Source organism: Sphingopyxis sp. H073 (genome assembly GCF_001468395.1).
Classification (GTDB): Bacteria; Pseudomonadota; Alphaproteobacteria; order Sphingomonadales; family Sphingomonadaceae; genus Sphingopyxis.
This window is the reverse complement of the sequence record NZ_LNSG01000013.1, coordinates 1-55951: the sequence shown is the minus strand read 5'-3', so window position 1 is coordinate 55951 and position 55951 is coordinate 1. Positions and strand designations below refer to the sequence as shown.

At 65.9% G+C, this 55951-nt stretch carries 60 protein-coding genes (1 of these 60 cut by a window edge); 36 read left to right on the top strand and 24 right to left on the bottom strand.

Going from position 1 to position 55951, the window contains the following annotated elements; genetic code table 11:
• A protein-coding gene (locus tag ATE64_RS18890) for a threonine ammonia-lyase (RefSeq protein ID WP_058457480.1) crosses the window boundary here: on the top strand, positions 1-20 show its 3' end. Its footprint begins 1228 nt before the window's first position; 20 of the gene's 1248 nt are visible here — the last part of the coding sequence; its start codon lies off the left edge, out of view; it ends in the stop codon at positions 18-20.
• 172 nt (positions 21-192) lie between these two features.
• Positions 193-585 (top strand): acyl-CoA thioesterase, encoded by a 393-nt coding sequence (locus ATE64_RS18885; protein WP_058457481.1) that lies wholly within the window; start codon positions 193-195, stop codon positions 583-585.
• A gap of 286 nt (positions 586-871) precedes the next feature.
• Here the strand turns inward: ATE64_RS18885 and ATE64_RS18880 are convergent, their stop codons facing one another.
• From ATE64_RS18880 to ATE64_RS18860, 5 genes are all read right to left on the bottom strand, one after another.
• Positions 872-1192: a hypothetical protein gene (locus tag ATE64_RS18880; RefSeq protein WP_058457318.1), complete on the bottom strand. Its 321-nt coding sequence runs from the start codon at positions 1190-1192 to the stop codon at positions 872-874.
• 45 nt (positions 1193-1237) lie between these two features.
• Positions 1238-1978, bottom strand: a complete 741-nt coding sequence (locus ATE64_RS18875; RefSeq protein WP_058457317.1) for an alpha/beta fold hydrolase — start codon at positions 1976-1978, stop codon at positions 1238-1240.
• A 68-nt stretch (positions 1979-2046) separates the two neighbouring features.
• Positions 2047-3222: a PQQ-dependent sugar dehydrogenase gene (locus tag ATE64_RS18870; RefSeq protein WP_058457316.1), complete on the bottom strand. Its 1176-nt coding sequence runs from the start codon at positions 3220-3222 to the stop codon at positions 2047-2049.
• Between the two features lie 69 nt (positions 3223-3291).
• Positions 3292-3927, bottom strand: a complete 636-nt coding sequence (locus ATE64_RS18865; RefSeq protein ID WP_058457315.1) for a sigma-70 family RNA polymerase sigma factor — start codon at positions 3925-3927, stop codon at positions 3292-3294.
• Positions 3927-4181 carry a hypothetical protein gene (locus tag ATE64_RS18860; protein ID WP_058457314.1) on the bottom strand — a complete coding sequence of 85 codons (255 nt, stop codon included), beginning with the start codon at positions 4179-4181 and terminating at the stop codon, positions 3927-3929. Before ATE64_RS18860 ends, ATE64_RS18865 begins: the two co-directional genes overlap by 1 nt.
• 143 nt (positions 4182-4324) lie before the next feature.
• Here ATE64_RS18860 and ATE64_RS18855 point away from each other — a divergent pair, with 143 nt between their 5' ends.
• Positions 4325-4738, top strand: a complete 414-nt coding sequence (locus ATE64_RS18855) for a BLUF domain-containing protein (protein ID WP_231729179.1) — start codon at positions 4325-4327, stop codon at positions 4736-4738.
• Positions 4739-4807: 69 nt separating this feature from the next.
• Positions 4808-5437: a sigma-70 family RNA polymerase sigma factor gene (locus ATE64_RS18850; protein ID WP_058457313.1), complete on the top strand. Its 630-nt coding sequence runs from the start codon at positions 4808-4810 to the stop codon at positions 5435-5437.
• 113 nt (positions 5438-5550) lie between these two features.
• Here the strand turns inward: ATE64_RS18850 and ATE64_RS18845 are convergent, their stop codons facing one another.
• Positions 5551-6345, bottom strand: coding sequence for a response regulator (locus ATE64_RS18845; protein ID WP_058457312.1), 795 nt, complete (start codon positions 6343-6345; stop codon positions 5551-5553).
• Between the two features lie 270 nt (positions 6346-6615).
• On the opposite strand from ATE64_RS18845, the gene ATE64_RS18840 reads away from it, so the two are divergent.
• From ATE64_RS18840 to ATE64_RS18805, 8 genes are all read left to right on the top strand, one after another.
• A complete protein-coding gene (locus ATE64_RS18840) occupies positions 6616-8091 on the top strand; it encodes a GAF domain-containing protein (RefSeq protein WP_231729180.1) in 1476 nt (491 codons plus the stop codon).
• Between the two features lie 60 nt (positions 8092-8151).
• Entirely contained in the window at positions 8152-9402 is a 1251-nt protein-coding gene (locus ATE64_RS18835; protein ID WP_058457310.1) for a putative DNA modification/repair radical SAM protein, read from the top strand.
• Positions 9399-10826, top strand: a complete 1428-nt coding sequence (locus tag ATE64_RS18830; RefSeq protein WP_058457309.1) for a UdgX family uracil-DNA binding protein — start codon at positions 9399-9401, stop codon at positions 10824-10826. The genes ATE64_RS18835 and ATE64_RS18830 overlap by 4 nt, the downstream gene beginning before the upstream one ends.
• On the top strand, positions 10826-11839 hold the full coding sequence (locus tag ATE64_RS18825) for a ligase-associated DNA damage response exonuclease (RefSeq protein ID WP_058457308.1): 1014 nt from the start codon (positions 10826-10828) through the stop codon (positions 11837-11839). Before ATE64_RS18830 ends, ATE64_RS18825 begins: the two co-directional genes overlap by 1 nt.
• The gene (locus ATE64_RS18820) at positions 11836-13404 is read left to right on the top strand and encodes a cisplatin damage response ATP-dependent DNA ligase (protein ID WP_058457307.1); all 1569 of its coding nucleotides are present in this window, start codon (positions 11836-11838) and stop codon (positions 13402-13404) included. Before ATE64_RS18825 ends, ATE64_RS18820 begins: the two co-directional genes overlap by 4 nt.
• 227 nt (positions 13405-13631) lie before the next feature.
• Positions 13632-14246, top strand: coding sequence for a superoxide dismutase (locus ATE64_RS18815; RefSeq protein ID WP_058457306.1), 615 nt, complete (start codon positions 13632-13634; stop codon positions 14244-14246).
• A gap of 169 nt (positions 14247-14415) precedes the next feature.
• Positions 14416-15795, top strand: a complete 1380-nt coding sequence (locus ATE64_RS18810) for an L-serine ammonia-lyase (protein ID WP_058457305.1) — start codon at positions 14416-14418, stop codon at positions 15793-15795.
• A 142-nt stretch (positions 15796-15937) separates the two neighbouring features.
• A complete protein-coding gene (locus ATE64_RS18805; protein WP_058457304.1) occupies positions 15938-16225 on the top strand; it encodes a hypothetical protein in 288 nt (95 codons plus the stop codon).
• Positions 16226-16232: 7 nt separating this feature from the next.
• Here ATE64_RS18805 and ATE64_RS18800 read toward each other — a convergent pair whose 3' ends face one another.
• Positions 16233-16445 (bottom strand): hypothetical protein, encoded by a 213-nt coding sequence (locus ATE64_RS18800; RefSeq protein ID WP_058457303.1) that lies wholly within the window; start codon positions 16443-16445, stop codon positions 16233-16235.
• Positions 16446-16883: 438 nt separating this feature from the next.
• On the opposite strand from ATE64_RS18800, the gene ATE64_RS18795 reads away from it, so the two are divergent.
• From ATE64_RS18795 to ATE64_RS18780, 4 genes are all read left to right on the top strand, one after another.
• Positions 16884-17996 (top strand): S-(hydroxymethyl)glutathione dehydrogenase/class III alcohol dehydrogenase, encoded by a 1113-nt coding sequence (locus ATE64_RS18795; protein WP_058457302.1) that lies wholly within the window; start codon positions 16884-16886, stop codon positions 17994-17996.
• Positions 17997-18138: 142 nt separating this feature from the next.
• On the top strand, positions 18139-18999 hold the full coding sequence (gene purU / locus ATE64_RS18790; RefSeq protein WP_058457301.1) for a formyltetrahydrofolate deformylase: 861 nt from the start codon (positions 18139-18141) through the stop codon (positions 18997-18999).
• Positions 19000-19049: 50 nt separating this feature from the next.
• Positions 19050-19427: a VOC family protein gene (locus ATE64_RS18785; protein WP_058457300.1), complete on the top strand. Its 378-nt coding sequence runs from the start codon at positions 19050-19052 to the stop codon at positions 19425-19427.
• Positions 19428-19450: 23 nt separating this feature from the next.
• Positions 19451-19930, top strand: a complete 480-nt coding sequence (locus ATE64_RS18780) for a prolyl-tRNA synthetase associated domain-containing protein (RefSeq protein ID WP_331458624.1) — start codon at positions 19451-19453, stop codon at positions 19928-19930.
• Here the strand turns inward: ATE64_RS18780 and ATE64_RS18775 are convergent.
• Positions 19927-21060 (bottom strand): serine hydrolase domain-containing protein, encoded by a 1134-nt coding sequence (locus tag ATE64_RS18775; protein ID WP_058457299.1) that lies wholly within the window; start codon positions 21058-21060, stop codon positions 19927-19929. The genes ATE64_RS18780 and ATE64_RS18775 overlap by 4 nt on opposite strands.
• A 73-nt stretch (positions 21061-21133) precedes the next feature.
• Here ATE64_RS18775 and fghA point away from each other — a divergent pair, with 73 nt between their 5' ends.
• Complete coding sequence (gene fghA, locus ATE64_RS18770) at positions 21134-21982, top strand: S-formylglutathione hydrolase (RefSeq protein ID WP_058457298.1); 849 nt, start codon at positions 21134-21136, stop codon at positions 21980-21982.
• A 28-nt stretch (positions 21983-22010) separates the two neighbouring features.
• On the opposite strand, the gene ATE64_RS18765 is transcribed toward fghA, so the two are convergent.
• From ATE64_RS18765 to ATE64_RS18745, 5 genes are all read right to left on the bottom strand, one after another.
• Positions 22011-22997, bottom strand: coding sequence for a quinone oxidoreductase (locus tag ATE64_RS18765; protein WP_058457297.1), 987 nt, complete (start codon positions 22995-22997; stop codon positions 22011-22013).
• Positions 22998-23181: 184 nt separating this feature from the next.
• Positions 23182-25044 carry a DEAD/DEAH box helicase gene (locus ATE64_RS18760; protein ID WP_058457296.1) on the bottom strand — a complete coding sequence of 621 codons (1863 nt, stop codon included), beginning with the start codon at positions 25042-25044 and terminating at the stop codon, positions 23182-23184.
• A 67-nt stretch (positions 25045-25111) separates the two neighbouring features.
• A complete protein-coding gene (locus tag ATE64_RS18755) occupies positions 25112-26284 on the bottom strand; it encodes an NAD(P)/FAD-dependent oxidoreductase (protein ID WP_058457295.1) in 1173 nt (390 codons plus the stop codon).
• An 8-nt stretch (positions 26285-26292) separates the two neighbouring features.
• Complete coding sequence (locus tag ATE64_RS18750; RefSeq protein WP_058457294.1) at positions 26293-26472, bottom strand: hypothetical protein; 180 nt, start codon at positions 26470-26472, stop codon at positions 26293-26295.
• On the bottom strand, positions 26469-26945 hold the full coding sequence (locus tag ATE64_RS18745) for a GreA/GreB family elongation factor (protein ID WP_058457293.1): 477 nt from the start codon (positions 26943-26945) through the stop codon (positions 26469-26471). The genes ATE64_RS18750 and ATE64_RS18745 overlap by 4 nt, the downstream gene beginning before the upstream one ends.
• Positions 26946-27088: 143 nt before the next feature.
• Here ATE64_RS18745 and ATE64_RS18740 point away from each other — a divergent pair, with 143 nt between their 5' ends.
• The 11 genes from ATE64_RS18740 to ATE64_RS18690 all read left to right on the top strand — a co-directional run bounded on the left by ATE64_RS18740 (position 27089) and on the right by ATE64_RS18690 (position 35707).
• Entirely contained in the window at positions 27089-27382 is a 294-nt protein-coding gene (locus tag ATE64_RS18740; RefSeq protein WP_058457322.1) for a DUF2282 domain-containing protein, read from the top strand.
• 2 nt (positions 27383-27384) lie between these two features.
• Positions 27385-28245, top strand: a complete 861-nt coding sequence (locus ATE64_RS18735; protein ID WP_058457292.1) for a DUF692 domain-containing protein — start codon at positions 27385-27387, stop codon at positions 28243-28245.
• Positions 28238-28936 carry a putative DNA-binding domain-containing protein gene (locus ATE64_RS18730; RefSeq protein WP_058457291.1) on the top strand — a complete coding sequence of 233 codons (699 nt, stop codon included), beginning with the start codon at positions 28238-28240 and terminating at the stop codon, positions 28934-28936. Before ATE64_RS18735 ends, ATE64_RS18730 begins: the two co-directional genes overlap by 8 nt.
• 3 nt (positions 28937-28939) lie before the next feature.
• On the top strand, positions 28940-29398 hold the full coding sequence (locus tag ATE64_RS18725) for a DoxX family protein (protein WP_058457290.1): 459 nt from the start codon (positions 28940-28942) through the stop codon (positions 29396-29398).
• Positions 29395-29916: a sigma-70 family RNA polymerase sigma factor gene (locus tag ATE64_RS18720; RefSeq protein ID WP_058457289.1), complete on the top strand. Its 522-nt coding sequence runs from the start codon at positions 29395-29397 to the stop codon at positions 29914-29916. The genes ATE64_RS18725 and ATE64_RS18720 overlap by 4 nt, the downstream gene beginning before the upstream one ends.
• 1 nt (position 29917) lies before the next feature.
• Positions 29918-30568, top strand: coding sequence for a DUF1109 domain-containing protein (locus ATE64_RS18715; RefSeq protein WP_058457288.1), 651 nt, complete (start codon positions 29918-29920; stop codon positions 30566-30568).
• 61 nt (positions 30569-30629) lie between these two features.
• Positions 30630-31382 carry a head GIN domain-containing protein gene (locus ATE64_RS18710; protein WP_058457287.1) on the top strand — a complete coding sequence of 251 codons (753 nt, stop codon included), beginning with the start codon at positions 30630-30632 and terminating at the stop codon, positions 31380-31382.
• Positions 31383-31424: 42 nt separating this feature from the next.
• Positions 31425-32135, top strand: coding sequence for a head GIN domain-containing protein (locus ATE64_RS18705; RefSeq protein ID WP_058457286.1), 711 nt, complete (start codon positions 31425-31427; stop codon positions 32133-32135).
• An 11-nt stretch (positions 32136-32146) separates the two neighbouring features.
• Positions 32147-34192: a transglycosylase domain-containing protein gene (locus tag ATE64_RS18700; protein WP_082657838.1), complete on the top strand. Its 2046-nt coding sequence runs from the start codon at positions 32147-32149 to the stop codon at positions 34190-34192.
• A gap of 51 nt (positions 34193-34243) precedes the next feature.
• Positions 34244-34750: an rRNA maturation RNase YbeY gene (ybeY, locus tag ATE64_RS18695; protein WP_058457285.1), complete on the top strand. Its 507-nt coding sequence runs from the start codon at positions 34244-34246 to the stop codon at positions 34748-34750.
• An 18-nt stretch (positions 34751-34768) separates the two neighbouring features.
• Entirely contained in the window at positions 34769-35707 is a 939-nt protein-coding gene (locus ATE64_RS18690; RefSeq protein WP_058457284.1) for a hemolysin family protein, read from the top strand.
• On the opposite strand, the gene ATE64_RS18685 is transcribed toward ATE64_RS18690, so the two are convergent.
• Entirely contained in the window at positions 35704-36423 is a 720-nt protein-coding gene (locus ATE64_RS18685) for a hypothetical protein (protein WP_231729181.1), read from the bottom strand. The two genes, ATE64_RS18690 and ATE64_RS18685, sit on opposite strands and share 4 nt — an antisense overlap.
• 168 nt (positions 36424-36591) lie before the next feature.
• On the opposite strand from ATE64_RS18685, the gene ATE64_RS18680 reads away from it, so the two are divergent.
• Genes ATE64_RS18680 through ATE64_RS18660 form a run of 5 tightly spaced genes read left to right on the top strand, consistent with a single transcriptional unit; the run spans position 36592 to position 41922 of the window.
• Complete coding sequence (locus ATE64_RS18680) at positions 36592-37656, top strand: hypothetical protein (protein ID WP_058457283.1); 1065 nt, start codon at positions 36592-36594, stop codon at positions 37654-37656.
• 44 nt (positions 37657-37700) lie between these two features.
• On the top strand, positions 37701-38858 hold the full coding sequence (locus tag ATE64_RS18675; RefSeq protein ID WP_058457282.1) for a glycosyltransferase family 1 protein: 1158 nt from the start codon (positions 37701-37703) through the stop codon (positions 38856-38858).
• A gap of 4 nt (positions 38859-38862) precedes the next feature.
• Entirely contained in the window at positions 38863-40182 is a 1320-nt protein-coding gene (locus ATE64_RS18670) for a replication-associated recombination protein A (protein WP_058457281.1), read from the top strand.
• Positions 40183-40184: 2 nt separating this feature from the next.
• Positions 40185-40541 (top strand): MmcQ/YjbR family DNA-binding protein, encoded by a 357-nt coding sequence (locus ATE64_RS18665; RefSeq protein WP_058457280.1) that lies wholly within the window; start codon positions 40185-40187, stop codon positions 40539-40541.
• 1 nt (position 40542) lies between these two features.
• Positions 40543-41922: a serine hydrolase gene (locus ATE64_RS18660; protein WP_058457279.1), complete on the top strand. Its 1380-nt coding sequence runs from the start codon at positions 40543-40545 to the stop codon at positions 41920-41922.
• Between the two features lie 96 nt (positions 41923-42018).
• Here ATE64_RS18660 and ATE64_RS18655 read toward each other — a convergent pair whose 3' ends face one another.
• Complete coding sequence (locus tag ATE64_RS18655; RefSeq protein ID WP_058457278.1) at positions 42019-42429, bottom strand: GFA family protein; 411 nt, start codon at positions 42427-42429, stop codon at positions 42019-42021.
• 178 nt (positions 42430-42607) lie between these two features.
• Between ATE64_RS18655 and ATE64_RS18650 the strand changes: the two genes are divergently transcribed.
• Both ATE64_RS18650 and ATE64_RS18645 read left to right on the top strand, forming a co-directional pair.
• Positions 42608-43612, top strand: a complete 1005-nt coding sequence (locus ATE64_RS18650) for a glycosyltransferase family 2 protein (RefSeq protein ID WP_058457277.1) — start codon at positions 42608-42610, stop codon at positions 43610-43612.
• Positions 43612-45288, top strand: a complete 1677-nt coding sequence (locus tag ATE64_RS18645) for a hypothetical protein (RefSeq protein WP_058457276.1) — start codon at positions 43612-43614, stop codon at positions 45286-45288. The genes ATE64_RS18650 and ATE64_RS18645 overlap by 1 nt, the downstream gene beginning before the upstream one ends.
• A 27-nt stretch (positions 45289-45315) precedes the next feature.
• Here ATE64_RS18645 and ATE64_RS18640 read toward each other — a convergent pair whose 3' ends face one another.
• On the bottom strand, positions 45316-46161 hold the full coding sequence (locus ATE64_RS18640; protein ID WP_156418593.1) for a hypothetical protein: 846 nt from the start codon (positions 46159-46161) through the stop codon (positions 45316-45318).
• Entirely contained in the window at positions 46154-46798 is a 645-nt protein-coding gene (locus ATE64_RS18635; RefSeq protein ID WP_058457274.1) for a class I SAM-dependent methyltransferase, read from the bottom strand. Before ATE64_RS18635 ends, ATE64_RS18640 begins: the two co-directional genes overlap by 8 nt.
• Before the next feature lie 174 nt (positions 46799-46972).
• On the opposite strand from ATE64_RS18635, the gene ATE64_RS18630 reads away from it, so the two are divergent.
• Positions 46973-48676 (top strand): hypothetical protein, encoded by a 1704-nt coding sequence (locus tag ATE64_RS18630; protein WP_156418184.1) that lies wholly within the window; start codon positions 46973-46975, stop codon positions 48674-48676.
• Here the strand turns inward: ATE64_RS18630 and ATE64_RS18625 are convergent, their stop codons facing one another.
• The 7 genes from ATE64_RS18625 to ATE64_RS22060 form a co-directional block, all read right to left on the bottom strand.
• On the bottom strand, positions 48677-49846 hold the full coding sequence (locus ATE64_RS18625) for a glycosyltransferase family 4 protein (RefSeq protein WP_058800182.1): 1170 nt from the start codon (positions 49844-49846) through the stop codon (positions 48677-48679).
• Positions 49807-50196: a GtrA family protein gene (locus tag ATE64_RS22065; protein WP_058457271.1), complete on the bottom strand. Its 390-nt coding sequence runs from the start codon at positions 50194-50196 to the stop codon at positions 49807-49809. The genes ATE64_RS18625 and ATE64_RS22065 overlap by 40 nt, the downstream gene beginning before the upstream one ends.
• Complete coding sequence (locus ATE64_RS18615; RefSeq protein WP_058457270.1) at positions 50193-50891, bottom strand: class I SAM-dependent methyltransferase; 699 nt, start codon at positions 50889-50891, stop codon at positions 50193-50195. Before ATE64_RS18615 ends, ATE64_RS22065 begins: the two co-directional genes overlap by 4 nt.
• 3 nt (positions 50892-50894) lie before the next feature.
• On the bottom strand, positions 50895-51836 hold the full coding sequence (locus ATE64_RS18610; RefSeq protein WP_331458626.1) for a glycosyltransferase: 942 nt from the start codon (positions 51834-51836) through the stop codon (positions 50895-50897).
• A 193-nt stretch (positions 51837-52029) separates the two neighbouring features.
• Positions 52030-54327: a phosphoenolpyruvate--protein phosphotransferase gene (gene ptsP, locus ATE64_RS18605; protein ID WP_058457269.1), complete on the bottom strand. Its 2298-nt coding sequence runs from the start codon at positions 54325-54327 to the stop codon at positions 52030-52032.
• Between the two features lie 58 nt (positions 54328-54385).
• Positions 54386-54988, bottom strand: coding sequence for a hypothetical protein (locus ATE64_RS18600; protein WP_058457268.1), 603 nt, complete (start codon positions 54986-54988; stop codon positions 54386-54388).
• 354 nt (positions 54989-55342) lie between these two features.
• The coding region (locus ATE64_RS22060) for a hypothetical protein (protein ID WP_058801294.1) at positions 55343-55951 on the bottom strand (609 nt) is incomplete at its 5' end.

Sequence of the window (55951 nt, the reverse complement as noted above, 5' to 3'; positions counted from 1 at the left end):
CGACGGTCGAGCTGGCTTGATTTCCCCCCTCCCGCAGGAGGGAGGGGTGGCGAGGCTTGGCAGCTTGCTGCCTAGCCGCAGCGGGGTGGGCAAGGCGGCCTCGCTGCATGCCCACCCCGTTGCGACTAGCGAACAAGTTCGCAAGTCTCACTGCCCCTCCCGCTGGCGGGAGGGGATTGCTATGGCGGCTAGATGAAAGAATTCACCCTCTCCTTCACCGCCACCCCCGACAGCATCGACGAGCTTGGCCATGTCAACAATGCCGTGTGGGTCCAGTGGATCCAGCAGGTTGCGACGGGCCATTGGGACGCCGCCGCGCCGCAGAGCCACAAGGATGCCTACATCTGGGTCGTGGTGCGACACGAGATCGATTATCTGCGCGCGCTCGGCCCCGGCGAGACGGTGACCGCGCGGACGTGGGTCGCCGACAAGCCGCAGGGCGCTAAGTTCGACCGCTTCATGGAATTCACCGGCGCGGACGGAAAGGTGCATGTCCGGGCGCGAACGGTGTGGGCGCTGCTCGAAAAGGCGAGCGGGCGGCCGCTGCGCGTGACGGACGAGATTGTCGCTCCGTTTTTGGGGTAGGGCGGATTTGGCAGTGGATTCCAGACATTCGTCACCCCGGACTTGATCCGGGGTCCACGACTTCAACGCCGCGATGGATCCCGGATCAAGTCCGGGATGACGAAGAAAGGAATATCCTCCCTGCGGCGCAGCCGTGGGGAGGGGGACCGTCGCCGCAGGCGATGGTGGAGGGGCCGCGACCTCGCGCCACTTGCCCCTCCGTCAGCGCTTCGCACTGCCACCTCCCCATGGCTGCGCCACGGGGAGGAACCAAACAGCAACCTCCGGTCGCAACCCGCCGTCCGCTCTAGCGCTCGCTGATGATCCGCCGCCGTTCGATCCAGCCTTCGGCGCAGGTCGAACCCGCGCGGGCCGGGCGGCTGCCGATGCCGCCGCAGCTGTGGCGGCGGTCGGCGAAGCGGACGAAGATCCATACGCCCCGCGACCCGCAGAGAAAAACGGGCTGACCGGGCTTTACCCGCGCGGTGCGGCGGGCGCCGGGCGAGGGGGCGAGCGACACCCAGATTCGCGTTTCGCGCGGATCGCCCGCGATCCGGCCGAGCGTACACGCCGGCGCGGGGGCGCCCTGCATCATCAGGGCGATCGCGGCGGTCGTGACGGTCAGCATGGAATCATTGTCCTTCGAAGGGGGGAGACGCCGCCGCTTGCCCGATCAACCTATCTCTTCGGTTAACGCCTTGATGATAGCCGCCACAGACGTCGGCGCATAGGCGAAGCCCATGTGGCCGCAATCGACCTCGACCTGCCGGTCGCTTTCGTGCGGCGCGCCGCGCGCGCTGTTCACCGCGATCACGCCGTCGTGCCGCGACCAGAGCGCGAAGGTCGGCATCGAGGGGCGCGGCGCCGGGTGGAAGTCGATCGGCGGATTGTCGACCGGGTGGCGCGCGACGAGATGGTACAGCCGCCAGGCGCGGTTGGCGCGTCGGCTGCCCGAAAAAGGCGAACCGAGCGTCACGACGCGCGCGACCTTGTCGGGATGATGCTTGGCATATTCGCGTGCGTAGATGCCGCCGAGGCTCCAGCCGACGAGCGCGGGGGCATAACCGGTGCGGTCGATGATCCACTGCACGCGGCTGTCGATGCGCTCGATGATGTCAGGAGTCGCGCCGCGATTGAAGCCGAGGCCCCAGGCGTAGCAGCGAAACCCTGCGCGGCGGAGGTCGCCGCGCAGCGCTTTGGTGGCCCAGTCGCCCGAGAGGAAACCGGGCAGCACCATCACCGGCGGATGCTCGCTGTCGGGATTGGGTTCGGGCGGCATCGGCCGGATGCGCCCCGCGATGGCGCGCAGCAGCGCCCCGACCTCGCGCCACAGCAGCGAGAGCGGCGGCGGTGCGTCGGGATCGGGAATGCGCGCGGGCCATTCGGCGCGCCGGGTAAGGAAGCCGCGGATCATCGTGGGCGCCTATAGCAGATTTTGCAGGCGTGCGAAGGCAGGCGCATGGCGGGGCTTGGGTCCTAACCCTAGCCCTTCGGAACCAGCCGTAACAGCTTGCCGCCCTCGCCATCGGTCAGCAGCCAGACCGAGCCGTCGTCGCGCACTTCGACCTCGCGGATGCGGGTGCCGAAGTCCCAGCGGTCCGATTTATGCAGCGTGTCGCCGTCGACCTGCATCCGGATCAGCCCCTGACCCGACAGCGCACCCATCAGCAGGCTGTTCTTCCAGCCCGGATAGAGATCGCCGCCGTACCAGACGAGCCCGGCGGGCGAGACCGAAGGGTTCCACCACAGCTTCGGTGCGTCGAACTCCGGCCGCGTCGGGTGGTCGGGAATGTCGCGCCCGTCATAATGGTCGCCGTTCGAGACGATCGGATAGCCGTAATTCGCCTTCGCCTCGACGAGGTTGACCTCGTCGCCGCCCTTCGGACCCATTTCCTGCTGCCAGAGCTTGCCCGTGCCGTCGAAGGCGAGGCCGAGGATGTTGCGGTGGCCGAGCGACCAGATCTGCGCGGTCACGCCGCCTTGCGAGGCAAAGGGATTGTCGGCGGGGACGCTGCCATCGGGATTCAGCCGGACGACCTTGCCGAGATTGGCCTTCCTGTCCTGCGCGGGATCGAACTTCTGCCGCTCGCCCGAACCGATGAAGAGATATTGGCCGTCGGGCGAGAAGGCGAGGCGGTGCGAATAATGGCCGCGGCCGGTGACTTTGGGATCCTGTTTCCAGATGATCTGCAGTCCCTCGAGGCGCGGCGCGGCGCCCTGCACCAGTTTCGCGCGGCCGACCACCGCACCGGCGGTGCCGCCGTCGCCCGGTTCGGCCCAGCTCAGGTAGATCGCGCCGCTGGTCGCGAAGTCGGGCGCAAGGATCACGTCGCCGAGGCCGCCCTGTCCGCCATAGGCGACGGCGGGCACGCCCGCGACGTCGAGCGTCGGCCCGTCCTCCTGCCAGAGTTTGAGCTTGCCCGACCGTTCGGTGACGAGCGCCTGCTTGCCGCGCGGGAGGAAGGTCATCGCCCAGGGTTCGTCGAAGCGCGCGATCTCGCGGACCGCGAAGGGAGCTTCGGCGAGCGGGGTCGCGGGCTGCGCGCCCGATGCGTCGAGGCTGGCGCTGTCGGCGGGCGCGGCGTTGCTCGTCGTGCCGGCCGAGCAGGCGGCAACGATCATCGCCGCAAATAGGGCGGCGGGGGAGATTTTCTTCATGAATTTGCTCGCTTTGCTGGGGGGCGGAATATCAAATCTGGCGCACCCCGGCCGTGAAGTCGAGAGGGTTCAGCCCCCCGATGCCTCGCGGCGCGCGGTTATTTCCTCGACGCTGTTCATGATCGCGTCGATCGCCTCGCTTGCGGGTGGCGCGTCGGCGCGTTTCTGCGAGAATTGCCCGTTCGCCATGATCTCCTCAAGCGCCGACCGCGCGCGCGACACGCGGCTTTTCATCGTGCCGAGCGCGCAGTCGCAGATGCTTGCAGCTTCCTCGTAGGACATGCCGCCGGCGCCGACGAGGATCAGCGCCTCGCGCTGGTCCTGCGGCAATTCCATCAGCGCGCGTTGCAGGTCGGTCATCTCGCCCGCATCCTCCTGGCTGGCGGGCGTCGACAGCGTCCGCTCCACCGCGACCTCATCATAGTCGCCGTGGAACTTGTTCCGCCGCATCTGCGACAGGAAGGTGTTGCGCAGGATGACGAAGGTCCACGCCTTGATCGAGGTGCCGCGCTCGAACCGGTCGCGCGAAGCCCAGGCCTTGACCATCGTGTCCTGCGTGAGATCGTCCGCAAGGTCGGGGTTGCCCGACAGGCTGCGGCCATAGGCGCGCAAATGGGGAATGACGCCCGCCAGCAGGGCCTTGAACTCGCTGTCCGAAAGGGAGCTATTGTCCTGCGGCAGCGGCGCAGTGCTGGTTCGCGCCATTATTGTTCGGGGCTCTCGTGGTCGAGCTTCGCAAGCAAGTCGAGCATATCGGCGGGCAATTGTTCGGCGACGATATTGCCGTAGATCATCCGCAGCTTGGCGCTCACCGGCTCGGGCGACTGGCGGCCCGTCAGCGTACGGTGCCACTGATCGCTGCCGGTGCCGGGGAAGCTGCCGTTCGACCGGCGCGGTTCATCCTGCCCGATGACAGGGCGGTCCTTTCCGTTGAACCTGTTGTTGCCGTGCGTAGCCATGCCGAAGCAACGACGGAATGCGCCGCTGGTTCCCGCTTTGGTTGTTTTTTGCGACGAACGCGTTGCCATGAAGCAACACTGCTCTTATTCGGACCGGCGTGAGGGGTCACATCTTTCCCGGCCTATGCCCGGGAAACAGGAGCGTGACCACCTTGATTTCAGTGATTTACGTCAGCGTCGCCGATCCGTTGATCCGCGAAGAAGATATTGCCGCAATCCTGCTGAGCGCCCGGCGCAACAATAGGCGGGACGGACTCACCGGCGCGCTCATCTATAATGGCCATAATTTCATGCAGCTGCTCGAAGGTCCGGCGGGCGAGGTCGATGCGTGCCTCGATACGATCCGGTGCGACCCGCGCCACAGCGGAATGGTCGAGGTGAGGCGCCGCGCGATCGACGTTCGCGAGTTCGCCGAATGGTCGATGCTCTATTGTCCGGGCTTCGAGGGATATGACGAGGATCTGGCCCGACTTGCCGCGAACCGCCGACTCGATCCGCAGGACGAGCGGATGATGGCAAACTTCATTGCGCTGGGCCGTCGCCGCGCGACATTCTGACCTGCGCTACCCTTGCATTGAAGTTTCAAGGCGCTAAGCCTTGGACAAGGTTCAGTAGAACCCGAGCATATAAAAGGCCCTGTTATCAGCGACGTTACGCCCAGCCCCCTCGATGATGCCAGCTTCAAGCGCGAGCTGGCAGCTATGCTCCCGCATCTGCGCGCCTTCGGCCGCAGCCTGACGGGGAACGCCGACCTCGCCGACGACCTAGTGCAGGAGACGATGCTGAAGGCGTGGAAGGCGCGCGCCAGCTATATCCCGGGGCCGTCGAGCATGAAGAGCTGGGCCTTCGTGATCCTGCGCAACTGTTTCCTGTCGCAGATGCGGCGGAAGAAATTCACCGCCGACTATGACGAGCTTGCCGCCGAGCGCCTGCTCGTCGCGCCCGACGACCAGAACGACAGCCTGCATCTGGCCGACGTGCAGCGTGCATTGTTGCTGCTGCCGGTCGACCAGCGCGAGGCGCTGATCCTGATCGGCGCGGGGCAGCTGTCCTATGAGGAAGGCGCGGAGATTTGCGGCTGCGCGGTGGGGACGATGAAGAGCCGCGTGTCGCGTGCGCGCACGGCGCTCCACGCGATCCTGGAGGGCGGGGACATGCCGCTGCGCAGCGACGACCCGCTGGCGCCGAGCGAAGCCTTCGCGTCCATCATGAGCGATATCGACCAGCTGACCGGCGGCGGGCCTTCGCCGGACTGAGGCGCTGAGCACCCCGAACCGTGAGGGCGGCTTCGGGGAGTGGAGCGAACGCGGCCAACAGTTGGCGGCCGCTATCCGAATGCCCGCAGGAGCGGAATTAATGGGTTCTGTCCCTAGGCCGCCAGTTGCGGCGTAAATAGCAGGCTCTGGCTGATCGCGGCGCGGACGGTGTTCCGGCCGAAGGGTTTCGAAATTAAAAAGGTCGGCTCGACACGGTGGCCGGTGAGCAGCTTTTCGGGAAAGGCGGTGATGAAGATCGCCGGCACCGGCGCGATCGCCAAAATATCCTGCACCGCATCGATCCCCGACGATCCGTCGGCGAGCTGGATGTCGGCGAGGACGAGCCCCGCGTCGCTGTTTTCGAACGCCGCGACCGCATCCTCATGCGTCGTCGCGACACCCGCGACCTCGTGGCCGAGGTCGCGGACGATCTGTTCGAGGTCCATCGCGATCAGCGGCTCGTCTTCGATGATCAGCACCGATGTGCGTGCCTCGCGGTCGACCTCGTCCACCGCCTCGGCGAGCAGGGTTTCGACCATCGCACTGTCGGCGCCGGTGATCGCCGCGGTCTCCTCGACCGAAAAGCCTTCGAGTGCGGTCAGCAGCAGCATCTGGCGGCTGAGTGGGGTGATGCGCGCGAGGCGGCGGTTGGCGGCGCGAACGAGGGGGTTCTCGCCCTCGTCGCTGCCCTCGCCATCCTCGATGAAGGCGCTTTCCCAGATGCGGTGGAAATTGCGGTAGAGGTCGATGCGCGTGTCATCCGAGACGCGGAACTCGTCGGGAGCGGCGACGATGACTTCGAGCGTCGTATGCACGAAATTGTCGCCATGTTGCTGGCTGCCCGTAAGTGCGCGCGCGTAGCGGCGCAGAAAGGGCAGGTGCCCGCGGATTTCGTCTCCCAGCGTCATATCAATGCTCCCTCCAATCGTAGGAATACGCTTCGCCGCGCCGACGGGTTCCGCTTGTGCGATACGAAAAGCGTCCCTTCTTGCTGCAACTTGTCGGTCGGGAATGCGTAGAGTCTGCCGAGCCGTGATGATATTTGCGTGTAAGCGGTAGGAATTGCTCTATTTTCTCCGCAGTGTCGTAACCGCGCTTTTTGGGAACCCTTTTCTATGGCAGAGCAGCCTGGGGCCAGTGCCGGTACGATGGCTCCGCAAGCAACGGAGGGGCGGATCTTGGCGGACGGCGGCGAAGGCGACGCGGTGACGCGCGAGGCGTGGCGGCTGGAAACCCTTCGCGAATACCGATTGATGGATACCGCCCCCGAGGCGGCTTTCGACCGTGTGACGAAGCTCGTCGCGGACCTGTTCGATGCGCCGATCGCGCTTGTCACGCTGGTCGACGATTGCCGCCAATGGTTCAAGTCCGCGCATGGGCTGACGGTCAGCGAAACGCCGCGCGACATCAGTTTCTGCCAATATGTCATCGCCGGCGACGCACCGCTCGTTGTGACCGACACCGCGGCCGACCCGCGCTTCGTCGACAATCCGCTGGTAACCGGCGAGCCGTACATCCGCTTCTATGCCGGGGTGCCGCTTCGCGCGTACAACGGCATGGTACTCGGGACGCTGTGCGTGATCGACCGCAAGGTGCGGGCGACCCTCGATCTTCGCGAGATGGAACGGCTCGAGGACTTCGCCGCGATCATCATGGCCGAGGCCGATCTGCGCCGTATCGTCGTCGAGCGCGACGACGCCCGCCGGACGCTGGAGCGCGCGCTCGATTTCTCAGGCATCGCAAGCTGGCGATACGATGCGCGGGCCGATGCGGTCACCTGGCGCGGGGCCGTCGCCGAACTCTGGGGCGCCGACTATGCCTCGGCACTCACCAACCGTGAGGGCGTGTTCGCACGCATTCATGCCGAGGATCGCGCGCGCGTCGAGGTTGCGATCAACGAGGCGGTGGCGAGCGGCACCTCCTATTCGGTCGAGCATCGCATCGATCATCCCGAGCGCGGGGTCCGCTGGCTGGGGATCCGCGGCGACTGGGACGTGCGCGACGACGATGCGATCCTGACCGGCGTTTGCATCGATATCACCGAACAGAAGAGCCGGCAGGAAAATGCCACGCTGCTGATGCGCGAACTGCACCACCGGATGCGCAACCTGTTCGCGACGGTCGGCGCCATCATCTCGCTGAGCCGCCACGCCGCGCGCGATGTCGACGATTATGTCGAACGGATCAGCAGCCGCCTCGACGCGCTCAACCGCGCGCAGAATGTACTGCTCGGCGCCAATTTCATGACCGGGTCGATGCACGCGCTGCTGCGCGAGGTCGAGGCAAGCTTTCCGCGCATCCGCTGGTCGGGCCCGGACCTGCTGCTGCCCGAAAATGCCCTTGTCGCGATGGCCCTGCTGTTCAACGAACTTGCGACCAATGCGGTGAAGCATGGTGCGCTGACCGGCGCCGACGGGCAGGTCGACGTGAACTGGTCGCAGGATCCCGAAGGCAGCGACCCGCGCCTGTTCCACCTGACCTGGGCCGAAAGCGGCGGCGCGCTGACGGTCGCCGAGCCCGAACGGACCAGCTTCGGCACGCTGCTGATGGAGCGCAGCGTGAAGAATAATCTGGGCGGCACGATTGAGCGCGACTGGAAACCGGACGGGCTGGTCGTCGACATCACCTTGCCCGCACGTTGGCGCGAAGCATAAGCGCGACAAGCGCGACCCGATCGATTTGTTCTTTCTATGTTCTCATGCTAGGCATGGGCCATGTCCGCGAAACCGATTCTAGAAAAGCTGGCGGTGCTGGCCGATGCGGCGAAATATGATGCGTCCTGCGCGTCGTCGGGGACCGTGAGGCGCGATTCGGTCGGCACGAAAGCTATCGGGTCGACCGAGGGCATGGGTATTTGCCACAGTTACGCGCCCGACGGGCGGTGCATTTCGCTGCTCAAGATCCTGCTGACCAATTTCTGTATCTACGACTGCCGTTTCTGCATCAACCGCGCGTCGAGCAATGTCGAGCGCGCGCGCTTCAGCCCGCAGGAGGTCGTCCGGCTGACGCTCGATTTTTACAAGCGCAACTATATCGAAGGACTGTTTCTGTCGTCGGGGATCATCCGGTCCGAAGATTATACGATGGAGCAGCTTGTCGAGGTCGCGCGCATCCTGCGCGAGGAGCATCGCTTTGGCGGCTACATCCATCTGAAGACGATCGCGGGCGCCGATCCCGGCCTGATCGCGCTGGCGGGGCTCTATGCCGATCGCCTCTCGACCAATGTCGAGCTCCCGACCGAGGAGGGCCTGTCGAGCTTCGCGCCCGAGAAAAAGCCCGAGACGATCCGCAAGACGATGGCATCGGTGCGCGTCGGCGCGGACGCGGCGATCGAGGCGGCGAAGAGCCGGCTGATCGGCAAGGCGAAGCCGCCGCGCTTCGCGCCCGCGGGTCAGTCGACGCAAATGATCGTCGGCGCGGACGCGGCGCGCGACGACGATATCCTCAAGACCGCGACGAACCTCTATTCGGGATACCAGCTTCGCCGCGTCTATTATTCGGCGTACAGCCCGATCCCCGATGCCAGCCAAGACCTGCCGCCCGTCCGCCCGCCGCTGATGCGCGAGCACCGGCTCTATCAGGCCGACTGGTTGCTGCGCTTTTATGGTTTCGAGCGCGCCGAAATCATGGAAGGTGCGCGCGGGGGAATGCTCGATCTCGCGATCGATCCCAAGCTCGCGTGGGCGCTCCAGCGGCGCGAAGCGTTTCCGGTCGATATCAACCGCGCGCCGCGCGAATTGTTGCTGCGCGTGCCGGGGCTGGGGACGCGCGCCGTCGACCGCATCGTCGCTGCGCGGCGGCTGGGCAAGCTCAGGCTCGGCGATCTCGCTAAGCTGACTGCATCGGTGAAGAAGGTCCTGCCCTTCATCGTGACGCCCGACTGGCGGCCGGGCAAGCTCACCGACAGCGCCGACCTCCGCGCCCGCTTCGCGCCGCCCGCGGAGCAGCTGGCGCTCGCGCTGTGAGGGAAGTGGTCCTGAAAGAGCCCGGCGACTTCGCCGAGTGGCGGAGCGCGGCAAGAGGTTTGCTTGCGAGCGGCATTGCGCCCGACGACGTAAGCTGGCGCGGTAGCGCCGAAGGCGCGTCGCTGTTCGGCGATGAGGCAGTGGTGGCGCCAGCGGGCGCGGTGTCGCTGCCGCGCGAATTGCTTGAAATCGCCGAGCGCGTCATCTGCCATCGCGACCCGGAAACGGCCGCGCGGCTCTACCGCATCATCTGGCGCGCGGCGCGCGACCGGCAGTTGCTCGCGCGAACGACCGATTCCGAAATCGACTGGCTGCGCAAAGCGGACAAGGCGATCCGCCGCGACGTCCACAAGATGCACGCCTTCGTGCGCTTCCGCCGGCTCGGCGAGGAGGCGGGGCGCGAAAGTTTCGCGGCGTGGTTCGAGCCGACGCACCGCATCCTGCGGCTGACCGCGCCCTTCTTCCAGCGGCGCTTCTACGGCATGGACTGGGCGATCGTGACGCCCGATGCGCGCGCGATCTGGCAGGACGAAACGCTGAACTACGGCCCCGGCGGGACGAAGGACGAGGTGCCCGACAGCGACCTGGTCGAGGATCAGTGGCGGACTTATTATGGCGCGATCTTCAACCCCGCGCGGGTGAAGATCGACGCGATGCGCGCCGAGATGCCGAAGAAATATTGGAAGAACCTGCCCGAGGCGCAGGATATCGCGCCCTTGCTCGCGGGCGCCGAGGCACGGGTGGAACGCATGCGCGAAGCGGCCGTTTCCATGGCGAACCCCTTGACCGACAAATGGCGGACGCGCGTGCCCGAAGACTTGCTCCTCGATGACGATGTGAAGACGCTGGCGGACGTCGCGCGCGCGGTGGATCGCTGCACGCGCTGCCCGCTCTATTGCAACGCGACGCAAGGCGTGGCGGGCGAGGGGCCCGAGCGCGCGCGGATCATGCTCGTCGGCGAACAGCCGGGCGATCAGGAGGATCTGCAGGGGCGGCCGTTCGTCGGGCCGGCGGGGCAGGTGCTGAACGAGGCGCTCGAAGAGGCGGGGCTCGACCGGACACGGCTATTCCTCACCAACGCGGTCAAGCATTTCAAGTTCGAGCCGCGCGGCAAAAGGCGGCTTCACCAGAACCCGACGACGGGAGAAATCGACATCTGCCGCTGGTGGCTCGACAAGGAGCGCGCGCTGGTGCAGCCCGACCTGATCGTTACGCTGGGCGCCAGCGCGCTACGCGGGGTGACGGGCAAGAGCGCGAGCATCACGTCGATGCGCGGCGCGGTACACGAGCTGGAGGGGGGCACGAAATTGATCGCGACGATCCATCCGTCCTTCCTGCTGCGCTTGCCTGACCGCGAGCGAGCCGCGAAGGAGCGCGCGCTGTTCGTCGCCGACCTTGCGCTCGCCCGGAAACTCGCCGCCTGATGGCGAAGACCAGGACCTGGATCGAGCCGCACCCGAGCGGAATCCATGTCAAGCCCGCCGACCTGTGGATCGACCCCTCGCGCCCCGCCCCGCGCGCGGCGGTAACGCACGGCCATGCCGACCATGCGCGCAGCGGGCATGGCGCGGTGTTTGCGACCCCCGAAACGCTCGCGATCATGGCGCTGCGTTACGGCGTCGATGCCGAGGCGAGCAATAACGCCGCCTTTGCCTATGGCGACGGGTTCGAGCGCGGCGGGGTGCGTTTCAGCTTCCACCCGGCGGGACATGTGCTCGGCAGCGCGCAAATTTTGATGGAGTATCAGGGCGAGCGGATCGTCGTTACCGGCGACTACAAGCGCCGCGCCGACCCGACCTGCGCGCCGTTCGAGGTGGTGCCATGCGATATCTTCGTTACCGAGGCGACCTTCGGCTTGCCGGTGTTTCGCCATCCGCCGACCTCCGACGAGATCGCCAAGCTGATCGGCGCGGTGCGCGCCGAGCCCGAGCGCTCGGTGCTCGTCGGCGCCTATGCGCTCGGCAAGGCGCAGCGGGTGATCACCGAGCTGCGCGGCGCGGGATGGGATGCGCCGATCTATATCCACGGCGCGCTTGAAAAGATGTGCCAGCTTTATGCGGTGCATGGCGTCGATCTTGGCGAACTGCGGCTCGTTTCGGAAACCGACAAGGCCGAGATGGCGGGGCAGATCGTCCTAGCACCGCCCTCGGCGCTCAATGATCGCTGGTCGCGGCGGCTGCCCGACCCGGTGACCGCGATGGCGTCGGGCTGGATGCGCGTGCGCCAACGCGCGCGGCAGCGGATGGTCGAACTGCCGCTGGTGATCTCGGACCATGCCGACTGGGACGAACTGACGACGACGATAAGCGAGGTGAACCCGAAGGAAAGCTGGATCACCCATGGCAGCGAGGACGGGCTGCTGCGCTGGTGCGAGCTGACGCAGCGCAAGGCGCGCGCGCTGCACCTGGTCGGGCGCGATCTGGAGGAGGAGGCGTGAAGCGCTTCGCGGCCCTGATCGACCGGCTGATCTACACGCGCTCGCGCAATTCGAAGCTCGCGCTGATCGTCGATTACCTGCGCCACACGCCCGATCCCGACCGCGGCTGGGCGATCGCGGCGCTGACCGAGAGCCTGGACTTTCCGGCGGTGAAGGCGGGGACGGTGCGGACCCTGCTCGCGACCCGCGTTGACGAGGAATTGTTCCGCCTGTCGCGGCATTTCGTCGGCGATACGGCTGAGACTGCGGCGCTGCTGTGGCCGGAAGCGTCGGGGAAGAAGGCAGATCTCAGCGTGTCGGATGCGGTCGATGCGCTGGCTGCGACCAGCCGCAGCGACGCGCCCGCAGTGGTCGCGTCGCTGCTCGACCGGCTCGACGCCGACGGGCGTTATGCGTTGCTCAAGCTCGCGCTCGGCGGAATGCGTGTCGGGGTGTCGGCGCGGCTTGCGAAGCAGGCGTTCGCGCAGGCGTTCGATGTGCCCGTCGACGATGTCGAGGAGCTGTGGCACGCGATCCCGCCGCCCTATGCGCCGCTGTTCGCGTGGGGCGAGGGCAGGGCGGAGCGACCCGACCTTGCCGACGTCGCCTTCTTCCGCCCCTTCATGCTCGCGCATCCATTGGAGGAAGAGAGCGTCGATCTTGCCGACTATGCCGCCGAGTGGAAATGGGACGGCATCCGCGTCCAGATCGTCCATGGTGGCGGCGAGACGCGGATCTACAGCCGTGGCGGCGAGGAGATCAGCGGCGCTTTCCCCGAACTGGTCGCGGCCTTCGATCAGGATGCGGTGATCGACGGCGAATTGCTCGTGCGCGGCGAGGTTCAGGGTGGCGAAGCGGCGAGCTTCAACGCCTTGCAGCAAAGGCTGGGGCGGAAAGTCGTGTCGAAGAAAATGCTCGCCGACTATCCGGCCTTCGTGCGCGTCTACGACTTGCTCGCGGTTGACGGCAATGATCTGCGCGCCCTCGCGTGGACCGAACGGCGGCGGCAGTTGGAAGCCTTTGTCCCCCGGCTTGCCGCCAGCCATTTCGACCTGTCGCAGGTGATCGACGCGACCGATTTCGACGATCTCGCCGAGCGCCGCGCCGGCGCGCGCGATGCCGCGATCGAAGGCGTGATGCTCAAGCGCCGCGATGCGCCCTATGTCGCCGGGCGCCGCGCTGGCCTCTGGTACAAATGGAAACGCGACCCGCTCACTGCCGATTGCGTGATGATGTACGCCCAAAGGGGCAACGGCCGCCGCGCGAGTTTCTATTCGGACTATACCTTCGGCTGCTGGTCCGACGCGGGCGAATTGCTACCCGTGGGCAAGGCCTATTCGGGCTTCACCGACGAGGAATTGAAGTGGCTCGACAAGTTCGTGCGCGACAACACGCTGAACCGCTTCGGGCCGGTGCGCGAGGTCGAGAAGTCGCTGGTGCTCGAAGTCGCGTTCGATTCGATCCACACGTCGAAGCGCCACAAGTCGGGGCTCGCAATGCGCTTCCCGCGCATTTCGCGCATCCGGCGCGACAAGCCTGCGGAGGAGGCCGACCGGATCGCAACGCTGCAGGCGATGGTGACTTAACTTGCCCTGTCTCGTCATCCCGGACTTGATCCGGGATCTATTGCGGCGCTGGAAGCATGGATCCCGGATCAAGTCCGGGATGACGAAGGTGGAGACGTCGGCTCGAACTGACGAGGATGGTAAAGCCGTCGGTCGGACGGAGAAAAATTCCCCGTCACATCCTTGCAACCCACACCCGCGATACCGAGTTAAAGGCCGCAAAGACCCCAAAACAAATGGAGACTGCCATGACGATCGCCCATCCTCCTCTCCCCTATGCTCTCGACGCGCTCGAGCCGCATATCTCGGCCGACACGCTGGCGACGCACCATGGCAAGCATCACAAGGCCTATGTCGACAAGACCAACGCCGCGATCGAAGGCACCGAACTGGCTGACAAGAGCCTCGAGGAAATCGTCCACCACGCCGAAGGATCGGGCAACAAGGGCCTGTTCAACAATTCGGCGCAGGCGTGGAACCATGCCTTTTATTGGGAAAGCCTGAGCCCGACCAAGACTGCGCCCGCCGGCGATCTTGCCGCTGCGATCGAGCGCGATTTTGGCTCGCTGGACGATCTCAAGAAGAAGCTCAAGGACACCTCGGTCAACCATTTCGCGTCGGGCTGGGCGTGGCTGGTCGCCAAGGACGGCAAGCTGTCGGTCACCGACACGCACGATGCGGGCACCGAACTGACGGCGGGGATCAAGCCGCTGCTGGTGATCGACGTGTGGGAACATGCCTATTACATCGATCGCAAGAACCTGCGCCCGGCCTATGTCGACGCGGTGGTCGACGAGCTGCTCAACTGGGACTTCGCGGCTGAGAATCTCGCGCGCGAGACGACCTGGACCTATCCGGCGTAATTTGCCCATGAAGAAGATCGTGTGTCCCCGCGAAGGCGGGGACCCATCTCCTGTGGGCTCCAAATAGCGCGGACCGATGATGGGCCCCCGCCTTCGCGGGGGAACACAGATTTTTGGCGGCAGCTTTGGCCGCTATCGTCACGCTGTCTCCTCGCCTATAGGCGCCGCCATGACGATCAGCCTGTTCGAACTCTTCAAAATCGGTGTCGGTCCCTCCAGCTCGCATACCGTCGGGCCGATGGTCGCCGCGCGGCGCTTCACCGTCTGGCTCGAAGAGGCTGGGCTGCTGACGAAAACCGCGCATGTCGAGGCCGATCTCTACGGCTCGCTCGCGCTGACGGGGAAGGGCCACGCCGCCGACACCGCGATCGTCGCGGGGCTCGCGGGCGAGATCCCCGCATCGACCAGCCTCGCCGCGATCAAGGCGCATTGGGACCGGGCGGAGAGCGAGGGTTTCCTCTATCTACTCGGCCGCCAGCGCGTCCGCTTCCAACCCAAGCGCGACCTGCATTTCCAGATGCGCCAGCGCCAGCCGTTTCACAGCAACGCCGTGAGCTTCACCGCGCGCGATGGCGAGGGCGAGATATTGGCGAAGCGCATGTATTTCTCGATCGGCGGCGGCTTCGTCGTCGACGAGGACGAGGCGGGGCGCAACAGCCGCGGCGCCGAGGACGAGGTCGAATTGCCCTTCGCCTTCACCTCGGGCGCTGACCTGCTCGCCATGGGCGCGGCGTCGGGCAAGAGCTTTGCCGAGATGATGCTCGAGAATGAGCTGGTGCATCGCAGCCTTGACGAGGTGAACGCCGGGCTCGACGCGATCGCGAGCGCGATGGATGCGTCGATTGAATCGGGCTGTTGCAGCACCGGAATTTTGCCGGGGGGCCTTAAGGTCAAGCGCCGCGCGCCGCAGATCTCCGCCGACATCCGCAACCGCCACGAAACCAATCTGATCGACCCGCTCGCGATGATGGACTGGATCAACCTGTGGGCGATGGCGGTGAATGAAGAGAACGCCGCGGGCGGCAAGGTCGTCACCGCACCCACGAATGGCGCGGCGGGAATCATCCCCGCGGTGATCCGCTTCTACCGCCGCGGCTATCGCGGCGATGATGCAGGCGTCCGCACCTTCCTGCTCGCCGCGGGCGCGGTCGGCGCGCTCTACAAACGCAACGCCAGCATCTCGGGCGCCGAGGTCGGCTGCCAGGGCGAGGTCGGGGTCGCCTGCTCGATGGCGGCGGCGGGGCTGACCGCGGCGCTGGGCGGCACCAACGCGCAGGTCGAAAATGCCGCCGAGATCGGCATGGAGCACAACCTCGGCCTCACCTGCGACCCGATCGGCGGCCTCGTGCAGATCCCGTGCATCGAACGCAACGCGATGGGCGCGATCAAGGCGATCGACGCCAGCCGCATCGCGATGATCGGCGACGGCACGCATGTGGTGAGCCTCGACACGGTGATCGCGACGATGCTGCAGACGGGGCGGGATATGCGGGATAAGTATAAGGAAACGTCGAAAGGCGGGCTGGCGGTTAGTGTGGTGGAGTGTTGATTACCAACTCTCATCTATCGTCATCCCGGACTTGATCCGGGATCCATTGCCGCGCCGACGTCATGGACCCCGGGTCAAGCCCGGGGTGACGAAGGCAGATAGGCCGATTGCGAAAGTCGACCGTGTCGATCATAGTTGGGCGATGCGCTACTTGTTGCTTGCGGTTTTCGCCGTACTTCTTTTCCTCGCAGTTATTCGGTTTGATGATCTGGGCATCACGGCGCAGGTGGCTCTTGCGCTTGCTTGCGGCGCTTTCTTCGGACGCTATCTCTGGGTCGGCTTTCGCACGGAAACGATGGAAGCGCCGGGCGTCGGCTATTTGGCGGGACATCGAACCGAAAACCCAATTCTCTTTTGGTTCTGCACCGCGTTCAACGCCATCATGCTTGCTCTCACGGTCGTAATCGCAGCGAAGCTCGCCGGCCTGTAGTGCAGACTTAAACTACCTTACGCCGCAACGCTCCCGGTAATTCCTCGCGCAGCTTGTCGATCAGCAGCCGCACCTTGGGCAGCAGATGCCGCCGCTGCGGATAGACCGCCCAGAGCGGCTGCTCCTGCGCGCGCAGCGCGTCGAGGAGCGAGACGAGCGCGATCTCCTCTTCATCGTCATCCCGGACTTGATCCGGGATCCACGGCGGCGCTGACGTCATGGACCCCGGATCAATTCGAACGAGCCACGTGTCTCGTTCGAGGGTGACGACACGAATAGGAATGTTGGCGTGGGCCGCTTTTCAATGCTCGTCACCCTGAACTTGGTTCAGGGTCCATGGCCGGACCTGTCCTTCAGCCCTGCGCCTTTTTGTTTCGCGCGAAGACGCGAAGACGCGAAGACGCGAAGACGCGGTGGGCCGGAGGGCCCGTTTCCTGTCAACGGTACGGCTGGTCGCACGGTTGCAAAGGAAAGCCGCCTCGCCGCCGGCGCGAGATCTTCGCGTCTTCGCGCGAAAAACGTCAGGCACCGCGCTAACCGGATAGCGCTGAGCCATGGATGCTGAAACAAGTTCAGCATGACGAGATATGGAGGCCGCTCGCATCTTGCATTGCCGCGCGCTTTGCCTGATTGGGAGCGCCGAGAAGGAGACCGCCCCATGAAGACCCGCGCCGCCGTTGCGTTCGAAGCGAAGAAGCCGCTTGAGATCGTCGAACTCGACCTCGAAGGCCCGAAAGCGGGCGAGGTGCTGGTCGAGATCATGGCAACGGGCATCTGCCACACCGACGCCTATACGCTCGACGGCTTCGACAGCGAGGGCATCTTCCCGAGCGTGCTGGGGCATGAGGGTGCGGGCGTGGTGCGCGAGGTCGGCGCGGGCGTGACGAGCGTCGTCCCCGGCGACCATGTGATCCCGCTCTACACCCCCGAATGCCGCCAGTGCAAAAGCTGCCTTTCGGGCAAGACCAACCTCTGCACCGCGATCCGCGCCACCCAAGGCAAGGGGCTGATGCCCGACGGCACGACGCGCTTTTCGTACAAGGGCCAGCCGATCTTCCATTATATGGGCTGCTCGACCTTTTCGAACTTCACGGTGCTGCCCGAGATTGCGGTCGCGAAGATCCGCGAGGACGCGCCGTTCCAGTCGAGCTGCTATATCGGTTGCGGCGTGACGACCGGCGTCGGGGCGGTTATCAACACCGCGAAGGTGCAGGTCGGCGACAATGTCGTTGTGTTCGGCCTCGGCGGCATCGGGCTCAATGTGATCCAGGGCGCGCGGCTTGCGGGCGCCAACAAGATCATCGGCGTCGACATCAATCCCGACCGCGAGGCATGGGGCCGCAAGTTCGGCATGACCGACTTCCTCAACACCCGGGGCATGAGCCGCGAGGACACGGTCGCCGCGATCGTCCAGCTGACCGACGGCGGCGCCGACTATACGTTCGACGCCACCGGCAATACCGAGGTGATGCGGACCGCGCTCGAAGCCTGCCACCGCGGCTGGGGCACCTCGATCATCATCGGGGTCGCCGAGGCGGGCAAGGAAATCGCGACGCGCCCGTTCCAGCTCGTCACCGGGCGCAACTGGCGCGGCACTGCCTTCGGCGGCGCCAAGGGCCGCACCGACGTGCCGAAGATCGTCGACATGTATATGCAGGGCAAGATCGAGATCGACCCGATGATCACGCATGTCATGGGGCTGGAGGATATCAACAAGGGGTTCGACCTGATGCATGCGGGGGAAAGCATCCGCAGCGTGGTGGTTTATTGAAGCGCGCCGAAGCGGCCATAAGCTGGTATGTCCCCGCGAAGGCGGGGACCCATCTCGGAATGGTACCAAATGGCACGGGCGGATGATGGACCCCCGCCTTCGCGGGGGCACACGGCATTATTGAGCGAAGGGAGCGCATGTTTTGACCGGACCTTATGTCCTGACCTTCAGCTGTGTCGATGCGGTGGGCATCGTCGCCGCGGTGACGGGGCTGCTCGCGGAGCGCGACGGCTTCATCCTCGACAGCCAGCAATATGCCGACCTCGATTCGGGGCGCTTCTTCATGCGCGTCGAGTTCCGCGGTGCGGGGCCGCGTTTTCCGGCCGCCTTTGCGGGCGTGCAGGAAGCCTTCGCGCCGATCGTCGATCGCTTCGGCATGGACGCGCGGATCAGCGACGCCGCGGTCAAGCCGCGCTTCGTGATCGCGGTATCGCAGGGCAGCCACTGTCTCAACGACCTGCTCCACCGCTGGTCGACCGGCAACCTCGCGATCGACATCGTCGCCGTGGTATCGAACCACGAACATCTGCGCCGCCTTTCCGAATGGCACGGCGTGCCCTTCCATTATCTGCCCGTCAGCGACGCGAACCGTGCCGATCAGGAAGCGGCGATCCTCGACGTCATGGCGCGCGGCGGCGCCGAATATCTGGTGCTCGCGCGCTATATGCAGGTGTTGTCGCAGGATCTGTCGGCGACGCTCGCCGGACGCTGCATCAACATCCACCACAGCTTCCTGCCGGGCTTCAAGGGCGCGAAGCCCTATCACCGCGCGCAGGAGCGCGGGGTGAAGCTGATCGGCGCGACCGCGCATTTCGTGACGAGCGACCTCGACGAGGGGCCGATCATCGAGCAGGCGGTCGAGCGCGTCGACCATCGCGACGGGGTCGACGAACTGATCCGTATCGGCCGCGACGTCGAGGCGCAGGTGCTGGCGCGCGCGGTGCGTTGGGTTGCCGAACAGCGCGTGCTGATCGATGGCCGCAAGACGGTGGTATTTCGCTGACGAGGCTGGCACAGTTTCAGTATCGATTCGCAACGTAAAGGGAGAGAAAAATGTTCAGTCACGTCATGGTGGGGTCCAACGACATCGCCGCATCCAAGAAATTCTATGATGCGCTTTTCGCAGCGCTGGGTGGGCCGGAAGGCGTCATCGATCCAAAGGGCCGGCTGTTCTATATGAGCAAGACTGGCATCTTCGGCGTTTCGGTGCCGATCAATGGCGAGCCCGCGTGCCATGCCAATGGCGGCACGATCGGCTTCGCGGTCGAATCGCCCGAACAGGGCGACGCCTGGCACGCGGCAGGCGTCGCGAATGGCGGCAAGACCTGCGAAGATCCGCCGGGTATCCGCACCAGCGAAATGGGCAGCATGTATCTGGCCTATCTGCGCGACCCCGCCGGCAACAAGATCTGTGCGCTCAAGCGCATGTGATCGCGATGCGTGGCGAAGCGGGATTGCTGGACGATTTGAATGCGCTCGCAATCCCCTTCGCAGCCTATGAGCATGTCGCGGTGTTCACCGTCGCCGAGAGCGATGCGGTGAATGCCGCGATACCGGGCGCGCATACGAAGAACCTGTTTCTGAAGGATAATGGCGGCGCATTCTGGCTCGTCACCGTGCCCTCGGAGGCGCGCGTCGACCTCAAGGCCTTGCCCGCCGCGATCGGCAGCAAGCGCATGAGCTTCGGCAAGGCCGAGGATATGGCGCGCTTGCTCGGCATCGCGCCGGGGTCGGTCACGCCGCTCGCCGCTATCAATGCCGAACCGGACAGCATTACGGTCGTGCTCGACGAGACGCTGGCGGCCGCTGAGACGGTGAACGTCCATCCGCTGCGCAACACCGGCACGCTCGGTTTGTCGGGCGCGGCGATCCTCGACCTGCTGCGGCACTGGGGACACGCGCCGCTGGTGGCGCCGATCCCGATGCAGGCTTAGCCGGCCGCCATCGCCATCCACATCGCGCCGATCAGCGTGAAGGAACGCGGATCGCCGGTCAGCCCGCTGTTCATCTTGTTCATGACGTAACTGAAGGTCGCGCGGGCATCCATGTCGATGATGATCAGCGATCCGCCGTAGCCGCCCCAGTAAATCGTGTTGGGGTTGGGAAGCGGCACGAGTTCGCTCGGCAGGCCGAAGCCCATGCCATAGCGGATCGGAATGCCGAGAATCATGTCGGTGCCGGCACTCTGCAGCTCGAGCGCCCTGCGGCAGCCCGCTTCCGAGAGCAGGCGCTTGCCCTTTGCAACGCCGCCATTGGCGAGCAACGCGTGGATCTCGGCGACGCTGCGTGCATTGCCGGTGCCCCCCGCGGCGGGAATCTCGGCACCGCGCCAGGCCCGCGTGCGCGTCGCCGATACGTCGACGCCGGGGTTGGTGAAGGTCTTGCGCTGGATGTCGGTTGTGAAGGCGCTGATCGTTTCGGGGGGCGCGATCAGGTCGGCGACGCGGTGATCCTCCGATGCGGGCAGGCCGATGTGGAAATCGGCGCCGAGCGGTTCGGCGATCTCCTCGCGAAAAACCGTGCTGAGCGACTTGCCCGTGATGCGACGCACGACCTCGCCGACGAGGTAGCCCTGGGTGATCGCGTGATATCCCGGCGCGCTGCCCGGCCGCCACCAGGGCGCCTGCCCGGCCAGCAACGTGGTCACTTTGTCCCAGTCGTAGAAATCCTCGGTCGTCAGAGGTGTATCCCAGCCCGACAGGCCCGCGCTGTGGCTCATCAACTGCGCGACGGTGACGTCGGCTTTGCCATTGGCAGCGAACTCGGGCCAGTAGCGCGCGACGGGCGCCGCGAAATCGAGGTCGCCGCGGTCGGCGACGAGCAGCGCGGTGAGCGCGGTCATCGTCTTGGTTGTCGAATAGACGTTGACGATCGTGTCGGCCTGCCATGGCCGCGTCTTCGCCTCGTCGGCGTATCCGCCCCACAGGTCGACGACCGTCTCGCCCCCGATCGTCGCACAGAAGGAAAGGCCGACATCGGCGCCGCTGGCAAGGCTCGCCGCCATGCCGAGGCGTACGGCGGCGAAGCGGTCCTGACATCGTCCGTGAATGGCAGTATCGAACATCCGGCACGCGCTCCCCTTTTGAAATTGGCGCGAGCATGCCCTAGCAGGGTGGAAACACAAGCAGGACGACCCCATGCCCATCGAAACCCTCTCCACCAATCGCAGCCATGGCGGCACGCAGGGCGTGTACAAGCACGCGAGCACCGTCACCGGCACCGACATGATCTTTGCGGTCTTCGTGCCCGATCATGCGCCCGGCGCCAAGCTGCCGGTGCTGTGGTATCTGTCGGGGCTGACCTGCACGCACGCCAATGTGATGGAGAAGGGCGAGTATCGCGCCGCCTGCGCCGAGCATGGGGCGATCTTCATCGCCCCCGATACCAGCCCGCGCGGCGAAGGCGTGCCCGACGATCCCGACGAAGCCTATGACTTCGGGCTCGGGGCCGGCTTTTATGTCGATGCGACCGAGGAGCCCTGGGCGAAGAATTACCGGATGCGGTCGTACATCGAGGACGAACTGCCGTCGCTGGTGCTCCGCAATTTCGCCAGCGCCGATCTGACGCGGCAGGCGATCACCGGCCATTCGATGGGCGGCCACGGCGCGCTGACGATCGGGCTGCGCAACCAGGACCGCTTCCGCTCGGTGTCGGCCTTCTCGCCGATCGCTGCGCCGTCGCAATGCCCGTGGGGCGAGAAGGCGCTCGGCGGCTATCTGGGCGACGACCGCGAGGACTGGCATGCCTATGACGCGTGCGCGCTGCTCGATCAGGGGCTGCGCGTTCCCGACCTGCTCGTCGATCAGGGCGAGGCCGACAATTTCCTTGTCGAACAGCTGAAGACCGAACTGCTCGTCGAGGCGTGCGAGCGCAACGGGCAGAAGGCCGAAATCCGGATGCAGCCGGGGTACGACCACAGCTATTATTTCATCTCGACCTTCATGGCCGAGCATGTCGCGTGGCACGCGGAGCGGTTGAAGGCGTGAAACACCCATCCCGCAAGCGGGAGGGAATTTAAATGTGTTCCGGAATCAGCAGGCTCGACCCGGTCGTGCGCCCGGCTTCGAGATCGGCGTGCGCGTGCGCGGCATCCTGCAGCGAATAGCGCTGCCCGACCGTGATTTTCACCGCGCCGCTTTCGACCATCTCGAACACGCGCGCCGCGCCGGCGGCGCGCTCGCCGGGATGGAGATAATAATCGAACAAGGTCGGGCGGGTGACGAATTGCGAGCCGTGTTGCGCCAGGACGCCGAGGTTGACCCCCGTCACCGCCCCGCCGGCATTGCCATAGCTGACGATCAGCCCGCGCCGCGCCGTGGCCTTGAGCGAAGTTGCCCAGGTCGCCATGCCGATCCCGTCGAAGGTGACGGGCACGCCCTGGCCGTCGGTGATCTCGCGGACGTGCGCGGCGACGTCGTCGGTCTTGTATCGGATGACATGGTCGGCGCCGGCTTCGCGCGCGGCATGTTCCTTGACTTCGGTGCTGACCGTCCCGATGACGGTCGCGCCGATCGCCTTCAGCCATTGCACGAGGATCAGCCCCACCCCGCCGGCCGCGGCATGAACGAGGACGGGCCAGCCGGCCTCGACCTTGGCGCAGCGTTCGACGAGCGCTTCGACGGTCGCGGCCTTGAGCAGCGCCGCCGCCGCGGTCTCGTCGTCGATCGTCGCGGGGAGCTTGAACAGCGAGGCGGCGGGAACGAGCCGCGCGCTGGCGTAGGCGTTGCGCTGCGGTCCGAAGGTCGCGACGCGGTCGCCGGGTTTGAGCCCGTGAACGTCGGCGCCGACCGCGATCACCTCGCCCGCGGCTTCGACGCCGAGCCCGCCGGGCAGCTCGACCGGATAGGTCCCGTTGCGATGGTAGATGTCGATATAGTTGAGCCCGACCGCGGTCTGCCGCACCAGCACCTGGCCGGGTTCCGGATCGCCCAGCGTGACCTCACGCCAATCGATGACCTCGGGGCCGCCCTGGCTTTCGATAAAGGCCTCGATCGCTTGCATGGCGCGTCTCTCCTGCTGTCCGGTCCATCTGGCGAGCCGGAGCGGGGAGTGCAAGGGCGGTTCGGCCACTTATCCCGTCATTGCGAGGAGTCCCGGACCTGATCCGGGGCGACGCGGCAATCCAGGGCGGTGCAGGGCCGCTCTGGTTTGCTTCCCCCGGCTTTCGCCGGGGTCGCAATGACGGCTATTTCGAACGGCGCGGGCTGCGCTGGCCGTAGGGCTTGGGTTTGTAGCGATCGTTGCCGCCAGGCCCACCGGGACCGCGCGGTCCACGCGGGCCGGCGCGGTCGCTGAAGCTGCGGTCGCCGCCGGGCGCGCGGCCAAGTGTGCTGCGCGGAGCGCCGTCGCGCGGACCCTTGTCGCGCGGGCTCTTGTCGCGGCGCGGCGGATAGGTCGGGCCGTCGGGCGCGGGGGTGATCGACACACCGCTGTCGTCCTCGCCGTCCTGATTTGCAGTGCGCGTGACGGCTTCGGCGAAGCGGTCGGCAATGGCGCGCGGGATGTTGAACATCGTTTCCTTGGGACCGATGCGGATCGCGCCGATCTCGTTCTTGCTCACATGGCCGCGGCGGCAGAGCAGGGGGAGGATCCAGCGCGGGTCGGCATTCTGGTGGCGGCCGATATTGAGGCGGAACCACACGGCGTCCTCGAAGCCTTCGCGGCGGTCGGCGCTGCCGCGGTCCGGACGCTCGAAGCGCTCGCCACGTTCGGGGCGGCCGGCACCGTCGCGGCCGCGCGAGCCGTTGTCGAGCAGGTCCTCGGGCGGTGGCATCAGCGCGCGATGCGCCTGGACGAGCGAGGCGGCGATATCCTCGGGCGTGCGCTCGGCCATCAGGCGCTGCGCCAGTTCGATATCCTCGGGCTCATGCTCGACGGGCGTCAGCAGCTTCTCCATCAGCCGTTCCTGATCGCGCTGGCGCACGTCGGCGGCGGTCGGCGCGTCCATCCACTCGGCGTTGATGCGCGCACCGCGCAGCATGCCGTCGACGCGGCGGCGGCGCGGATAGGGGACGATGATGACCGCGGTGCCCTTTTTGCCTGCGCGGCCGGTGCGGCCCGAACGGTGCTGGAGCGCTTCGGCGTCGCGCGGGATTTCGACGTGGATGACGAGACTCAGCGTCGGCAGGTCGATACCGCGCGCGGCGACGTCGGTCGCGACGCAGACCTTGGCGCGGCGGTCGCGCAGCGCCTGCAGCGCCTGGTTGCGTTCGTTCTGGCTATGCTCGCCCGACAGGGCAACCGCGGAGAAGCCGCGCTCGACCAGGCTGGCGTGCAGGCGGCGGACATTGTCGCGCGTCGCGCAGAACAGCATCGCGGTTTCGGCATCGTGGAGGCGGAGCAGGTTGACGACCGCGCCCTCGATGTCGGCGGGGGCGACGGTCACCGCCTGATAGGCGATGTCGCCATGGCCGCGGTCTTCACCGACGGTCGAGATGCGCAGCGCATCGCGCTGATACCGCTTGGCGAGCTGGACGATCGGCTTCGGGAGCGTCGCCGAGAACAGCAAGGTGCGGCGCGTTTCGGGGGTGCCATCGAGGATTTCCTCAAGGTCGTCGCGAAAGCCCATGTCGAGCATTTCGTCGGCCTCGTCGAGGATCGCGACGCGGAGCGCGCTGAGGTCGAGCGCGCCGCGTTCGAGATGGTCGCGCAGGCGTCCGGGCGTGCCGACGACGATCTGCACGCCCTGACCGAGCGCACGGCGTTCCTTGCTGGCGTCCATGCCGCCGACGCAGGTCGCGATGCGCGCTCCCGCCTTGGCATAGAGCCAGCCGAGTTCGCGGCTGACCTGCAGCGCGAGTTCGCGCGTCGGCGCGACGATCAACGCGAGCGGCGAGGTCGCGAAGGGCAGCCGACCGTCCTCGATCAGCTCGTCGGCCATTGCGAGGCCGAAGGCGACGGTCTTGCCCGAGCCGGTCTGCGCCGAAACGAGGAGGTCGCGGCCCTTCGCTTCGGATTCGGTGACCTGGGTCTGGACGGGGGTGAGCGCTTCGTATCCGCGCGCGACAAGGGCGTCCGAAAGGACGGAGGAAAGATTTTCGAAAGGCATTTATATCTCAACAATATGGGCGGTCACCGGTGCGGTGACGAGCCGACGGAAAAGGGGCTCAATGGGCTTAAATCACCTGTCCGGCAGCGTGTCCGCTCGCCCAGGCCCATTGAAAATTATAGCCGCCTAACCACCCTGTGACATCTACGGCTTCGCCGACCGCATAGAGGTTCGGGACGGTTTTGGCCATCATTGTTTGCGAGGACAGGTTTGCGGTCGAGATTCCCCCCACGGTAACCTCGGCCTTCGCGAAGCCTTCGGTGCCGTTGGGGTGGAAGGTCCAGCGCGCAAGTTTCGCCTCGGCATCGGTGAGCTTGCGGTCGGTTTGCGCGGCAAGTTCGCCGGGAAGCGCAAGGCGTTCGGCCAGCGTTTCGGCGAGACGATCGGGCAGCGCGGCGCCAAGCGCGGTTCGGAGCGTGCTGCGCGGGCGGGCGCGCTTGGCATCGAGCAGCCAGCCCGGGGGCGCGTCGGGAAGGAAGTCGATCGTCACCGACTCGCCATGACGCCTATAGCTGCTGATCTGCAGGATCGCAGGGCCCGACAGGCCCTTGTGCGTGAAGAGCGCCGCCTCGCGGAAGGCCGTCTTGCCTGCACGCGCTTCGACCGGCGCGGCGATGCCCGACAGCTCGCGGAACAGGACATCGTCGCCGCCGAGCGTCAATGGAACCAGCGCGGGAAGCGGTTCGACGACCTTCAGGCCGAACTGGCGCGCGAGATCATAGGCGAAGCCGGTTGCGCCCATCTTCGGGATCGACGGGCCGCCCGTGGCAATGACGAGAGATGCGGCCGTGAAATTCTGTTCGCCAAAGCGGACGGCGAATTTGCCGTCGGCATGGGCGACGTCGCTCACCGGCTGACCGGTGCGGACCTCGACACCGGCTTTGGCGCATTCCTCGAGCAGCATCGCGACGATCTGTTTCGCCGAACCGTCGCAGAAAAGCTGGCCGAGCGTCTTTTCATGATAGGCGATGCCGTGGCGCTCGACGAGCGCGATGAAATCGGCAGGGGTGTAGCGCGCGAGCGCTGACTTGGCGAAATGCGGGTTCGCCGAAAGGAACCGGTCGGGCGCGGTGTGGATGTTGGTGAAGTTGCAGCGGCCGCCGCCCGAGATGAGGATCTTCTTCCCCACCTGATCGGCATGGTCGAGCAGCAGAACGCGCCGTCCGCGTGCGCCAGCGACCGCCGCGCACATCAGTCCGGCCGCGCCGGCACCCAGCACGATGGCGTCGTAAGTTGTCATGTCGGACCTTAGCGCAGCTTCGCGATCGGGAGGCCGTCCGCCTTGGCGCGGATTTTCACCGATTCCTCACTGCGCGTCAGCGCCTTCGCGATGGCTTTGAGCGCCATGCCCTTCTTGGCGAGCGTGTGGAGCTTGTCGATCTCGGCGGCGGTCCAGGGCTGTTTGTGGCGTTCGAACTTGTCCTTCATGCCATGACCTCCGGATCGGCGGCAGCGGCGAGGATTTCGATGGCGTCCTCGCGGCCCTGGAATTCGACCACGTCACCGGCTTCGGCGCCCATCAAGGCGCGGCCGAGCGGCGCGGTGAAGGCGATGCGCCCAGCGGCCGGATCTGCCTCATCATGCCCGACGATGGTGAGGGCACGCTCGGTGCCGTTCAGCGTGTATCGAACGCGGCTGCCGATGCCGACGAGCCCTTCGCCGGCCGGTGCCTGCACCTCGGCGGTCGCCTTGCGCGTGTTGAAGTAGCGGAGCTGGCGCTGGAGCTTCTTGCGCGCCTCCTCCTCGCCCTCGGCCGCGATCGCCGCTTCGAGACGCGCGACCGCTTCGCCAAGCAGGCGGAGCCCGCGGGGCGTCACGAGGTTCGCGCCGGCCGGGATCGGCAGCTCATATTCGGGTTCTTTATGCTCGTCGTCGCTTTCGCGGCGGAAGGCTACGCTCATCGTCTCTTTTCCTGATCTAGGCGCGCCCCTGCGCGAGGAAGGTGGCGACAAGATGGCACAAGGCGTAACCTGTTCGGCATCCCGCGCGAAACAGGGACGATGCCATCCCCCGCATCATCCATTTCTTAAAGGGAGTAATGACCATGACGAATGCACTCAAACTGTCGCTCGCCGCCTCGGCCGTTCTTGCCATGGCCGCCGGCACGATGGCCGCCCCTGCCGCGGCTGCCGACGGCGCGAAGGAAAAATGCTACGGCGTTTCGCTCAAGGGCAAGAATGATTGCGCCGCGGGTCCGGGCACGAGCTGCGCCGGTACCTCGACCGTCGACTATCAGGGCAATGCCTGGAAAAATGTCCCGAAGGGTACCTGCGTCAAGATGGGGGGCACGCTGGCCGCGCACAAGGGCCATGCGAAGCCGGTTCCCAAGAAGAGCTGATCTTGTCCGTCCCCCCGCTCCACTCGCTGCCGCCGCGTGCCGGCATAGGGCTTCGATCCCGGCACTATGCCGACGTGCTCGATGCGGCGGAGCGGGGGGCGGCGCCCGCCTGGGCCGAAGTTCACCCCCAAAATTACTTCGGCGCGGGCGGGCCACCGCATCGCTGGCTGACCGCGATTGCGGACCATATGCCGCTGAGTTTCCATTCGGTCGGCCTGTCGCTGGGCTCGGCGTCGGGCGTTGACGCCGACGAGTTGGAAGCGCTCGCGGCGCTGTGCGACCGTTATGAACCAGCAATGGTTTCCGACCATCTGAGCTGGAGCAACGGGCCGGACGACAAATTCCCCGACCTGCTGCCCATCCCCTATACCAACGCTGCGCTCGATCATTTCGTTGGCGAAGTGGCCCGCGTGCAGGACCGGCTCGGCCGGAGCATCCTCATCGAAAATCCTTCGCGCTATCTCGCTTATGCCGAGAGCGACTGGGACGAAGTGCAATTCCTCCACGAACTCTGCCGCCGCAGCGGCTGCCGCCTGCTGCTCGACATCAACAATGTCGAGGTGTCGGCGTTCAATCTGGGGCTCGATCCTGCGCCTTGGCTCGATGCGTTCGACCCGGCTCTGGTCGGCGAGATCCACGTCGCCGGCCATGCGGTGAAGGACGACGAGATGGGTGGGCTGATCGCGATCGACGATCATGGATCGGCGGTACGCCCGCGCTGCTGGGACTTGCTCGCGACCTTCCTGCGGCGCGCGGGGCCGAAGCCGGTGCTCGTCGAATGGGACACCGACGTTCCGGATTATGATGTCCTCATGGCCGAGGCGGCGAAAGCCGACGCGCTGATCGAGCCGGTCGATGCTTGAGCGCGAGCAGGCGGCGATCGCGGCGACGCTGCTTCACGGACCCGACCATCTGCCCGCCGGATTGTTCGCTGGCGATGACAATGCCGTGCTGCGCGGGCTGCGCGTCCACGCCAACACCGTCTCGCACGCGCGGCTCGTCGCGCTCGAAGAGACGTTTCCGCGCACGCGCGACTATCTCGGTGAGGCCGAATTCAATCGCCTGTCGCGTGCCTTCGTCGAGGGCGGCGGCGCCGAACGCCTCGCGTTACCAGATATCGGCCGCGATTTCGCGGGCTGGCTGGGCGACCCGCTCGCCGCCGACCTCGCGCGGGTCGAATGGGCGTGGCTCGAAAGCTACAACGCCGCCGACGCGCTGCCGCTTCGCCTCGCCGATCTCGCGGGATATGACGAAGCCGCGCTGCTCGGCCTGACCGTCCGCCTGCACCCCGCCACGCGGATCGTGAAGCTGGCGAGCGATGCCGCGCCGCTGATCGACCCCGCTTTCGCGCCCGGCACCGCAGCTCTGCTGGTCACGCGGCCCGACGCCGAGGTGCGGCTGTTCGCGCTGCATCCTGCCGACGATATCGCGCTCGACCGCGCGAAAGAAATTTCGACCCTTGGTAACCTCATCGCTTCGCTCGCCGAAATGCATCCCGACGGTGGTGCCGCAATCGCGGCGCTGATCGACGCAGGGGCATTTGAAAAGGTTTGAGAGATGAATCGCATTGTCGCCTTTTACGACCGCGGCGTGGCGATCGCCGCTTCGCGAATTCCCGAATCGATCGCATTGTTCCTGCTCCGCCTGGCGCTCGCAGGGGTGTTCTGGCGTTCCGGCCAGACCAAGGTGATCGAGGGAAGTTTTCTGCAGATCGACCCGTCGCAATATGACCTGTTCGCCTCGGAATTCTCGGGGCTGCCACTCGACCCGGCGATCGCGGTGCCGCTGACCACCTATGCCGAGCATTTCTTTCCGATCCTGCTGCTACTCGGGCTTGCGACGCGCTTTTCGGCCGGCGCGCTGCTGGTGATGACGATGGTCATCCAGATATTTGTCTTCCCCGACGCCTGGTGGCCGGTGCATTCGCTGTGGGTCGCGATGGCGGCGATCCTGATCGTACGCGGCGGCGGGCTGTTTTCGCTCGACGCGCTGCTTGCTAGGCTGCGGCCGCAATGAGCATCGACGAACCCTCGCTCGCGCGCCTGATGGCCGCATCGCAGCGGGGGGATCGTGCGGCCTATCGCGCACTGCTCGGCGATTGCCGGAAATGGCTCGCGCGCTATTTCGCGCGCCGGATCGCGCCGCATCTGATCGACGATCTGGTGCAGGAGACATTGGTGTCGATGCACCGCAAGCTCGCGACGTGGGATTCGGGGCGGCCGTTCCTGCCCTGGCTCGCGGCGATCGCGCGCTATCGCTGGATCGACATGCTGCGCCGCCAGCGCGACGAGGCCGAGCTTGGCGACAATGACGCCGCCGTCGGCGCCGAGGACGATGCCGTCCACGCGCGGATCAGCATCGACCGGATGCTCGGTTACCTGACGCCGGGACAGGCGCAGGCGATCACGTTGGTAAAGATAGAGGGCGCTTCGATCGCCGAGGCCTCGAAAATATGCGGCCAGAGCGAAAGCCTGGTGAAGGTGAATATCCATCGCGGGTTGAAGAAGCTCGCGCAATTGATTGAAAGTGAATGAAATGAAGGACGCATCGATCGACGCGCTGATCGACGGTCTCGCCACCGATCTGAAGCCCGTCCGCCCGCAGCGTCTGCTGCGCGGCGGGCTTTGGGTCGCGGCGGGCTGGATCGCGGGAGGCGCTGCGCTGCTCTGGCTGTTCGGGATGCGGCACGACCTGTCGGCCGGGCTTGCGATGGCACCGCTGCCGATGCTCGCCTTCTGGCTGATCGCCGCGCTCGGCATGGCGGCAGCGTGGAGCGCGCTGCGCATGGGGCTTCCCTCGGTCGGGCGCGACTATAGCGGCTGGCGCTGGGCAGGGCTCGCGGCGCTTGCGCTGCCTCTGAGTGCGATCTTCATCGGCTTTGGCGACAGCCACAGCGCGATGGAGGCGATGCGCCCCGAACATGGCATGCGCTGCACGGTCGACGGGCTGATCGCCGGGATCGGCGTCGGCGCTGCGCTGTTCGCGTGGCTGAAAGGCGGCGCGCCGACCTCGCCCGCGCGTGCGGGCTGGGTGATCGGGATCGCCGCCGGATCGGCGGGGGCGACCGCCGTCGGGCTCCACTGCTCGTCGAACGACATGATCCACATCGCGATGTGGCACGGGCTCGCCATCCCGCTGTGGGGCGTTGCCGGCCGCGTGCTGCTCGCGCCGCTGCTGCGCTGGTAGGACGAACTGGACAGCAAATATCCTTCCGTGTTATGTAAGTAATACACGAAGGAGATTGGCGATGCGAAACCGGATGATGGCGGTGCTGCCGCTGGCTCTTGCCATGGCGACCACGGCGTGCAGCCACGAAGGGAAGGGCGAGCAGGACGGCGGCAAGCGCACGGTCGATGCCGGCCCCGCGACGACGCAGAGCTATGACCTCAAGGGCTTCACCGCGGTCAAGGTTGCGGGCCCCGACGATGTCACCATCCGCCAGGGGGAGGCCTTCGCGATCACGGCGAAGGGCCCGAAGGCGATCCTCGACGATCTGGAGATCGAGCTGGACGGCGACACGCTGTCGGTCGGCCGCAAGAAATCGGGTTTCAGCTTCTCGCATCGCGACGATGACGGCGTGCGGATCGAGGTGACGATGCCGAAGCTGGTTGCGGCGCGGCTGACCGGATCGGGATCGATCGATGCCGACACGCTCGACGGCGATGCGGTCGAGGCGATCGTCACCGGATCGGGCGACCTCAAGGCGGCCAAGCTCACCGGCCGGAGCGCGAAGCTCAGCATTTCGGGATCTGGCGATATCGAAATCGGCGGCGGCACGGTCGCCAGCGGTGACTATAGCATCACCGGATCGGGCAACATCGACGCCGAAAAGCTCGCCGCGCAGACGATCAACGCGTCGATCGCCGGATCGGGCGATATCGACGCGCAGGCGACGGGCAAGGCCGACATCAACATATTGGGATCGGGCGACGCCAATATCAGCGGCGGCGCCAATTGCACGACGCGCGCGATGGGGTCGGGCACTGCGACCTGCAAGTAAAGCGCGCTGGCACCGATGCTGCGGAACGGTTAAAGCCTGCCCATGACCCTGACCCTGCGCTGGGCCGCGATCGCGGCCATTGCCATCCTGTCCACCGGCCCCGCCTCCGCGGCCGAGAAGCGCTATGGCCTCACCAGTTTCGAGACGATCGAGGTCAATGGCGATTTCACGGTCGAGGTGGCGACGCGCGCGCCGGTCAGCGCGATCGCGACGGGCCCCGCCGATGCGCTCGACCGGCTGACGCTCGAAACGCGCGACGGGCGGCTGGTGATCGGCGAGAAGAAATTCGCGGGCGACGAGAGTCGCAAAAGTCCGGTCGGCGGGGTCGTGATCCGCGTCAATGCGGCGAACCTTGCCTCGGCGAGCCTCGCGGGCGCGGGTTCGCTCCAGATAGACCGGCTGAAGGGGACGCGCGTTTCGGTCGGGCTTCAGGGTCCGGGAAGGCTGACCGTCGGTGATATCGCGACCGACCGGCTGCTCGTCGTGATGGTCGGCAACGGGTCGATGACGCTGGCGGGCAAGGCGAAGCAGGGCCAGCTCAGCCTGTCGGGCGCGGGCGGGATCGACGCCGGGGCGCTCGCGATCGACGAGCTGATCGCCGACGGTGAGGGCGCGGGCGATCATGTGCTGCGCGCGGTCAAGAGCGCCACGATCACGTCGCGCGGGATCGGCAAGACGGTCGTCCTCGGCCGGCCCACCTGCACCGTCCGCAATATCGGCAGCGGATCGGTGACCTGCGGCGCGGCGAAATAAACCTCGCGACCATGTTCCCCTTTCTGAAGAAATCGCCGCCGCCGCCGTCAGTCCCACCCGAAATCGCCATCGGCGCGGTCGAGGGCGTGCCGCCTCCGGCCGTACCCGAAACGCGGCGGCGCAAATGGGCGAGGCGCATTTCGCGCGGCTTCGCGATCTTCGCGGTGACTTTCATTCTCCTCGTCGGCTGGCTCGCGCTCACCGCGCCGCTGTCGAAATCGCTCGAACCGATCGCGCCGCCCGAGGTGACGTTGCTCGCCGCCGACGGCACGCCGATCGCGCGTGCCGGGGCGATCGTCGACAAGCCGGTCAAGGTCAGCGCGCTCCCCAAGCATGTCACCGGCGCTTTCCTCGCGATCGAGGATCGGCGTTTCTACAGTCATTGGGGCGTCGATCCGCGTAGCGTCGGGCGCGCGGTGTGGAGCAATGTCACCGGCGGGCGCACGCAGGGCGGCAGCACGATCACGCAGCAACTCGCGAAATTCACCTTCCTGACCCCCAAACGCACGCTTGGGCGCAAGGCACGCGAGGCGCTGATCGCCTTCTGGCTCGAGGCGTGGCTGACGAAGGACGAGATCCTCGAACGCTATCTCTCGAACGCCTATTTCGGCGACAATACCTATGGACTGCGCGCGGCGTCGCTCCATTATTTCTATCGCCAGCCCGAGAAGCTGACCCCGGCGCAGGCGGCGATGCTTGCTGGACTGGTGCAGGCGCCGTCACGGCTGGCGCCGACAAAGAACCCCGACCTTGCCGCAAAGCGCATGAAGCTCGTCGTCGATGCGATGGTCGACACCGGCACGATCACCGCGGCAGAGGCGAAAGCGATGCGGACGCCGCGCATCGACGTTCGCGCGCGCAACGATCTGCCGACGGGCACCTATTTCGCCGACTGGGCGCTGCCCGAGGCGCGCAGGCTCTCTGACGTCGGCTATTCGCGCCAGACGATCCGCACGACGCTCGACGCGCGGCTGCAGGGGATCGCGCGGCGCGTCACCAGCCGCGCGGCGCCGGGCAAGGCGCAGGTCGCGCTCGTCGCGATGCGGCCGAACGGCGAGGTCGTCGCGATGGTCGGCGGGCGCGACTATGCCGCCTCGCCCTTCAACCGCGTGACGCAGGCGCGGCGCCAGCCGGGCTCGACGTTCAAGCTGTTCGTCTATCTCGCCGCGCTGAAGGATGGAAAGCGGCCCGACGACCTGATCGACAATCGCGCGATCACGACGGGGTCGTACCAGCCGAAGAATGCCGGCGGCGCCTATTCGGACACGATCACGCTGGAGGACGCGTTCGCGACATCGAGCAATGTCGCGGCGGTACGCCTGCTGCGCGAGGTCGGCGACGACAAGGTCATTCGCGTGGCGCGCGATCTTGGCGTCACCTCGCCGCTGGCGCGTGGTGACCCGAGCCTTGCGCTCGGCACGTCGAGCATGACCCTGCTCGAACTCACGGCCGCCTATGCCGCGGTCGCGGCCAACAGCTATCCGGTCGTGCCGCACGCGTTCAAGGAGGAGGAAGCGGGCTGGTTCGAGCGCTGGTTCACCGGCCCCAGGCATTTCCCCTCGGGCGTCCACGACGATATCGAACAGATGCTGCGCGCCGCGGTCAATCGCGGCACCGGCCGCGCGGCGCGGCTGCCGCAGGCCAATTTCGGCAAGACCGGCACCAGCCAGGACAGCCGCGACGCGCTGTTCGTCGGTTATGCGAATGGCCTCGTCGTCGGGGTGTGGATCGGCAACGACGACAATTCGCCGCTGCAGGGCATTTATGGCGGCGGGCTGCCCGCGCGCATCTGGCGCGACTTCATGGTGCAGGCGAACGGGCAGGCCGTGCCGCGCAAGGCGCCGCCCGCGCGCGCCGAGGATCCCGGCACGCCGGTTCAGCCGCTCGACATTCCCGAGATCCCCGCGATCCCGATCGACGACAAGACGAGCGTCGGGGTGAAGGATGGCAATGCGGTGATCAGCACCGAAATCGGCGGAACGAAGGTCGATCTGAAGCTGCCGATCGGCGACCGGCCACCGGCGCCGCCGCCCGCGCCGGCGCAAACGCCGCCGTAGCGGCGCGGAATTTTGCTGCCATCGGCGAAACCGGCGCTATAGGCTGGCGCGATGCTGATCGTCGAAACCCATGAGGCCCGCCCCTGGCCCGACGCGCTCGATTGGGAAGCGCGCGGCGGGGAGGCGGCGAAGGCCGCGCTCGCGCTGACACCCTATGCGGCGCTTGCCGACGCGGCGCCGATGGTCGAGATCGCGATCCGGCTGACCGACGACGCCGAGGTCCAGGCGCTCAACCGCGACTTTCGCGGCAAGGACAGACCGACCAACGTCCTCTCCTTTCCGCAGGTGCAGGCCGACCTGCTCGAAACGCTCGCCAATAGTGACGATGGCGAAATATTGCTCGGTGATATCGTGCTCGCGCGCGAAACCTGCGCGCGCGAGGCGGCGGAGAAGGGGATTGCGCTGGCGGATCATGCGACGCACCTGATCGTCCACGGCACGCTCCACCTCGTCGGCTATGACCATATGGACGCCGCCGCCGCCGCCGCGATGGAGGCGCTGGAGGTGAAAGCGCTTGCATCGCTGGGCATCGCCAATCCATATGCCGATCAGGACTAACAGGGAAAAGCGACGCACATGCCCGACGATCAGGGATCTTCGAACCGATCGGAAGAGGACAGTAGATCCGGCCTGCTGGCCGGATTGAAGACATTGTTGTTCGGCGGCGACAAGGAACCGTCGCTGCGCGAGCAGATCGAAGAGGTCATCGACGAAGCCGAGGAAGAGGGCGACGAGCGGCGCGGCAGCAGCGTCGTCGGCGACCTGTCGCTCATCGAGCGCAAGATGGTGCGCAACCTGCTCCACTTCGGCGAGCAGACCGTCGACGATGTCGCGGTCCCGCGCGGCGAGATCATCGCCATCCCTGAAAGCGCTACTTTCGCCGAGATCGTCGCGGTCTTCGCCGATGCGGGGCACAGCCGCCTGCCGGTCTATCGCGAGACGCTCGACGAGGTCGTCGGGATGATCCACGTCAAGGATGTGTTCGCCGTGCTCGCCGCGGGCAAGACGCCGCCGCCGCTGATCGACCTCATTCGCCAGCCGCTTTATGTGCCGCAGTCGATGGACGTGCTCGACCTGCTGGCCGAAATGCGCGCGAAGCGGACGCATCTGGCGATCGTGATCGACGAATATTCGGGGACCGAGGGCCTCGTCACCTTCGAGGATCTGGTCGAGGAGATCGTCGGCGAGGTCGAGGACGAGCATGACGACGAGCCGACCGCGCTCTTCGTGCGCAACGACGACGGCAGCTGGGACGCCGACGCGCGCGCCGAACTCGACGATATCGGCGAGGCGATCGATCCGCGGCTTGCCGAGGTCGAGGAAGATGTCGACACGCTGGGCGGCCTTTCGGCCGTGCTCGCGGGGCATGTGCCCGAGGTCGGCGAAGTTCTGCAGCATCCGAGCGGCTGGCGGATCGAAGTGATCGAGGCCGACGAGAAACGCGTCCACCGCCTGCGCCTTCACCCGCCGGTCGAGGTCGACCTCGAGGCGCCGCTCGACACCGGCGGCGACTAGTCGGGCCGGACGTTCACCACATTGTATCGCAGCGCTTCCTGAATCGTCAGGCATCGGCGCGTCGAACGGTCGCTTTCGGTCGCGATCGCCTTTTGTCGGTACATGATGTCGGACAACAGGTCGCGCGAGACGTCCAGGCGGATCAGCAGGTCATTATCCTCGGTCGCCATCAGCGCTGCCTCGCGCTCGACATCGCTGATCAACTCGGTGGTCGATTCGGTACCCAATGCGACGCTCGACTGAATGGCATTCTTGTCGCCGGTCATCGTGAACATGTGGACCATGAAATAGCCGCCGGGATCGATCGTTCGCGCGCGGCCGCCCATGAAGACGAAATTGCAGGCACTGAAACACGTCCATCCCGACGGGATTCGGGTGACCATCTGACGGTCCTTGCTGAACTTGCGGATCAGCAAGCCCGCGGCATTGCCGGCGCGGGCATCGCCGCCCGGCGACCGGATCCATATTTCGCTGATCGATGGATTGTCGGTCAGAATCTTTTCGAGCCGCGCGGGAAGTTCGCTGTCGACGCGGCCTTCGGCCAGCAGCACCTTTTCTCCGCTGCGCACAAACGGCGTCAGCACCATCTTCTTATAGTCCGACCAGTTGGGATTGGCGGGGCACGTCGGGTTGTCGGGGTCCATCCCGGGAGGCGTCGCGCCGCCGCAGGCCATGAGGGCGACCAGAGCGGAAATCGGCTTGATCCAGCGGCGCATGAAACCACCCCCTTTCGATCCAGGCTGTGGGCCACTGGATCATGCTAAGCCATCGGCGGCACCAAGACAATAACGGGCGGCGCGCCGCAGCCGCTGTGACCGGCGTCATTGGCCGAACTTGTGGTTCCGCTCATTCGAGACTAGCCTTTTCAATCAAGGAGGGAGGGCATGCGGCCTGTGCTGCGAGGGAAATCGCTGCTCGCGATCATTGGCTCGATATGGCTTTCGAGCGGTGCCGTCGCCGGCGCCTGGCAAGGCGAGCCTCGTCCGGGCGAGGGCGACAAGGCGTTCGTTCCGCCGGCCGTCGTCGAACCGCCGCTGCCCAATCTGCCGGCGCGCCCGGCGCTCGATACCGCAAGCTATCCCGACTGCCGCGAGGATTACCGGAAGATCAAGGCGCCGTTCGATCGGGCGGCCGCGATCAATCGCTGCACCCTTTCGATCGATGATTATTACAACAAGAAGATGCTGCCCTACCGCGAGGCGATGATCGCCTATCAGCAGGCCTTGTCGTCGCTCTATCTGTCGCAGGTTGGCGGCAATAAACGCTATTCGGCCGCGACGCAGGATCGCTTCTATCGGGCGATTATGGCCGAGCATGCCGCCTCCGATCCCGAAGGCGCGAACCTTGCCGCCTATCGCGGGATCGAGGCCCGATATCAGACCGACCGTGCCTATCTCGCCGACCGGTACTGCTTCAACACCGGATGCAATGGCTATCCGGTTCCGGCCGATGCCGCCAGCGGCCCGGTACCGCCAAAGGCCGCGAAGGAGAGAAAAGAGCGCGACGCGCAGACCAAACAGGCCAGCCGCGACGCCGATCCCAAATGCAAACGTGCCCGCAAGCGCGGCGGCGCGCTGGGCGGGCTGCTCGGCGGGGTCGCCGGCAGCGCCGCGGGCCTAAAAGGCGTCGGCACGGCGATCTCCGGACTGGTAGGCGCCGTGCTCGTCGCCGAAATCGCGTGCCAGCTCGACGAGAAGGAACAGAAGGTCGCTGCCGAAGCGACCGTCGCGGTGACGAAAAAGGAAGAGGTCGGCGCGACCGCCCACTGGACCAGCCCGACGCGTCAGGGCGTCGGCGGATCATCGACGATCACCGCCCTCAATACCGAACCCAACGGCACCAAATGCCTGGCGATCACCGACATCGCCATCATCGAAGGCGAGGAGACGCGCGTGTCGAAACGCATGTGCCGGTCGAAACCGGGCGAACCGTACAGCGTCATGGCCTGATAGCGGCGTTGCCTTTGGCGAACGAGAGGACTAGCGCAGGCGAAATGGACATTTCCGACCTGCGCATCGCCCTGTTCAGCGGCAATTACAATATGACTGTCGATGGAGCGAACAAGGCGCTCAACCGCCTCGTCGGCTATCTGCTCTCGAAGGGCGCGGCGGTTCGCGTCTATTCGCCGACCGTTGCCGACCCCGATTTCGAACCGACCGGCGATCTGGTCAGCGTACCGTCGATCGCGATCCCCGGCCGCGCTGAATATCGCATCCCCTTGTCCTTTTCGTCGCGGGTGCGCGAGGATATCGCCAAATTCGCACCGAATGTGATGCATATTTCCAGTCCCGACCGCGTCTCGCGGCAGGCGGCGGCGTGGGCGCGGCGGCGGCATATTCCCATCACCTGTTCGGTTCACACGCGCTTCGAAACCTATTTCCGCTATTATAATCTCTCGTTCCTCGAGCCGCTCGTCGTCGCGTGGCTGCGCAAGCTCTATCGCAAGTGCGACGCGCTGATCGCGCCGTCGGAAAGCTTCGCGCAGGTGCTGCGGCAACAGCGGATGAACTATGATATCGGCATCTGGACGCGCGGCGTCGAGCGCGACACCTTCAATCCGGGGCGCCGCGACTTGAGCTGGCGCCAGTCGTGGGGCATCGCCAACGACACGCCGGTCATCGCATTCCTTGGCCGCCTTGTGATGGAAAAGGGGCTCGACGTGTTCGCCGACACGATCGACCAGCTCGAGCGCCGCAAGGTGCCGCATCAGGTCGTCGTGATCGGCGAGGGGCCGGCGGGCGAGTGGTTCGAATCGCGGCTGCCGGATGCGAAATTCGTCGGTTTCCAGGGCGGCGAGAACCTCGCGCGCGCGCTCGCGTCGTGCGACATGCTGTTCAACCCCTCGGTCACCGAAACCTTCGGCAATGTGACGCTGGAGGCGATGGCGTGCGGGTTGCCCGTCGTCGCGGCGCGCGCGACGGGCAGCGCGAGCATCGTCAAGCACGGCCAGACCGGCTTTCTCGTCGCGCCGGGCGCGATCGGCCTGTTCGCCGACGACCTCGAACTCTATTGCCGCGATCCCCAGCTTCGCGTCGCGCACGGGCAGGCGGCGCTGGTCGAGAGCGGCGCCTATCAATGGGATGCGATCAACCAGTCGGTCGCCGACACCTATCTGCGCCTGATCCGCCAGAAACAGCGGCGGCGGGGCTGATCGCATGGCGGCGGACCTGTTCGGCGAGGATGCGCCCGCACGGCAGGAAGCTCCGGGCGCCGCGCCGCTCGCCGAGCGGCTTCGCCCGCGCCTTTTGGCCGACGTCGTCGGGCAGGAGCATCTGACCGGACCCGACGGCGCGATCGGGCGGATGGTTGCTGCGGGACAATTGTCATCGATCATCCTGTGGGGCCCGCCCGGCACCGGCAAGACGACGATCGCGCGATTGCTCGCCGAGGCGGTGGGGATGCGCTTCGCGATGCTCTCGGCGGTATTCTCCGGCGTGGCTGACCTTCGGCAGGCCTTTGCCGATGCGGAGAAGATGGCGGCGGCGGGCAAGCGCACGCTTTTGTTTGTCGACGAGATTCACCGCTTCAACCGTGCGCAGCAGGACGGCTTCCTGCCCTATGTCGAGCGCGGGACCGTGGTGCTCGTCGGCGCGACCACGGAAAACCCGAGCTTTGCGCTCAACGCCGCGCTGCTCAGCCGCGCGCAGGTGCTCGTGCTGAACCGGCTCGACGAAGCGGCGCTCGGGACGCTGGTCGCGCGCGCCGAAGCCGAGGTGGGGAAGCCGCTGCCGGTGACCGATGAGGCGCGCGCCGCGCTGGTCGCGAGCGCCGACGGCGACGGGCGCTTCTTGCTCAACCAGGTCGAGACGCTGTTTTCGGTGGCGATCGACCAGCCGCTCGACGCAGGCGAGCTCGCGGCTTTCCTGCATCGCCGGATGCCGGTCTATGACAAGGATCGCGACGGCCATTATAATCTCATCTCGGCGCTGCATAAGGCGCTGCGCGGATCGGACGCGCAGGCGTCGCTCTACTGGCTCGCGCGAATGCTCGTTGCGGGCGAAGAACCGCTCTACCTTCTTCGCCGCCTGACGCGCTTCGCGAGCGAGGATATCGGGCTCGCCGATCCGCAGGCGCTGGTGCAGTGCCTTGCCGCGAAGGATGCGTACCAGTTTCTGGGTTCGCCCGAGGGCGAGCTGGCGATCGTGCAGGCGTGTCTCTACCTCGCGACCGCGCCCAAGTCGAACGCCGCCTATATGGCGCAAAAGGCGGCGTGGGCGGCGGCGCGCGACACCGGATCGCTGGCACCGCCCGCGAACATCCTCAACGCCCCGACCAAGTTGATGAAGGATCTGGGCTATGGTGCCGGCTACAGCTACGATCATGATGCGCCCGACGGCTTTTCGGGGGACAATTACTGGCCCGACGAAATGCCGCCGGCGGAATTCTACCGCCCCGTCGACCGCGGCTTCGAAAAGCGGATTGCGGAACGTCTCGCCTGGTGGGACGAGCGGCGGCGCGAGCAGCGGGGCGGGTGACGATGGCAGGGGTGCGTTTCGACGATTGGGACGATGTCGTCGCTTTCGCCTGTGCGCTGCCCGAGGTCGCGATGCTGCCTTTCTATGGCACCCCCTGCCCGAAGCTCAATGGTAAGGCGCTGGCAGCGCCGGGGCGCGAGCCGGGAAGCTTCGCGGTGATGTGCAAGCCCGACGAGAAGGAAATCCTGCTTGAAACCGATCCCGACACTTTCTGGCAGACCCCGCATTATGAAGGCTGGCACGCGCTCCTCGTCCGCTTCGGCTCGCGCGATCCCGGGCGCGTCGCCGACGTCATCCGCCGTGCCTGGTGGGACCGCGCCAAAAAGGAGCAGCGCAGCGCGTTCGGCGAGCGGCCCTGAGATGCTGGTGCGGTTCGTGCTTGGCCTGCTGCTCGCAGCGACGGCTGCCCCAGCGGCCGCGCAGGTGCTCGCGAATGCCGAGATCAACCGTGCCTGGGCGGCGGGCTATCGCGCCGCCTTCACCTGTTCGGCCTTGTGGAACGGCGCGGGCAAGCCGCTCGATGCGATCGAGCGCGACGAGCTGACCGGCATCTATCCCGAGATCGAGGCCGATGTCCGCCTGCTCAAGGCCGATGTCGATACGGCGGCGAAGATTGTCCGTGTGCGCTACCGTGACGACATGCCGCCGCGCATGGCCGTGTGGGGTGCAAGCGACGGTTGTGTGACGCTGCCGATCGGCGCGACGTCGCTGCCGGTGTCCGGCGGCTCACGGGCACGGCCGAACCTCGACGATCGTCCCTGGCCGATGGGCGACAAGGGCGCGCGGGCGCCGGTCGCGCGTGGCCTGACGACGTTCGGCACCGCGACGATGGATATCCAGCGATTCGGCGGCAGGACCAGCGCGCTGCTAGTCCTGAAAAACGGCAAGATCGCGGTCGAGCGCTATTGGGGCGGGCATGATTTGCACACCGCGCAGCGGACCTTCTCGGTCGCCAAGTCGATGGCTGCGACCCTGATCGGCCGCGCCGTGCTGCGCGGCTTGATCGACGTGACGAAGCCCGCGTCGATCGCCGAATGGCAATCGCCGGGCGATCCGCGCTCGCCGATCACAACCGAGCAGCTGATGCGCATGGCGAGCGGGCTGACCAGCGATACCGCGGGCAACCGCAGCGATGCCATCTATATGGGTGGGGCATCGGTGCGCCAGTGGACGACGCAATGGCCGCTGCTGAACCCGCCGAATACGCGCTATCGCTATGCCAACAACGACACGCTGCTCGCGACGCTTTCGCTCAGGGCGGCGGCGGCGAAAGCGGGTCAGGCGCTCGACCCCAATGGCTTCTTCGACCGCATCGGGATGACCCGGACCTTCGCCGAGCATGACGTGAACGGCGACTATATCCTCTCGAGCCAGGTGTGGACGAGCGCGCGCGACCTCGCGCGGCTGGGTTTGCTCTATCAGGACGATGGAATGTGGCAGGGTGCGCGATTGCTGCCCGCGGATTGGCGCGGCTTCGTCACCGCGCCGAGCGGCCCGCAGCCCGAGGGGCCGTTCGGCTATGGCGCGGGCTTCTGGCTCCTGAACGAGTCGCCCGGTGTTCCGGGCGATGCGTTCGGCGCGTTCGGCAACCGCGGCCAGTATCTGGTCGTCATTCCGTCGCGCCGCCTGATCGTCGTCCGGCAGGGCTATGACGATCACAAGCAACGGCTCGATATCGCGAAGCTGGTCGCTGCGGTCGTGGCGGCCGACGACAAGGCGTCGTCGTCGCAAAGGCGCTAGAGTGCGTTGGTTTTGATTGAATCAAAACGCCACTCTAGACTCCTGTTTTTCCTTGATTTCCGAGCCGTGAAATGTTCCCTTTCACTCGAAATCACTCTAGTCCATCCCGGGATAGCGGTTGAACGCGGGCATCTCGTCCAGCGTCTCCATCCAGCCGATCCGCTCGGCGACCTGGATCTGGGCGCCGGCGGGGATCAGGTCCGGGTCGTCGAGCGTTCCCGTCTGCACGTCGATCTTGCCCGGAAAGACCGCCTCGTTGGTATAGAAGAGCCCGGTGCCGCAGTCGCCGCAGAAGTGGCGTCGGCCATGTTCGGACGAGGCGTAGATCTTGGCGGTTCCGCTCGTCTCGAAATCGGCCTGGTTCACCATCGCCCAGGCCACCATCGGTGCGCCGGCATGGCGCCGGCAATCGCTGCAATGACACAGCGCGTGATGGTCGACCTCGGTCGGCATCGAATAGCGGATGGCGCCGCAATGACACCGCCCGCTGGCACGCGAATCGCTCATGGGGACATCTCCTCCTGAAATGAGAACATAACATAAACATAAAATTGGGCAACATGGTCAGCGCCGATCTTAGGTGCGCGTTAACCATATCGGCCTAAACCCGCATTCCGTCGGGATAAGTGGGGGAAAGCATGGCCAGCCAGGGTGTAAACAGGCTCGGCGAGAGGTATCGCGGGCGATGACGAAACTGATTATCCAGATTCCCTGCCTGAACGAGGCGGAGGATCTGCCGGCGACGCTCGCCGCGCTGCCGCGCCGCATTGCCGGAATCGATACCATCGAGATCCTCGTCATCGACGACGGCAGCACCGACAACACGGCGCAGGTCGCGCGCATGTGGGGCGCACATCACGTCGTCAGCCACCGCACCAATCGCGGCCTTGCCGCCGCCTTCCAGTCGGGGCTCGACGCCGCGCTGCGCGCCGGGGCAGACATTGTCGTCAACACCGACGCCGACGGCCAATATGCGGGCGAGGATATCGCGACCATCGTCGCGCCGATCGTCGAGGGCCGTGCCGATATCGTGATCGGTGACCGCGGGGTCGCCGACAATGCCCATTTCGGACCAATCAAGCGCCGGCTGCAGCGGCTTGGCAGCGCGGTCGTCCAGCGGCTCGCCAATGTCGAGGTGTCCGACGCGGTCAGCGGCTTCCGCGCGATCAGCCGCGAGGCCGCGCAGCGCATCACCATTACGACCGAATTCAGCTACACCACCGACATGCTGATCCAGGCGGGACGCAAGCGGCTCGCGGTCATCAGCGTGCCGATCCGCACCAACGCCACGACGCGGCCGTCGCGGCTGTTCAAGTCGGTGCCGCGTTTCATCATGAACACCGGTCTGACTATGGTGCGCGCCTACACGACGTATAGACCGCTGCGCGTGTTCGTCGGTCTCGGGACCGCGATCGGTTTTGTCGGGCTGTTGCCGCTCGTCCGCTTCCTCTTCCTCTTCGCGCGGGGCGACGGCGACGGCCATGTCCAGTCACTGGTCATAGGCGGCGCGCTGCTCGTCCTTGGTACGCTTGTCGCGGTCATGGGAATGCTCGCCGACCTGATAGCCGCGAACCGCAAGCTGATCGAAGCGAGCCTGAAACGGCTCGCCGAGATCGAGGATCGCCTGCCGCCCCCCGCGACCGAAGCGCCGCGCGATACGGCCGTGCCGCCGCGCGCCGGAACTGCGTGATGGATGCGGCCGCGTCCGGGGCCGTCGCTCCGGCATCGACGCGCCGCCGCTGGCTTCCCGCCACGCAATCGGAGTTCTGGCCCTTTGCCGCGATTGCCGTCGCCCTCCTCGCCCATCTGCACATGGCACTGACGCGGGCGATCAACTGGGACGAATTCTATCATTACAGCCAGGTCCAGAAGCTGGTCCAGGGCACGCTGAACGAACCGCTGCAGACGCTCTATACCCGCGCCTTCGCATGGGTTGCCGATCTGCCGGGGTCGGGGATCGACCATATCATCGTCATCCGTCTGTTCATGCTCATGTGCGAACTGGTGGTCACGGCCGCGATCATCGGCGCGGCTTCGCGTTTCGTCGCACGTCCGGTCGCGGCGCTGTGTGCGCTCGCCTATCTCACCACGGGCTACGTCCTGCAGCATGGCACCTCGTTCCGGTTCGATGCGCCCGCCGCGGCGTTGCTGATGACGGCGGCTTGCCTGTTGTTGCGCGCGCGTTTGGCAGGCTGGTCGATCTTCTTCGCCGGCGTTCTCGCCGGAACCTCGGTGGTCCTGACAATCAAGACGATTCTCTATGCGCCGGTCTTTCTCGGCATCGCTTGGTTTCTCTGGTACGAGGCGGCGGACAGGCGCACGACCGCCTTCCGGTTGATCGTGGTCGGCGCGACCGCGCTGCTGTCCGCCGCCCTGATTTATACGCTCCACGCGAGTACGCTTGCTTCCGGCAGCGGAGGCGAGGCGACGAGCCTGGTGTCGAGCGCCGGCCGCAACATGCTCGCCTTCCTATCCTATTGGAAATCGACGCTGAAAGGCGCGGAGCTGTCGATCGCGCAGACGCTGATCGTCCTGCTGTGCCCGTTCACGCTTTGGGCCTCGGCCCGGCCGAAAGCGCAAAAGATCGTTCTGGCGGGCTTTTACCTGCCGATACTGACGCTGGTCTTCTATCACAACACCGCGCCCTATTTCTCCGTCTATATCCTGCCGCCGGTATTCGTCGCGTGCGGCGCGGTGCTGCAGTGGATTGCCGGCCGCCGCCTGTCGGCCGCGCTTGCTGCGTTGTTCCTGCTGAGCGGCGCGACCGTGCTGCTGCGCGAGCCGCCGAACGCGATGGAAAGGCAGCGCCAGATTCTCCGCGTCGCCGACCGGATGTTCCCGGACGGCGTCGCCTATTTCGACAGCTGCGCGATGCTAGGCCGTTTTCCGAAGGCCAATCCCTTTATGACCCTGTGGGGGATTACCCGCTACAAGGCCGGCGACTTTCCCAGCATGAGGGAGACGATGGCGGCGGAGCCTGTGCCGCTGGTGGTCGTCAACGACTATATGTTCAAGAATGCGCTGACGGGGACCGGCCCGGTTCCGCAATTTCTGCCGACCGACCTCGCCGCGATCCGCGACACCTATATTCCGTTCTGGGGGCCGTTCTGGATCGCCGGCGAAATCGTCCCCGCCGATGCCGCGGACCATGATTTCGAAATTCGTGTTCCGGGGACTTATACGGTTCGCGATGCGAAACTCGCGGTCGACGGCAAGCCGCTGGGGGTCGGGAACCGGATTTTCCTCGATCGCGGGCAGCACCGCGCCTCGACTGCGGGGGGCACCGCCGCGCGCCTGACATGGGGTGATCGGCTGGAGGTCCCCGCCGAACCCGATCGCGGCGGCCCGATGTTCATGCCCTTCTGAGAGCCGCAGGACGGCGGCTGGCGAAGCCTATTCGGCCGGCCGCCGCGCCAGCACGATCATTCCGAACATCAGGTCGCCGCCGATCGAGGCGACCCGAAGGGCGAGCACCGCCGCAAGCGATGCCGCCGTCGGTATGGAGCCGCCCGCCAGCGCGAGCAGCGCGGCCTCCCGCACGCCGATGCCGCCGGGCGCCACGGGCACGACGAAGCCGGCCAGCCAGGCGAGCAGGAAGACGGCGGCGAAATGGGGCAGGCTGGTTCCGGCGGGGAATACCGCGCCGCCGACGAGCGCGGCGGCAAGGCCGAACAGGCCGAAGGCGACGATCTGCCATCCCATTGCCGATATTAGCGGACGCCGGAACGCGAACAGCCCGGCGGCAGTCGCCGCGATCACCAGCAGCGCGGCGATGGGCGAACGATCGAACAGGAAGAAGACGGCCGCTGCGGCCATGCTGCTGAGGAGGTGGAACCCCACCTCGAGCCCCGTGGATTGCGCCAGCCGCTTTTGTCCCAGGCCTCGCTTCGCACCCTCGATCTGGCGGCTCACATATTGGAAGATCGAGCCCGGCAGATATTTGAGCAAGACTCCGCGGGCATAAATGCCGAGCAGTCTGCGCCGCGGTACCGTCCGGTCCGGATCGACCGTCGTTGACCAGGCTTGTGCAAGGAGGCGGTCGGCCAGCGCAAAGAGTAGCATGGCCCCAGCGACCGCCGCGACGAAGTCCCGGGACAGATGCGAACGCAACGTCGCCCAGTCGAGCCACCACAGGCGATCGCCGATGAACAGTAGACTGGCGGCGAGTGCCGCCGCGCCGGCCCAGCGGACGAGCCGGCCCAGCACCGGCGTCCATGCGCCGGCGGCCAAATCAGCCACGCAGGATGCTGCTGTGATCGGGATAGGGCACGCAATAGGAGCGGCCGAAATAGCGACGCTCGGCCAGGCCGCACGTCCCGATCGCGCTGCGGTAACGGCTGCGGCCGCTATCGTCGAACAGGATGACACCGTCGGGGCGCAGATGCGGGATCGCGTGCCACAGGCAGGCCACACGCTCGCGGCCGTCGACCACGATCAGGTCATAGGTATCGTCGCTCTCGTCGATCGCCGCCGCGTAGGCACCGCTTTCGAGATCGCGGTGCCAGAGTGTCACATGGTCGAAACTCGACGCCTTCCCCGCGACCTTGCGCAGCCAGTCGGCATGGTGCTCGACCGACGTTACACTGCCGGCGCGCGCGGCGAGCCAGGCGGTGCTGGCGCCCGAGCCATACTCGAAAACGCGTGCCCCCGGATGCGCGCGCAAATGCGCCTCCACATCGCGCGTTGCGGCGACGTTCCACCATGGCAGGTCAAGCGCGATCATGCGGTCGATGTCATGGATGGCGAGCAGCGACGCCGCCCAGCGTTCGAGGCCATAGGGGGCGCTGCGTGCCGCCCGTTCGGCGAGCCTTGCGAAGGGGCCGAGCCCTGCTACGGCTTGAACGATTCCCGAATAGGATTGCTTGACGAGCTGCATCGACTTTCCTGCGGCCGGATGGCGGGACAACACAATATTAACCAAGGTGTCCTTTCGAAACGTTAACTCGAGCACGAAAATCGACCTTTGGACCGGCGCACGGCGCAGAAGGTCGAATGTCAACGAGCCCACGGAGTTAACATCGAATTATCCATGATGTGTCAAAGACGCGGGATGCGTACTAAAGAGCTTCTCCGGTTAACAGTCGAACGGCCTGCCATCCTTGCGATCATGGCGTTCGCGATCGTTGCGTTGCAGGGGGCGACTGGCAGCCTGACGCTCCTCTATCTCCAGCGGCAGGATCGCTGGCTACTATTCGCCGCCGTCTTGTTGCTCGCCCTTTGCTTGCCGCGGCTCTCCCCGCGGGCGAAGGCGCTGCGCGGTGGCCCGCCATTGGCGCTGGGCGTGGGCTGCCTAATGGCCGTCGTCGCCTTTGCGGGTCACTACGCCATATTGTCGGGATATGATCTGAGCCGCGACGAGCAGATGGCGACATTCGACGCGGCCGTCTTTGCGCAGGGGCAACTGGTCGCCCCGCTGACGGGTATCTGGCGCCATCATGCCGAAGCGCTCAACACCATGTTCATGTATCCGACAAGAGAGACGGCGGCCTGGATATCGGCCTATCTGCCGTTGAACGCACTGATCCGGACGCTTTTCGGGTTGCTCGGCGATGCTGCGCTGACCGGCCCCGCCATGCTGGCGGTCGGCGCGGCCGCGTTGTGGGGATGCGCGCGGCGTATCTGGCCCGACAGCCACGAGCCGGCCGTGGTTGCGCTGCTGCTCTATGCCGGCTCCGGGCAGGTTCTCTTCAATGGCATGACGGCTTACGCCATGCCGGCGCATCTGGCGCTCAACCTTTGCTGGCTATGTCTGTTCCTGCGTCGGACGATAACGGCCGACCTGGCGGCAATGGCAATCGGATTTCTGGCTGTCGGCCTGCATCAGCCGATTATGCATCCGATGTTCGCGGCACCGATCCTGAGCCTGCTGCTGCTGGAACGCGCCTGGCGCCGCGCGGCGCTCTATTTTGTTGGATATGCTATCATAGGTGCGTTCTGGGCCTGGTGGCCCAACGCCATGTGGGCGTTGGTCGAGAGCAACGCGATGGCCCCGAAAGGCGAAGGCGTCGATTATATCAGTCGGCTAGCGGCCACGGTTGCGCTCGGCGACGGGATCCGCATTGCCAATATGGTACCGAACATCCTGCGTTTTTTCGCATGGCAGCACCTGCTTCTCCTGCCGCTTCTGTCCACCGGGATCGTCCTCGCTCGCCGAAACCGGCTGGCCGGCGCGCTCTTCGGCGGCATCCTGCTAACCGTGGGCGTCATGTTCGCGATATTGCCCTATCAGGGGCACGGGTTCGGATATCGTTACCTGCACGGGCTGATCGGAAACTTCATCCTGCTCTCCGTTTATGGTTGGACGACGCTGGGCGAAGCGCAGGCGCTCTGGCGCAGTCTCCTGTTGCGTACCACGGTAGCCGGGCTGGCCGTAATCCTGCCCCTGCAGGCCTATATGGCGCACGCTTCCTATGTAGTGCCGGCACGGGCTTCGGAACGGCTCGCCCGCAGCGAAGCCGATTTTGTGGTGGTGGGCGAGGACGATGCTCCGTTCGTCGCCGATCTGGTCATCAACCCGCCTGGGCTCGATCTGCGGCCGGTCCGGCTGATACGCGGACGGATAGACCCTGAACTCGCGCGGGCGCTCTGCGCAATGCGTCCCGCGCCGCTGGTCGCTTTCGCGGGTGAAGGGCTGCTCCGCCCCATTCGTGCTTATCACGCGGACGGGGCCCCCACGGTGGATGTGGAAAAAGCCAATCGTGCCGTAGCAGCGCTTTTGCGCAGCCAAGGGTGCCGGACGGCGATTATCGAATGATCAGCACAAGCCGTCGAGAAGCGCGGCCGCCATCCGGCGCCAGTCATAGGCTTCCGCAGCATAGCCGGCCATCCCGGCCGTATCGACCGGCGCGTCCTTAAGCGCATCGATTGCGGCGGCGCAGCGACCGGCCGAACCCTCCGGGTCGGTGAGGTCGATGTCGACGCCGATAAGCCAGCGGCCGGCGGCTGGGTCTGCCCTCGCGCTGCCGTCGCCGCAGATCACGGGAAGGCCGCAGGCCATCGCTTCCTGTACGACCAGCGGATAACCCTCGCCCACGCTCGGCAGTAACAGCATGTCAGCCGCACGATAAAGGTCGGCGATCGCTTCCTGCGGCTGCTGGCCGAGCGGATGCACGTTCGCCAGGTCCCACTCGTGCGGATCGATCGGACCTTGTCCGAGCAGGGCGAAATGCACGTCGGGGCGTTGCTGCGCGAGTAGTCTGAGAATGCGTAAGCCTTTCTTGTCGACGAAACGGCCGACGAAGACCGCAAGCGGGGCGTCGGTTGGAAGGCCCCATCGCGTCCGGGTTTCGTCGCGCGCGCGCGCGCGCTGCGCGTTGAAGACCGAATGGTCGACGCCGTTGAAGACGAGCAGCGAAGGGCGCCGGGGCGGCGCGCCGAGCAGGTCGTCGCGCACCGTCGCGCTGATGAAGGCGAGCCTGTCGGCGGCCGCCATCATCGGCCGGGTGACGATTGCGTTGGCCAGACGCATCACGCCGTTCAACAGCGGGCCCGTAAAAGGAATCACTCCGATATGCTGGATCATGATTGCGCGTTTGTTCGCCGCTTTGGCGAATATCATCGCCAGGATCGACGTTACATAGAGCGCGTCGTGGATCACCACGGCATCGGCATCGCGGACCGCTCGCCATAGCCGGGCTATGGAACGTGGGCCGGGCAGCGGCATCGGCAGACCGGTCAGTTTCTCGGTTGGGTTGGCGCAGTGCAGGGCAATGAGCCGCGCCGGACTTTTCGGCAGCCCGTCGGCATCGCTCGCCGCCCATGCGACGTCGTGTCCGGCGTCGGCGAATTCGCGATTCAGATGCGCCGCCACGCGTTCCAGCCCACCGCCGTGCGTGTCGAAGAAATTGCTGACGGAAACTATCCTCATCGCGGTACCGATGACCGTTACGACCCGGCCCCGGACAGGCGGGGCACGATCGCCCACCGGACCGCGATGAAGTTCCAGATCACGAGCACCGCCGCCGCCATCGTTGTCGAGATCCCGACACTGAACCCGATGATATCATGTCCCAAGCCGATCAGAATGACGGTTAGGGGTAGGTTGAGCGCAACCGCCGAAACGTAGCGCGCGAATGCCGCGAAACTGCGATCGACATCGAACGTCCAGCGGCTGTGCAGGAGAAAGCCGGTAATCGCGCTGAGGCAGAAGCCGACGAAGGTCGCAAAGGCGTAATGCACGCCGACCTTGGCGAGCAAAGGTACCATTGCTATGCTGAGCAGCAGGCAGATCGCTGACACGACCGAATAGCGAAAAGTCTGCAGGAGGTTGGTCATGAGGGGTGCTTCTCGCACCGAGTCACATAGACGCAGCCATTGTCGAACCGGATCTGCGCCGGGGTGACGGCTTCCTCCATCAATCCGCGCAGGTTCATGACCGTTGCGATCGCTCCCGCGATCAGCCCGCCAACCAGCGGTATCCGGCGCAGGAACACGGCATAACCGGTCGAACGGATCATGGTCGTGGTGCCCAGCGGGCCCACGATCGACTCGATTTCGCGAACCGCGAAACCGCGGGTCTCGATGTCGTTGATCAGTCCGACGCGGGTCCAGCGGCGATGGTCTTCCGGATGCGGGTGATAGAGCCATGTCCCGTGCGTTGAAAGGAACAGGATGCCGCCGGGCTTCAATATGCGGGAAATCTCCGCGAAATAGACATCGAGATTGCGGACATGCTCGAGAACTTGAACCGAGATCACGATGTCGATGCTCGCATCCGCAAGTTGAATCCGTCCGTCCGGCGCTATCGAAACATCCGCTTCGTGGCCGAAGTCGGCGCCGAGATAGATGGCCTCGCGTCCCTTGAAGAGCGGCGCATAGGGCCTATTTCCACATCCGAAATCGAGGACTTTCTGCCCTTCGCGTACATGACGGGTGACAAGCTGGCCGAGCACGCGCGTCATTCCCCGCAGCATCAACCAGTCGGTATCGAAAATGCGGGGATGGAGCCGCCGCTCGGCATCGGTCGGCATGACCTACACCATATCCTGAGTTTCGAGACGGGCGTATACGCTTGGGAGTTGGAGATAGCGTAGCAGCTTCGCTTCCTTGCGCCCGCGGGTGACGGTGTCGAGTATCAGCCCGCAGAACAGGCTGAGAAATGCAAGGATCATCGTTCCGGTCGCCAGTAAGGCCATCGGCAGGCGCGGAACGGTGTAGCTGTGCATATATTCGGCTATGACGGGATAGCCGAAGAGGAGGGCGAGCGACAAAAGGAAGAGGGAGATCGACCCGAAAAGGGCGAACGGGCGTTCTTGCTTCAGCAATGTCGCGATCGTCCAAAGGATACGGAAGCCGTCGGTCACGGTTTGCAGCTTGCTTTCGGAACCTTCGACCCGATCCTTGAAACGTGTCGGAGCTTCGCTGGTCGGCATTTCGAGCTGCAACGCGTGGATGGTCAGTTCGGTCTCGATTTCGAACCCCTGCGACATTTGCGGAAAGGATTTGACGAACCGCTTGGAAAAGGCGCGATAGCCGCTGAGCATGTCGCTGAAGCCGCCCCCGAAAATCGCTCGCACTAGTGACGTCAGCATCCAGTTGCCGAACCGATGGGCAGGCCGATATGCGGTCCCGCTCGTGTCCACGCGCGTTCCGACCACCATATCGAACCCGCCATCGACAAGCTGCCTGATTAAATCGGGAGCCGCCTCGGCATCGTAGGTCTCGTCGGCGTCGCACATGATGTAGATGTCCGCGTCGATATCGGCAAACATGCGGCGAACGACGAAACCCTTGCCTTGCCTCGGTTCGCTGCGGACGATCGCACCCGCGCGCCGGGCGATTTCGGCCGAGTTGTCGCGACTGTTGTTGTCATACACATAGATTTTGGCGTCGGGGAGCATCGCGCGGAAACGGTCGATTACCGTGGCGATTACCAACCCCTCATTGTAGCAGGGCAAAAGGACCGCGATGGTCACAGGAACATCGTCGCGTGCCAGTTGTCCCGCTGTCTCAAACTGCCCGGCGCGCATGAACATTTTAGGAAGCCCCCAAGAATCCTCGTCAAATTCTTTCGGGAAGCTAGGCAGATTTAGTTAATAACTGCTTAGGAAAGCGCGTCGGGCTGGGACGGAAACGAGGTATGATGACAGGTTTGTTGCCGCCATTTCCTCAATCGCCGAGATCGACCCCGTGGCTCTTCGCCCACGCCAGATATTGCCCACGCGGATCGGCGGCAGGCCGGGCGAGCATCGCGGGGATGGCGGCGCGGAGCGCCGCGAGGTCGAGCGAGCGGATCATCGCCTTGACCGGGCCGACGCCCGCCGGGGTGATCGACAGCCGTTCGATCCCGATGCCGAGCAGCGCCATTGCCTCCAATGGCCGCCCGCCCATCTCGCCGCAGACGCCAAGCTGCACCTTCGTTCCCGCGACGAGCTTCACGACACGCGACAGGTAACGCATGACGGTCGGCGACAGCCAGTCGTAGCGTTCGGCAAGCCGCGGGTGCGCGCGGTCGGCGGCGAACAGGAACTGGGTAAGGTCGTTGGTCCCGATCGACAGGAAATCAAGGTGCGGCAGCATCAGGTCGAGCGTTTCGACCAGACCCGGCACTTCGAGCATCGCCCCATAGCGGATCGCGACGGGCAGCTTCTTGTTGTGCTGCGCGAGCCACGCGCGCTGCTTCACGAACAGGTCGCGCGCCGCCTCATACTCCCAGGGTTCGGACACCATCGGGAACATGACGTTGAGCGTGCGGCCGGCCGCCGCCTCCATCAGCGCACGCGCCTGGACCTTGAGCAATCCTTCGCGTTCGAGCGCGAGGCGCAGCGCGCGCCAGCCCATCGCGGGATTTTCCTCCTGCGCGGTGTCGCCGAGGTTCATATAGGGGAGCGCCTTGTCGCCCCCGATGTCGACGGTGCGGAAGATGACCGGCCGCTCGCCCGCCGCGTCGAGCACGTCGCGATAGAGCCGCTGCTGCCGCTCGCGCTGGGGCAGGGTGGCCGATACGAGGAACTGGAATTCGGTGCGGAACAGGCCGATGCCGCGCGCGCCGGTGAGGTCGAGCGCCGCGACATCCTCGCGCAGCCCGGCGTTGATCATCAGTTCGATCGGCACGCCGTCCTTCGTGACCGCGGGCAGGTCGCGCAGCGCGGCGAGATTGGCGCGGCGCTTCTGCGAGATTTCGAGCTTGGCGTCGAAGGCTTCCTGGACCGCAGGGGTCGGACGGACCTGGACCGTGCCCGCCCCGGCGTCGAGCAGCAGCGCGTCGCCCTCGCGGATCGAGGTGCGGACGTCGCGGACGCGGCCGATCACCGGCACGCCCATCGCGCGCGCGACGATGATGACGTGCGCGGTGAGCGATCCTTCCTCCAGCACCACGCCTTTCAGGCGGCGGCGGTCGTATTCGAGCAGCTCGGCGGGGCCGAGGTTGCGCGCGATCAGGATCGAATCCTGGCGAAGCCCCATTTGCGCCGCGGTGCCCATCTGGCCCGAGACGATGCGGATCAGCCGGTTCGACAGATCCTCGAGGTCGTGCATCCGGTCGCGGAGCAGCGGGTCGTCGATCTGGCGCATCCGCATCCGGGTGCGCTGCTGGACGCGCTCGATCGCCGCCTCGGCGGTCAGGCCGCTGTCGATCGCCTCGTTGATCCGGCGCGACCAGCCCTCGTCATAGGCGAACATCTTGTAGGTTTCGAGCACCTCCTCATGCTCGCCGCCGACGCCGAATTCGGCCTGGCTCGCCATGCGGTCGATCTGCTCGCGCATCTTGTCGAACGCGGCATAGACGCGGTGGCGCTCGGCTTCGGTATCGTCGGCGACGGTATGCTCGATCGTGATGCGCGGCTGGTGGAACACGGCGACGCCGGCGCCCATCCCGTCGACCAGCTTCTGGCCGGTCAATCGCTGCGCCGACTGGTCGGTCGCCGCAGCATCGGTGCGCGCCGCGGTGTCGACAAGGTCGGCGTTGGCGATGAGTTCGGACAGCACCATCGCAACCGTCTGCAGCGTCTCGATCTCGATCTCTTCATAGCGGCGCGGGTCGCTGTGCTGGACGCAGAGCACGCCGACGGCGCGTTCGCGGCGGATGATCGGCACGCCCGCGAAGCTGTGGAACAATTCCTCACCGGTTTCGGGGCGGTAGGAAAAGTCGGGATGCGCCGCAGCCTCGTCGAGGTTCAGCGTCTCGATCTGCTCGGCAATCGTGCCGACCAGCCCTTCGCCGAGGCCGAGGCGGGTGACGTGCACCGCCTCCTGCTTCAGGCCGCGCGTGGCGTAGAGTTCGAGCGACCCGTCGCGCAGCAGGTAGATCGAGCAGACCTCGCTGTGCAGGCATTCGCCGATGATTCCGACGACCTGGTTGAGCTTGCTTTGCGCGTTGGTGCGCGCCGCCATCACCTCGTGCAGCCGGGTCAGGATTTCGCGCGCCGACTGCGCGGCGGTCGAGGGAGGGGGCGGAGCATTGGTCATCGCTCCACCCTGCTAACAGATGCGTTCACCCGTTGCTATCGCCCCACGTTATTTTCGTTCAGGGCTTTGCCGAGGCCAGCTGCACGGTCTGTCCGCTGCGCCATTCGGCCAGATCGGCCTGATATTGCGCATAGGCGCGATAGAAGTCGGTGAAGGGCCGGTCGAGCTCGCTGAGCAGGGCCGGGGCCGCTTCGATCGCCTCGGCGGCGCTCATTCCGCGCATCCGTTCCGCCACCGATCCGGCGACCGGACAGAATTGCTTCTGCGCGGGCGGCTGCGCGAAATAGTTGAACAGCTTCGTCGACATGCGGTCGCGCACGGCGACGCCGGTACGCGCGATCACCGTCCCCTCGGCGGCGCGGATCAGATTGCCGTGGCGCGCGATGATATCGTTATAGTCGGCGATGAGCCGCAGCGAGCCCGGATGCCGGCAGCCGATGGCGGCCACGTTGAGCGCGATCTTGACGTTCCAGAACGCCACGTGACCGGTCAAATCACGATTGGGCGTCACGAAATCGCCGCGCGCATCGAGCGGCGGCAGGCGCAGGTTGGGCGCGGCATATCCGGGTGCCTGCGGCTCCTGCGTCCGATATTGGGCGGCGGCAGGCGCGGCCGCCAGCGCCGCCGCGCAAGCGGCGACGAATCCGATCGATCTGGTCATGTTCCCAAGTCCCCCAAGGCTCTCGCGAGCGGCGCCGGACGGTTCCGGCAAGGAGGACGATAAGGGGCGGTGGAGAGTCGAAACGTTGCCGGAAATTCATCATGAACGCGGCGGAAAGGCTGTTTCGCAGGCTCCGGTCCACCATGGGAGGTATGGCCATTGCCGGCGCATGAATTTCGAAATGCACGGCTTTTTCGGCCGGGCGGAAACCGGGCGCGACCGGGCGCTGGCGGTTTGACGTCACATCGCACGCAACGGGGTTAACCCGAAATGCGACGAGCCGAAGGCGATTTTCACGGCGCACCCGGCGCGGCGTTGCACGAGTGCAACACCGCCGCCCGCGCTCGCGGATTGTCACATGCCGGCCGGCGACCCAGCGGGCCGGACCGGCGTCGCCATCGGCGCGACGGGAGTGGTCGCGAGCGGCGCCGGGGCATATTTCGCGTCCCATGCGGCCGCCTCTACCTGATAGGCGGCGTAGGCCTCGTAAAAGTCGAGAAACGGCTGGTCGAGCCGCGACAGATAGGCCGGCGCCTGCGCTATCACCTGCGCCGTCGGCTCGGACGAGACGAGCTGCGCGATTTCGTTGGCGCGCGCGCAGAAGGCGCGCTGCGCGGGCGGCTGCGCGAAATAGTTGAAAAGCTGGGTCGACAGCCGGTCGCGCGGCGCAATGCCGTTGTTCCTGTTCTGCTTGCCCAGTTCGGTGATGACCGTCTTTTCGGTCGATTTGATCACTTTGGCGTGGGTCTTGATGATCTTGTTATAGGCGGCGACGAGTGTCGCTTCCTCGGTCCCGCGACAACCGATCGCGGCGACGTTGAGCCCGATCTTGAGCTGCCAGAAGGCGCGGTCGCCGGTGACGGCCGTGTTGGCGGTGACGAAGCGGCCGTCGACGCCGCGGCCCGGCAGGATCTGCGTGTGCGCCGCGTTGCCGGGGGGCAGCGGGCGGGGCGGGATCACGAT

Bases quoted from the DNA above. Each gene is read 5' to 3' on its own strand.
- ATE64_RS18885 (WP_058457481.1), top strand. From the start codon at position 193: ATGAAAGAATTCACCCTCTCCTTCACCGCCACCCCCGACAGCATCGAC.
- ATE64_RS18880 (WP_058457318.1), bottom strand. From the start codon at position 1,192: ATGCTGACCGTCACGACCGCCGCGATCGCCCTGATGATGCAGGGCGCC.
- ATE64_RS18875 (WP_058457317.1), bottom strand. From the start codon at position 1,978: ATGATCCGCGGCTTCCTTACCCGGCGCGCCGAATGGCCCGCGCGCATT.
- ATE64_RS18870 (WP_058457316.1), bottom strand. From the start codon at position 3,222: ATGAAGAAAATCTCCCCCGCCGCCCTATTTGCGGCGATGATCGTTGCC.
- ATE64_RS18865 (WP_058457315.1), bottom strand. From the start codon at position 3,927: ATGGCGCGAACCAGCACTGCGCCGCTGCCGCAGGACAATAGCTCCCTT.
- ATE64_RS18860 (WP_058457314.1), bottom strand. From the start codon at position 4,181: ATGGCTACGCACGGCAACAACAGGTTCAACGGAAAGGACCGCCCTGTC.
- ATE64_RS18845 (WP_058457312.1), bottom strand. From the start codon at position 6,345: ATGACGCTGGGAGACGAAATCCGCGGGCACCTGCCCTTTCTGCGCCGC.
- ATE64_RS18835 (WP_058457310.1), top strand. From the start codon at position 8,152: ATGTCCGCGAAACCGATTCTAGAAAAGCTGGCGGTGCTGGCCGATGCG.
- ATE64_RS18825 (WP_058457308.1), top strand. From the start codon at position 10,826: ATGGCGAAGACCAGGACCTGGATCGAGCCGCACCCGAGCGGAATCCAT.
- ATE64_RS18815 (WP_058457306.1), top strand. From the start codon at position 13,632: ATGACGATCGCCCATCCTCCTCTCCCCTATGCTCTCGACGCGCTCGAG.
- ATE64_RS18810 (WP_058457305.1), top strand. From the start codon at position 14,416: ATGACGATCAGCCTGTTCGAACTCTTCAAAATCGGTGTCGGTCCCTCC.
- ATE64_RS18805 (WP_058457304.1), top strand. From the start codon at position 15,938: ATGCGCTACTTGTTGCTTGCGGTTTTCGCCGTACTTCTTTTCCTCGCA.
- ATE64_RS18800 (WP_058457303.1), bottom strand. From the start codon at position 16,445: ATGACGTCAGCGCCGCCGTGGATCCCGGATCAAGTCCGGGATGACGAT.
- ATE64_RS18795 (WP_058457302.1), top strand. From the start codon at position 16,884: ATGAAGACCCGCGCCGCCGTTGCGTTCGAAGCGAAGAAGCCGCTTGAG.
- ATE64_RS18785 (WP_058457300.1), top strand. From the start codon at position 19,050: ATGTTCAGTCACGTCATGGTGGGGTCCAACGACATCGCCGCATCCAAG.
- ATE64_RS18775 (WP_058457299.1), bottom strand. From the start codon at position 21,060: ATGTTCGATACTGCCATTCACGGACGATGTCAGGACCGCTTCGCCGCC.
- fghA (WP_058457298.1), top strand. From the start codon at position 21,134: ATGCCCATCGAAACCCTCTCCACCAATCGCAGCCATGGCGGCACGCAG.
- ATE64_RS18765 (WP_058457297.1), bottom strand. From the start codon at position 22,997: ATGCAAGCGATCGAGGCCTTTATCGAAAGCCAGGGCGGCCCCGAGGTC.
- ATE64_RS18760 (WP_058457296.1), bottom strand. From the start codon at position 25,044: ATGCCTTTCGAAAATCTTTCCTCCGTCCTTTCGGACGCCCTTGTCGCG.
- ATE64_RS18755 (WP_058457295.1), bottom strand. From the start codon at position 26,284: ATGACAACTTACGACGCCATCGTGCTGGGTGCCGGCGCGGCCGGACTG.
- ATE64_RS18750 (WP_058457294.1), bottom strand. From the start codon at position 26,472: ATGAAGGACAAGTTCGAACGCCACAAACAGCCCTGGACCGCCGCCGAG.
- ATE64_RS18745 (WP_058457293.1), bottom strand. From the start codon at position 26,945: ATGAGCGTAGCCTTCCGCCGCGAAAGCGACGACGAGCATAAAGAACCC.
- ATE64_RS18740 (WP_058457322.1), top strand. From the start codon at position 27,089: ATGACGAATGCACTCAAACTGTCGCTCGCCGCCTCGGCCGTTCTTGCC.
- ATE64_RS18730 (WP_058457291.1), top strand. From the start codon at position 28,238: ATGCTTGAGCGCGAGCAGGCGGCGATCGCGGCGACGCTGCTTCACGGA.
- ATE64_RS18725 (WP_058457290.1), top strand. From the start codon at position 28,940: ATGAATCGCATTGTCGCCTTTTACGACCGCGGCGTGGCGATCGCCGCT.
- ATE64_RS18720 (WP_058457289.1), top strand. From the start codon at position 29,395: ATGAGCATCGACGAACCCTCGCTCGCGCGCCTGATGGCCGCATCGCAG.
- ATE64_RS18715 (WP_058457288.1), top strand. From the start codon at position 29,918: ATGAAGGACGCATCGATCGACGCGCTGATCGACGGTCTCGCCACCGAT.
- ATE64_RS18710 (WP_058457287.1), top strand. From the start codon at position 30,630: ATGCGAAACCGGATGATGGCGGTGCTGCCGCTGGCTCTTGCCATGGCG.
- ATE64_RS18705 (WP_058457286.1), top strand. From the start codon at position 31,425: ATGACCCTGACCCTGCGCTGGGCCGCGATCGCGGCCATTGCCATCCTG.
- ATE64_RS18700 (WP_082657838.1), top strand. From the start codon at position 32,147: ATGTTCCCCTTTCTGAAGAAATCGCCGCCGCCGCCGTCAGTCCCACCC.
- ybeY (WP_058457285.1), top strand. From the start codon at position 34,244: ATGCTGATCGTCGAAACCCATGAGGCCCGCCCCTGGCCCGACGCGCTC.
- ATE64_RS18690 (WP_058457284.1), top strand. From the start codon at position 34,769: ATGCCCGACGATCAGGGATCTTCGAACCGATCGGAAGAGGACAGTAGA.
- ATE64_RS18685 (WP_231729181.1), bottom strand. From the start codon at position 36,423: ATGCGCCGCTGGATCAAGCCGATTTCCGCTCTGGTCGCCCTCATGGCC.
- ATE64_RS18680 (WP_058457283.1), top strand. From the start codon at position 36,592: ATGCGGCCTGTGCTGCGAGGGAAATCGCTGCTCGCGATCATTGGCTCG.
- ATE64_RS18675 (WP_058457282.1), top strand. From the start codon at position 37,701: ATGGACATTTCCGACCTGCGCATCGCCCTGTTCAGCGGCAATTACAAT.
- ATE64_RS18670 (WP_058457281.1), top strand. From the start codon at position 38,863: ATGGCGGCGGACCTGTTCGGCGAGGATGCGCCCGCACGGCAGGAAGCT.
- ATE64_RS18665 (WP_058457280.1), top strand. From the start codon at position 40,185: ATGGCAGGGGTGCGTTTCGACGATTGGGACGATGTCGTCGCTTTCGCC.
- ATE64_RS18660 (WP_058457279.1), top strand. From the start codon at position 40,543: ATGCTGGTGCGGTTCGTGCTTGGCCTGCTGCTCGCAGCGACGGCTGCC.
- ATE64_RS18655 (WP_058457278.1), bottom strand. From the start codon at position 42,429: ATGAGCGATTCGCGTGCCAGCGGGCGGTGTCATTGCGGCGCCATCCGC.
- ATE64_RS18650 (WP_058457277.1), top strand. From the start codon at position 42,608: ATGACGAAACTGATTATCCAGATTCCCTGCCTGAACGAGGCGGAGGAT.
- ATE64_RS18645 (WP_058457276.1), top strand. From the start codon at position 43,612: ATGGATGCGGCCGCGTCCGGGGCCGTCGCTCCGGCATCGACGCGCCGC.
- ATE64_RS18635 (WP_058457274.1), bottom strand. From the start codon at position 46,798: ATGCAGCTCGTCAAGCAATCCTATTCGGGAATCGTTCAAGCCGTAGCA.
- ATE64_RS18630 (WP_156418184.1), top strand. From the start codon at position 46,973: ATGCGTACTAAAGAGCTTCTCCGGTTAACAGTCGAACGGCCTGCCATC.
- ATE64_RS22065 (WP_058457271.1), bottom strand. From the start codon at position 50,196: ATGACCAACCTCCTGCAGACTTTTCGCTATTCGGTCGTGTCAGCGATC.
- ATE64_RS18615 (WP_058457270.1), bottom strand. From the start codon at position 50,891: ATGCCGACCGATGCCGAGCGGCGGCTCCATCCCCGCATTTTCGATACC.
- ptsP (WP_058457269.1), bottom strand. From the start codon at position 54,327: ATGACCAATGCTCCGCCCCCTCCCTCGACCGCCGCGCAGTCGGCGCGC.
- ATE64_RS18600 (WP_058457268.1), bottom strand. From the start codon at position 54,988: ATGACCAGATCGATCGGATTCGTCGCCGCTTGCGCGGCGGCGCTGGCG.